56 protein-coding genes, 1 tRNA gene and 2 pseudogenes (2 of these 59 running past the window's edge) are annotated in these 55716 nt (G+C 70.3%); 22 read left to right on the top strand and 37 right to left on the bottom strand.

The genetic code is table 11. The features are described 5' to 3' along the window. From ACIRRY_RS34160 to rsmI, 9 genes and pseudogenes are all read right to left on the bottom strand, one after another. A protein-coding gene (locus ACIRRY_RS34160) for an ABC-F family ATP-binding cassette domain-containing protein (RefSeq protein ID WP_403980509.1) crosses the window boundary here: on the bottom strand, positions 1 to 44 show its start. It extends 1759 nt beyond the left edge of the window; the window shows 44 of its 1803 coding nt (coding positions 1–44); its start codon is at positions 42 to 44; the stop codon falls past the left edge of the window. A gap of 71 nt (positions 45 to 115) precedes the next feature. Beyond that, positions 116 to 418: pseudogene (locus ACIRRY_RS34155) on the bottom strand (hypothetical protein); the annotation flags it as partial. Further along, positions 407 to 1032: pseudogene (locus ACIRRY_RS34150) on the bottom strand (MHYT domain-containing protein); the annotation flags it as partial. The pseudogenes ACIRRY_RS34150 and ACIRRY_RS34155, both read right to left, overlap by 12 nt. 107 nt (positions 1033 to 1139) lie before the next feature. Continuing rightward, on the bottom strand, positions 1140 to 2069 hold the full coding sequence (locus ACIRRY_RS34145) for a 4-(cytidine 5'-diphospho)-2-C-methyl-D-erythritol kinase (protein WP_403980507.1): 930 nt from the start codon (positions 2067 to 2069) through the stop codon (positions 1140 to 1142). Beyond that, positions 2066 to 2998 carry a 16S rRNA (adenine(1518)-N(6)/adenine(1519)-N(6))-dimethyltransferase RsmA gene (gene rsmA / locus ACIRRY_RS34140; protein WP_403980504.1) on the bottom strand — a complete coding sequence of 311 codons (933 nt, stop codon included), beginning with the start codon at positions 2996 to 2998 and terminating at the stop codon, positions 2066 to 2068. The genes ACIRRY_RS34145 and rsmA overlap by 4 nt, the downstream gene beginning before the upstream one ends. A 138-nt stretch (positions 2999 to 3136) precedes the next feature. Then, positions 3137 to 4468, bottom strand: coding sequence for a ubiquitin-like domain-containing protein (locus ACIRRY_RS34135; protein ID WP_403980501.1), 1332 nt, complete (start codon positions 4466 to 4468; stop codon positions 3137 to 3139). A 110-nt stretch (positions 4469 to 4578) separates the two neighbouring features. After that, positions 4579 to 5463: a TatD family hydrolase gene (locus ACIRRY_RS34130; protein ID WP_403980498.1), complete on the bottom strand. Its 885-nt coding sequence runs from the start codon at positions 5461 to 5463 to the stop codon at positions 4579 to 4581. A gap of 47 nt (positions 5464 to 5510) precedes the next feature. Further along, positions 5511 to 5939 (bottom strand): hypothetical protein, encoded by a 429-nt coding sequence (locus ACIRRY_RS34125; RefSeq protein ID WP_403980495.1) that lies wholly within the window; start codon positions 5937 to 5939, stop codon positions 5511 to 5513. Between the two features lie 329 nt (positions 5940 to 6268). Further along, positions 6269 to 7129, bottom strand: a complete 861-nt coding sequence (gene rsmI, locus ACIRRY_RS34120) for a 16S rRNA (cytidine(1402)-2'-O)-methyltransferase (RefSeq protein ID WP_403980492.1) — start codon at positions 7127 to 7129, stop codon at positions 6269 to 6271. A 62-nt stretch (positions 7130 to 7191) separates the two neighbouring features. On the opposite strand from rsmI, the gene ACIRRY_RS34115 reads away from it, so the two are divergent. Continuing rightward, on the top strand, positions 7192 to 8943 hold the full coding sequence (locus ACIRRY_RS34115; RefSeq protein WP_403980489.1) for a dolichyl-phosphate-mannose--protein mannosyltransferase: 1752 nt from the start codon (positions 7192 to 7194) through the stop codon (positions 8941 to 8943). Positions 8944 to 8964: 21 nt separating this feature from the next. On the opposite strand, the gene ACIRRY_RS34110 is transcribed toward ACIRRY_RS34115, so the two are convergent. Beyond that, complete coding sequence (locus ACIRRY_RS34110) at positions 8965 to 9735, bottom strand: calcium-binding protein (protein ID WP_403980486.1); 771 nt, start codon at positions 9733 to 9735, stop codon at positions 8965 to 8967. Positions 9736 to 9965: 230 nt separating this feature from the next. Between ACIRRY_RS34110 and ACIRRY_RS34105 the strand changes: the two genes are divergently transcribed. Together ACIRRY_RS34105 and ACIRRY_RS34100 are read left to right on the top strand one after the other, a co-directional pair. Further along, positions 9966 to 11597: a penicillin-binding transpeptidase domain-containing protein gene (locus tag ACIRRY_RS34105; RefSeq protein ID WP_403980483.1), complete on the top strand. Its 1632-nt coding sequence runs from the start codon at positions 9966 to 9968 to the stop codon at positions 11595 to 11597. Positions 11598 to 11807: 210 nt separating this feature from the next. After that, positions 11808 to 13487, top strand: a complete 1680-nt coding sequence (locus ACIRRY_RS34100; RefSeq protein WP_403980481.1) for a penicillin-binding transpeptidase domain-containing protein — start codon at positions 11808 to 11810, stop codon at positions 13485 to 13487. A 3-nt stretch (positions 13488 to 13490) separates the two neighbouring features. Here ACIRRY_RS34100 and ACIRRY_RS34095 read toward each other — a convergent pair whose 3' ends face one another. Continuing rightward, positions 13491 to 13844 carry an SsgA family sporulation/cell division regulator gene (locus ACIRRY_RS34095; RefSeq protein WP_403980479.1) on the bottom strand — a complete coding sequence of 118 codons (354 nt, stop codon included), beginning with the start codon at positions 13842 to 13844 and terminating at the stop codon, positions 13491 to 13493. A 170-nt stretch (positions 13845 to 14014) separates the two neighbouring features. Here ACIRRY_RS34095 and ACIRRY_RS34090 point away from each other — a divergent pair, with 170 nt between their 5' ends. From ACIRRY_RS34090 to ACIRRY_RS34055, 8 genes are all read left to right on the top strand, one after another. Further along, entirely contained in the window at positions 14015 to 15052 is a 1038-nt protein-coding gene (locus tag ACIRRY_RS34090) for an energy-coupling factor ABC transporter permease (RefSeq protein WP_403980476.1), read from the top strand. 1 nt (position 15053) lies between these two features. Further along, positions 15054 to 15815, top strand: coding sequence for a cobalt ECF transporter T component CbiQ (gene cbiQ / locus ACIRRY_RS34085; RefSeq protein WP_403980473.1), 762 nt, complete (start codon positions 15054 to 15056; stop codon positions 15813 to 15815). Continuing rightward, positions 15803 to 16567, top strand: a complete 765-nt coding sequence (locus tag ACIRRY_RS34080; protein ID WP_403980471.1) for an energy-coupling factor ABC transporter ATP-binding protein — start codon at positions 15803 to 15805, stop codon at positions 16565 to 16567. The genes cbiQ and ACIRRY_RS34080 overlap by 13 nt, the downstream gene beginning before the upstream one ends. Further along, positions 16564 to 17040: a MarR family winged helix-turn-helix transcriptional regulator gene (locus ACIRRY_RS34075; protein ID WP_403980468.1), complete on the top strand. Its 477-nt coding sequence runs from the start codon at positions 16564 to 16566 to the stop codon at positions 17038 to 17040. The genes ACIRRY_RS34080 and ACIRRY_RS34075 overlap by 4 nt, the downstream gene beginning before the upstream one ends. Before the next feature lie 115 nt (positions 17041 to 17155). Then, complete coding sequence (locus tag ACIRRY_RS34070; RefSeq protein WP_403980466.1) at positions 17156 to 17632, top strand: organic hydroperoxide resistance protein; 477 nt, start codon at positions 17156 to 17158, stop codon at positions 17630 to 17632. Positions 17633 to 17667: 35 nt separating this feature from the next. Beyond that, positions 17668 to 18831, top strand: a complete 1164-nt coding sequence (locus tag ACIRRY_RS34065) for a serine hydrolase domain-containing protein (protein ID WP_403980463.1) — start codon at positions 17668 to 17670, stop codon at positions 18829 to 18831. 67 nt (positions 18832 to 18898) lie between these two features. Continuing rightward, complete coding sequence (locus ACIRRY_RS34060) at positions 18899 to 20377, top strand: metallophosphoesterase (protein ID WP_403980461.1); 1479 nt, start codon at positions 18899 to 18901, stop codon at positions 20375 to 20377. A 47-nt stretch (positions 20378 to 20424) separates the two neighbouring features. Then, on the top strand, positions 20425 to 20847 hold the full coding sequence (locus tag ACIRRY_RS34055; RefSeq protein ID WP_403980458.1) for a RidA family protein: 423 nt from the start codon (positions 20425 to 20427) through the stop codon (positions 20845 to 20847). 12 nt (positions 20848 to 20859) lie between these two features. Here the strand turns inward: ACIRRY_RS34055 and ACIRRY_RS34050 are convergent, their stop codons facing one another. From ACIRRY_RS34050 to ACIRRY_RS34040, 3 genes are read right to left on the bottom strand one after another with little or no spacing between them, the layout of a single operon-like run. Beyond that, positions 20860 to 21273, bottom strand: coding sequence for an arsenate reductase ArsC (locus tag ACIRRY_RS34050; RefSeq protein WP_403980456.1), 414 nt, complete (start codon positions 21271 to 21273; stop codon positions 20860 to 20862). A 25-nt stretch (positions 21274 to 21298) separates the two neighbouring features. Further along, the gene (locus ACIRRY_RS34045) at positions 21299 to 22036 is read right to left on the bottom strand and encodes an aquaporin (RefSeq protein WP_403980453.1); all 738 of its coding nucleotides are present in this window, start codon (positions 22034 to 22036) and stop codon (positions 21299 to 21301) included. After that, positions 22033 to 22389 (bottom strand): ArsR/SmtB family transcription factor, encoded by a 357-nt coding sequence (locus ACIRRY_RS34040; protein WP_403980450.1) that lies wholly within the window; start codon positions 22387 to 22389, stop codon positions 22033 to 22035. The genes ACIRRY_RS34045 and ACIRRY_RS34040 overlap by 4 nt, the downstream gene beginning before the upstream one ends. A gap of 67 nt (positions 22390 to 22456) precedes the next feature. On the opposite strand from ACIRRY_RS34040, the gene arsM reads away from it, so the two are divergent. Continuing rightward, entirely contained in the window at positions 22457 to 23233 is a 777-nt protein-coding gene (gene arsM, locus ACIRRY_RS34035) for an arsenite methyltransferase (protein ID WP_403980447.1), read from the top strand. On the opposite strand, the gene ACIRRY_RS34030 is transcribed toward arsM, so the two are convergent. The 6 genes from ACIRRY_RS34030 to ACIRRY_RS34005 form a co-directional block, all read right to left on the bottom strand. Further along, positions 23230 to 23964, bottom strand: coding sequence for an EamA family transporter (locus ACIRRY_RS34030; RefSeq protein ID WP_403980443.1), 735 nt, complete (start codon positions 23962 to 23964; stop codon positions 23230 to 23232). The genes arsM and ACIRRY_RS34030 overlap by 4 nt on opposite strands. Continuing rightward, positions 23961 to 24473 carry a YbaK/EbsC family protein gene (locus ACIRRY_RS34025; RefSeq protein WP_403980440.1) on the bottom strand — a complete coding sequence of 171 codons (513 nt, stop codon included), beginning with the start codon at positions 24471 to 24473 and terminating at the stop codon, positions 23961 to 23963. Before ACIRRY_RS34025 ends, ACIRRY_RS34030 begins: the two co-directional genes overlap by 4 nt. Before the next feature lie 373 nt (positions 24474 to 24846). Beyond that, positions 24847 to 25113 (bottom strand): M55 family metallopeptidase, encoded by a 267-nt coding sequence (locus tag ACIRRY_RS34020; RefSeq protein WP_403980437.1) that lies wholly within the window; start codon positions 25111 to 25113, stop codon positions 24847 to 24849. Beyond that, a complete protein-coding gene (locus tag ACIRRY_RS34015) occupies positions 25113 to 26027 on the bottom strand; it encodes a GNAT family N-acetyltransferase (RefSeq protein WP_403980434.1) in 915 nt (304 codons plus the stop codon). The genes ACIRRY_RS34020 and ACIRRY_RS34015 overlap by 1 nt, the downstream gene beginning before the upstream one ends. 38 nt (positions 26028 to 26065) lie before the next feature. Beyond that, positions 26066 to 26251: a DUF397 domain-containing protein gene (locus tag ACIRRY_RS34010; protein WP_403980431.1), complete on the bottom strand. Its 186-nt coding sequence runs from the start codon at positions 26249 to 26251 to the stop codon at positions 26066 to 26068. Continuing rightward, complete coding sequence (locus tag ACIRRY_RS34005; RefSeq protein WP_403980428.1) at positions 26248 to 27093, bottom strand: helix-turn-helix domain-containing protein; 846 nt, start codon at positions 27091 to 27093, stop codon at positions 26248 to 26250. The genes ACIRRY_RS34010 and ACIRRY_RS34005 overlap by 4 nt, the downstream gene beginning before the upstream one ends. A 137-nt stretch (positions 27094 to 27230) precedes the next feature. Here ACIRRY_RS34005 and ACIRRY_RS34000 point away from each other — a divergent pair, with 137 nt between their 5' ends. Continuing rightward, positions 27231 to 27629 (top strand): ATP-binding protein, encoded by a 399-nt coding sequence (locus ACIRRY_RS34000; protein ID WP_403980425.1) that lies wholly within the window; start codon positions 27231 to 27233, stop codon positions 27627 to 27629. On the opposite strand, the gene ACIRRY_RS33995 is transcribed toward ACIRRY_RS34000, so the two are convergent. The 4 genes from ACIRRY_RS33995 to ACIRRY_RS33980 all read right to left on the bottom strand — a co-directional run bounded on the left by ACIRRY_RS33995 (position 27619) and on the right by ACIRRY_RS33980 (position 31904). Further along, on the bottom strand, positions 27619 to 28173 hold the full coding sequence (locus ACIRRY_RS33995) for an isochorismatase family protein (protein WP_403980422.1): 555 nt from the start codon (positions 28171 to 28173) through the stop codon (positions 27619 to 27621). The genes ACIRRY_RS34000 and ACIRRY_RS33995 overlap by 11 nt on opposite strands. 83 nt (positions 28174 to 28256) lie before the next feature. Further along, positions 28257 to 28841: a hypothetical protein gene (locus ACIRRY_RS33990; protein WP_403980419.1), complete on the bottom strand. Its 585-nt coding sequence runs from the start codon at positions 28839 to 28841 to the stop codon at positions 28257 to 28259. A 98-nt stretch (positions 28842 to 28939) separates the two neighbouring features. Continuing rightward, positions 28940 to 31162 (bottom strand): MMPL family transporter, encoded by a 2223-nt coding sequence (locus ACIRRY_RS33985; protein ID WP_403980416.1) that lies wholly within the window; start codon positions 31160 to 31162, stop codon positions 28940 to 28942. A 139-nt stretch (positions 31163 to 31301) separates the two neighbouring features. Then, positions 31302 to 31904, bottom strand: a complete 603-nt coding sequence (locus ACIRRY_RS33980) for a TetR/AcrR family transcriptional regulator (protein ID WP_403980413.1) — start codon at positions 31902 to 31904, stop codon at positions 31302 to 31304. Positions 31905 to 32071: 167 nt separating this feature from the next. Between ACIRRY_RS33980 and ACIRRY_RS33975 the strand changes: the two genes are divergently transcribed. Then, a complete protein-coding gene (locus ACIRRY_RS33975) occupies positions 32072 to 35299 on the top strand; it encodes a S41 family peptidase (RefSeq protein WP_403980410.1) in 3228 nt (1075 codons plus the stop codon). 132 nt (positions 35300 to 35431) lie between these two features. Here ACIRRY_RS33975 and ACIRRY_RS33970 read toward each other — a convergent pair whose 3' ends face one another. The 4 genes from ACIRRY_RS33970 to ACIRRY_RS33955 form a co-directional block, all read right to left on the bottom strand. Next, on the bottom strand, positions 35432 to 35692 hold the full coding sequence (locus tag ACIRRY_RS33970; RefSeq protein WP_403980407.1) for a hypothetical protein: 261 nt from the start codon (positions 35690 to 35692) through the stop codon (positions 35432 to 35434). 91 nt (positions 35693 to 35783) lie between these two features. After that, positions 35784 to 36671 (bottom strand): SDR family oxidoreductase, encoded by an 888-nt coding sequence (locus ACIRRY_RS33965; protein WP_403980405.1) that lies wholly within the window; start codon positions 36669 to 36671, stop codon positions 35784 to 35786. Next, entirely contained in the window at positions 36668 to 37618 is a 951-nt protein-coding gene (locus tag ACIRRY_RS33960) for an alpha/beta fold hydrolase (RefSeq protein ID WP_403980402.1), read from the bottom strand. The genes ACIRRY_RS33965 and ACIRRY_RS33960 overlap by 4 nt, the downstream gene beginning before the upstream one ends. After that, positions 37615 to 39114 carry a flavin-containing monooxygenase gene (locus ACIRRY_RS33955; protein WP_403980400.1) on the bottom strand — a complete coding sequence of 500 codons (1500 nt, stop codon included), beginning with the start codon at positions 39112 to 39114 and terminating at the stop codon, positions 37615 to 37617. Before ACIRRY_RS33955 ends, ACIRRY_RS33960 begins: the two co-directional genes overlap by 4 nt. Positions 39115 to 39281: 167 nt before the next feature. On the opposite strand from ACIRRY_RS33955, the gene ACIRRY_RS33950 reads away from it, so the two are divergent. Further along, positions 39282 to 39917 carry a MerR family transcriptional regulator gene (locus ACIRRY_RS33950; protein ID WP_403980866.1) on the top strand — a complete coding sequence of 212 codons (636 nt, stop codon included), beginning with the start codon at positions 39282 to 39284 and terminating at the stop codon, positions 39915 to 39917. Positions 39918 to 39962: 45 nt separating this feature from the next. On the opposite strand, the gene ACIRRY_RS33945 is transcribed toward ACIRRY_RS33950, so the two are convergent. Continuing rightward, a complete protein-coding gene (locus ACIRRY_RS33945; RefSeq protein WP_403980397.1) occupies positions 39963 to 40766 on the bottom strand; it encodes an exodeoxyribonuclease III in 804 nt (267 codons plus the stop codon). 93 nt (positions 40767 to 40859) lie between these two features. On the opposite strand from ACIRRY_RS33945, the gene ACIRRY_RS33940 reads away from it, so the two are divergent. Further along, positions 40860 to 41336, top strand: coding sequence for a GNAT family N-acetyltransferase (locus ACIRRY_RS33940; protein ID WP_403980394.1), 477 nt, complete (start codon positions 40860 to 40862; stop codon positions 41334 to 41336). A 72-nt stretch (positions 41337 to 41408) separates the two neighbouring features. Here the strand turns inward: ACIRRY_RS33940 and ACIRRY_RS33935 are convergent. The 7 genes from ACIRRY_RS33935 to galU form a co-directional block, all read right to left on the bottom strand. Next, a tRNA-Ala gene (locus ACIRRY_RS33935) sits at positions 41409 to 41482 on the bottom strand. Between the two features lie 61 nt (positions 41483 to 41543). Further along, complete coding sequence (glpR, locus tag ACIRRY_RS33930) at positions 41544 to 42926, bottom strand: gephyrin-like molybdotransferase receptor GlpR (protein ID WP_403980391.1); 1383 nt, start codon at positions 42924 to 42926, stop codon at positions 41544 to 41546. A 216-nt stretch (positions 42927 to 43142) separates the two neighbouring features. Further along, entirely contained in the window at positions 43143 to 43757 is a 615-nt protein-coding gene (locus ACIRRY_RS33925; protein WP_403980388.1) for a GNAT family N-acetyltransferase, read from the bottom strand. Between the two features lie 20 nt (positions 43758 to 43777). Beyond that, positions 43778 to 44320, bottom strand: coding sequence for a molybdenum cofactor biosynthesis protein B (locus ACIRRY_RS33920; protein ID WP_403980385.1), 543 nt, complete (start codon positions 44318 to 44320; stop codon positions 43778 to 43780). Next, entirely contained in the window at positions 44317 to 44829 is a 513-nt protein-coding gene (gene moaC / locus ACIRRY_RS33915) for a cyclic pyranopterin monophosphate synthase MoaC (protein WP_403980382.1), read from the bottom strand. Before moaC ends, ACIRRY_RS33920 begins: the two co-directional genes overlap by 4 nt. A 62-nt stretch (positions 44830 to 44891) precedes the next feature. After that, positions 44892 to 46214, bottom strand: coding sequence for a gephyrin-like molybdotransferase Glp (gene glp, locus ACIRRY_RS33910; protein ID WP_403980380.1), 1323 nt, complete (start codon positions 46212 to 46214; stop codon positions 44892 to 44894). Positions 46215 to 46219: 5 nt separating this feature from the next. Continuing rightward, positions 46220 to 47122, bottom strand: coding sequence for a UTP--glucose-1-phosphate uridylyltransferase GalU (gene galU, locus ACIRRY_RS33905; protein WP_403980377.1), 903 nt, complete (start codon positions 47120 to 47122; stop codon positions 46220 to 46222). A gap of 132 nt (positions 47123 to 47254) precedes the next feature. On the opposite strand from galU, the gene ACIRRY_RS33900 reads away from it, so the two are divergent. Further along, positions 47255 to 47836, top strand: a complete 582-nt coding sequence (locus ACIRRY_RS33900) for a 5-formyltetrahydrofolate cyclo-ligase (RefSeq protein WP_403980374.1) — start codon at positions 47255 to 47257, stop codon at positions 47834 to 47836. Positions 47837 to 47910: 74 nt separating this feature from the next. Here ACIRRY_RS33900 and ACIRRY_RS33895 read toward each other — a convergent pair whose 3' ends face one another. Further along, complete coding sequence (locus ACIRRY_RS33895; RefSeq protein ID WP_403980372.1) at positions 47911 to 50661, bottom strand: penicillin acylase family protein; 2751 nt, start codon at positions 50659 to 50661, stop codon at positions 47911 to 47913. A gap of 194 nt (positions 50662 to 50855) precedes the next feature. Between ACIRRY_RS33895 and ACIRRY_RS33890 the strand changes: the two genes are divergently transcribed. The 5 genes from ACIRRY_RS33890 to ACIRRY_RS33870 all read left to right on the top strand — a co-directional run. After that, a complete protein-coding gene (locus ACIRRY_RS33890; RefSeq protein ID WP_403980370.1) occupies positions 50856 to 52436 on the top strand; it encodes a potassium/proton antiporter in 1581 nt (526 codons plus the stop codon). 269 nt (positions 52437 to 52705) lie between these two features. After that, positions 52706 to 53980: an MFS transporter gene (locus ACIRRY_RS33885; protein WP_403980368.1), complete on the top strand. Its 1275-nt coding sequence runs from the start codon at positions 52706 to 52708 to the stop codon at positions 53978 to 53980. Positions 53981 to 54049: 69 nt separating this feature from the next. Then, positions 54050 to 54376, top strand: coding sequence for an FmdB family zinc ribbon protein (locus ACIRRY_RS33880; RefSeq protein WP_329251519.1), 327 nt, complete (start codon positions 54050 to 54052; stop codon positions 54374 to 54376). Positions 54377 to 54498: 122 nt separating this feature from the next. Then, complete coding sequence (locus tag ACIRRY_RS33875) at positions 54499 to 55332, top strand: S-methyl-5'-thioadenosine phosphorylase (protein ID WP_403980366.1); 834 nt, start codon at positions 54499 to 54501, stop codon at positions 55330 to 55332. A gap of 189 nt (positions 55333 to 55521) precedes the next feature. Further along, a protein-coding gene (locus tag ACIRRY_RS33870; protein ID WP_403980363.1) for a hypothetical protein crosses the window boundary here: on the top strand, positions 55522 to 55716 show its 5' end (the start). The gene runs 384 nt beyond the window's last position; only the first 195 of its 579 coding nucleotides appear in the window; its start codon is at positions 55522 to 55524; its stop codon lies beyond the right edge, outside the window.

Here is a 55716-nt window from a genome sequence, read left to right as displayed (position 1 = left end):
TACACCTTGCTGACGTTCTCGACATTGACCAGGTTGACGGCCATTTCTCTCCTGACAGGGGGGACGGTCAGCCTCCCAGAGTAATGCGCGGGGGGAGGGTGACGATCCGTGCAGGTCAGCGGGTGGCGCCCGCGGGCCAGAGCACCCGCACGGGGACGCCGGTCCGCTCGGCGTAGCCCACGGCGTCCGCTGTTCCGCCGTAGCCCCGCGCCGGTTCGCCGTCCCACACGGCCAGTAGCTCGTCCACCAGGCCGACAAGGATTTCGCTGCCCGCCTGGTGGGCCTCGGAGATCGACTCCGCGATGCCGGTCTCGTGCACGTCGGCCGCCTGTCGCATGAGCTCGTCGTACGTGGCGTGATGCCGTTCGGGGAGGCCGACCCGGTACTCGGTGGCGGGTACGACGACGGCGGTGGCGCCGGACAGGGCCGCGCCGCTGGGGGCGGGGGTGACGCTCACGGCGTACATGCCGGTGTAGTGCATGGTGCTGACCGCGAGTCCCATGACGAGGGCGGCGAGCGTGGCGAGGACCGGGCCGCGGACGACCAGGGTGAGGGTGAGCGCGGCGGTCGCGGCGACGACGGCGATCGCCACGGAGGCGATGACCGGCCGGGGGTCGTAGTCGATCCGGCCGTGCAGGTCGAGTGCGGCCATGCCGGTGCAGTGCATGGCGGCGACGCCCACGCCGGTGCCGAGGCCGCCGAACGCGACCGAGGTGACGCGGGAGCGGCCGTAGCCGACGGTGGAGACGCCGGCGGCGACCACGCCGATCGACATCAGCAGGCTGAGGACGGTGAGCGGGACGTCGTAGCGGATGGGGGTGCCTTCGACGCTGAAGCCGAGCATCGCCACGAGCCGAGCATCGCCACGACGTGCGTGGTCCAGATGCCGGAGCCGGTGGCGACGGAGGCGAGGGTCAGCCAGTTCCGTTTGGAGGCGCCGTCCGCCTCAAGTGTCCTTACGGTGCAGCGCAGTCCGAGCGCGGCGCCGACGCACGCCATCGCGTAGGACAGGACCGGGAGTTGGCTGATCATGCCAGCCGTACCTCTGGGACAGAGCGCGCGAAAGGGACCATGGGGCTGATTGGCGAACATTGAATCCATGCGGCTCGGATAACATCGCACATGGACATTTTTGCAGGTCAGGCGGGTGTTCCGTGGACCTCGTGTGAAGGTCGGCCGATCACGGTCGCCCCGGCCGCCGGGGCCGTCGTCGTACGGACCGTCCGGCAGGTCCCGGACGCCGTCAGCGCCTCGGCCACCTTCGCCGCCGACCCGGCGTCGCGGACGAGGAACGCGGTCGTCGGGCCCGAGCCGGAGACCAGCGCGGCGAGGGCGCCCGCGGTGCGGCCCGCGGCGAGGGTGTCGGCCAGTGCCGGGAAGAGCGAAAGGGCCGCCGGCTGAAGGTCGTTGGAGACGGCGGCGGCGAGCGCGTCCGGGTCGCCCTTCGCGAGCGCGTCGAGGAGTGGCCGGGAGGCGATCGGTTCGGGAATGCGGGTGCCCTCCCCCAAGCGGTCGAACTCCCGGAACACCGCCGGGGTCGACAGCCCCCGCGCGGCCATCGCGAACACCCAGTGGAAGGTGCCCCCGGTCTCCAGGACCGTGAGCTTCTCCCCCCGCCCGATGCCGAGCGCCGCCCCGCCCACCAGGCTGAACGGCACATCGCTGCCCAACTCCGCGCAGATGTCGAGCAGTTCGGCCCGCGAGGCGCCGGTCCCCCACAGCGCGTCGCACGCCACGAGCGCGCCCGCGCCGTCCGCGCTGCCGCCCGCCATGCCGCCGGCGACGGGGATGTCCTTGGCGATGTGGATGTGCACGGCGGGGCTGCGGCCGTACCGCTCGGCGAGTGCCAACGCCGCCCGCGCCGCCAAGTTCGTGCGGTCCAGCGGGACTTGGGCCGCGTCCGGGCCCGCGCAGGTGACGCGGAGTTCGTCGGCGGGGGTCACGGTGACCTCGTCGTACAGGCCGACCGCGAGGAAGACGTTGGCCAGGTCGTGGAAGCCGTCCGCTCGCGCGGCGCCGACCGCGAGCTGGACGTTGACCTTGGCGGGGACGCGGACGGTCACGCTCACTTACGGGGCTCCTCGTGCTCGACGTCGGCAGTACTGGTCTCGGTCGCGGCCTCCGCCGAACTCTCCGTTCCCGTCGGCTTGTTCTCCGCGATGCGGGCGAACTCCTCGACCGTCAGGGACTCCCCGCGCGCCTGCGGCGACACCCCGGCCGCGACGATGGCCGTCTCGGCCGCCGCCGCTGATCCCGCCCAGCCCGCGAGCGCCGCCCGCAAGGTTTTGCGGCGCTGCGCGAAAGCCGCGTCGACCACGGCGAACACCTCGCGCCGGGTGGCGGTGGTCTTCGGCGGCTCCGGCCTGCGGGTGAGCGACACGAGGCCGCTGTCCACGTTCGGCGCCGGCCAGAAGACGGTACGGCCGATGGAACCGGCCCGCTTGACCTCGGCGTACCAGTTCGCCTTCACGGACGGGACGCCGTACACCTTCGAACCGGGCGGCGCGGCCAGCCGGTCGGCGACCTCCGCCTGGACCATCACCAGCGTGCGCTCGATGCTCGGGAAGTGCTCCAGCATGTGCAGCAGGACCGGTACGGCCACGTTGTACGGGAGGTTCGCGACCAGGGCGGTGGGGGGCGGGCCCGGCAGTTCCGTCACCTGCATCGCGTCCGAGTGCACCAGCGTGAAGCGGTCCGCGCGCTCCGGCATGCGGGCCGTGACCGTCGCGGGGAGCGCGCTCGCGAGGACGTCGTCGATCTCCACGGCGGTGACGCGGTCGGCCACTTCGAGGAGCGCGAGGGTGAGTGAGCCCAGGCCTGGGCCCACCTCCACGACGACGTCGTCCTCGCGGACGTCTGCGGTGCGGACGATGCGGCGGACGGTGTTCGCGTCGATCACGAAGTTCTGGCCGCGTTGTTTGGTGGGGCGTACGCCCAAGGCTGCCGCCAGCTCGCGGATGTCGGCTGGGCCCAGGAGGGCGTCGGGGTTGCTGCTCACGGCACCTAGGTTACGGGGCGGTTCTTCGTCCGCCGGTCCGCTGTGGCTGGTCGCGCCCACGCGGCGGAGCCGCGAATCGACACAGCCCCGCGCTCCTGGGGGCGCGGGGCTGCGCCCCCTGCCCCCAAAAAAACCGTCTCAACCGTGCAGCCTTGTTCCGCAATGTGGCCATGGGCTCGAACCCCTGCGTACGTACAGCTTCTTCGCTCGGAAGGTCTGTTCCTCTCCCGTTGCGTCCTGGGGGCGGCCCGAGCCGCCCAGGCTCTGCCAGGTGTGGGTGTCGAACTGGTAGAGGCCGCCGTAGGTGCCGGAGGGGTCTACCGCGCCTGGGCGGCCGCCGGACTCGCAGGTCGCGAGGCCGTGCCAGTTGAGTTGGTCGGCGCCCTGGACCGATGTGGGCATCGGTTTGGTGCCGACCTTGACCAGTTGGGGGCTGGGTTCGCGGACGAGTTCGTCGTCGATGCGGCGGGGCTTCTCCTTGACGCCGTTGACCGTGCGGAGGGCGTAGGTGACGCGGCGCAGGCCCGGGCGGCCGGCGCGTTCGACGACCTCCGTGCCCTTGAAGAGGGTGGGGTCGTCGGTGCGTTCCACCCTGAACGGGATCGCCTCCTCGCGGACCTCCCGCGTGCCGGTGACCCGTAGGACCGTGATCGTCTGGCCGTCGCGCGGGAAGCTGTCCGGCGGGACCGACGTGGTGTCCTCGCCGTGCAGGCCGATGCCGGCCTCGCCGATCACCTCGCCGACCGTCGCCGCGTTGGTGCGGATCGTGCGGGCGCGGCCGTCGGCCATGATCGTGACGGTGCGTTCGGTGCGCACGTCGAGGGCGAGTCCGGCGCGGCCGATGGGCTGGGAGCGGGAGGTCGAGAGGTACGCGCCCTCCGCCCGCACCCCGAGTTGTTCGAGGGCGCCGTCGACCGTGCGGGCCGTGGTCCACACCTCGCGCCGCTGCCCGTCGAGGGTGAGCCGCACGGGGCGGCCGTAGCGCACCGCGACCTCGTCGCCGCTGGCGAGCGGCGCGTCGCGGCCGGGGGCCACCACGTCGTGCGCGCCGACGTCCACGCCCTGCTGGGCGAGGAGTTCGGTGACGTCGTCGGCGAAGGTGTGCAGGGTGCGCGGCTTGCCGTCGACGCTCAGCTCGATCGCCTTGTCCTTGGCCACGAACGCGGTGGTGCCGCCGGCCAGGAACGCGACCACCAGCGCCTGCGGCACCAGCCGCCGCATGGTGGAGGCAGTCGTCGAGCCGGTGCGCTCGGCTCTTCGCCTGCGGTCCGCCCGGCCCGGTACGGCGGTCACGGTCCGGTGCGGGAACACGGGCTCCGGCGCCTCGTAGGCGGGGCGGTACGTGTCCTCGTACACCTCGGTGCGGGCGCCGTACACCTCGGTGGGCCCGTCGGTGTACACATCGGCGCGCACACCGCGGTCGTACGCCTCGTAGGTCTCGTACGTCTCGTAGGTCTCGTTCTTGCTCACGCCGACACGCTCCAGAAGGCCAGAAGGGTCCGGATCGGGCCAACAGAACCTAGCGGAGCGGCCGTCACTCTCCAAAGCGACGTGGCTACCCAGGGTTGTGTTCGAACGGGTCAGTAGGCGAAGGCGCGGGCCGTGTTCGCCGCCAGTGCCGTCGCCAGGGCGTCCTCGTCGATGCCCCGGACGGCCGCCATCGCCCGCACCGTGACCGGAATGAGATACGGGGCGTTGGGCCGTCCGCGGTACGGGGCGGGGGTGAGGAACGGGGCGTCGGTCTCGACGAGGACCAGTTCGAGGGGGGCCACGGCCAGCGCGTCCCGCAGGTTCTGGGCGTTCTTGAAGGTGACGGTGCCGGCGAAGGACATGAAGTACCCGGCGCGGGCGCAGAGTTCGGCCATCTCGGCGTCGCCGGAGTAGCAGTGGAAAACGGTCCGCTCGGGGGCGCCCTCCTCCTTGAGGACGCGCAGCACGTCGGCGTGGGCGTCGCGGTCGTGGATGACCAGGGCCTTGCCGTGCCGCTTGGCGATCTCGATGTGCGCGCGGAAGGAGAGTTCCTGCGCGGCCTTGCCCTCGGGCCCGGTACGGAAGTAGTCGAGGCCGGTCTCGCCGACACCCTTGACCTGCGGGAGGCCGGCCAGGCGGTCGATCTCGGCGAGCGCCTCGTCCAGGGCCGGAGCGCCGCCGGGGACGCGGGCCTTCTGCCGGGACCAACTGTCGGGGTCGCCGTGGACTATGCGCGGGGCTTCGTTCGGGTGCAGGGCGACCGTCGCGTGGACCGCGTCGTACCGGGCGGCCGTCTCGGCGGCCCAGCGTGAGCCCTTCACGTCGCAGCCGACCTGCACGAGGGTCGTGACACCGACCGACGCGGCCTTGGCGAGCGCCGCGTCCACCGTGCCGGACTGCATGTCGAGGTGGGTGTGGGAGTCGGCGACGGGCACCCGGAGGGGTTCCGGGAGCGGCGGTGCAGCGTTCTTCTCGCTGCCGCTGGAGGAAGGCATGCCCCGATCCTACGAAAGGGGCATGCCCGCCCGGTCGTCGGAGCCGGTCAGCTCGCCCTGCGGTGGAACGGGTGGAGAAGGTCGGAGAGGTGCCAGTGGTGGTCCCCGGGCTCCGGCAGCGGGGTCACGGCCGCGTCGCCGTCCGCACCGTCCTCCGTGGTCGCGGCTGCCCGGGGCCGCGGCGCCTGGTACTGCCGCTGCGCGGCCTCCCGTACCGACGAGACCTGGCCCGCGCGCATGATGCGCACGACATGCCCGTCGCAGTTGAGGCACGCGGGGCGGCTGAGCGGCGACGGCACGACCTGGCCCTCCGCCACGTACATCACGAACTGGTGGCCGTCGGTGTCCGTGTGGTGCTCTATCTCGTACGACTGCTCCCAGCCGTGCCCGCACCGCATGCAGGCGAAGGAGTACGACTCGTTCACCACGGCTGTGGCGGGGCCACGAAGGCCTGTCTGCCCTGCGATCTCACTCATGCCAGCTCCTGCTTGACTTCCGCTGGACAAGCGCCTCCGGCGAGGGGATTCCCCCCGGAATCCCGTTGGAGGCGAGGGACGGGTGCGTCCCTCAGTCCAGTGGACGCCTCACGCAGGGCGAATGCATCAGACCTGTCGACTGTTGGAGGCGATTTGGACTCTTCTTGTCAAATCGCCCCGGACAGCCGGTCCGGACTTTGCATTCGGCGACGCTGCTTTGCTCCGCCATGGGGCGCGCGCTCATGGGAGGAGCGCCCTGCTCAGAGGGGCCGTATCCGCAGCTCAGAGAGGCTTTCCCGACGGCCGCTCGGCGGGCTTCATGCGGCGGCTCAGAGGGGTTTTTGCGCAGTCTTCGCCGCCACCACGGCATCGAACACCTCGCGCTTGGGAACGCCTGCCTCGACGGCCACCGCGGCGATCGCCTCCTTGCGCCGCTCCCCCGCCTCCTCGCGCACCCGCACCCGCCGTACCAACTCGTCGGCGTCGAGTTCCTCGGCCTTCTCCGGCGCCCCTTCGACCACGACGGTGATCTCGCCGCGCACGCCTTCCGCCGCCCACTCGGCCAGTTCGCCGACCGGGCCGCGCTTGATCTCCTCGTACGTCTTCGTCAGCTCCCGGCAGACGGCGGCCCGCCGCTCGGCGCCGAAGACCTCGGCCATCGCGGCGAGGGTGTCGTCGAGCCGGTGCGGGGCCTCGAAGTAGACGAGGGTCCGCCGTTCGTCGGCGACCTCGCGCAGCCGCGACAGGCGTTCGCCGGCCTTCCGCGGCAGGAACCCCTCGAAGCAGAACCGGTCCACCGGCAGCCCCGACAGCGCGAGCGCGGTGAGCACGGCGGACGGCCCGGGGACGGCGGTGACCTTGATGTCCCGCTCCACGGCGGCGGCGACCAGCCGGTATCCGGGGTCGGACACGGACGGCATCCCCGCGTCGGTCACCAGGAGCACGCGCGCGCCGCCCAGCAGCGCCTCGACCAACTCCGGTGTCCGGGCGGCCTCGTTGCCCTCGAAGTAGGACACGACCCGCCCCTTGGGCTGCACCCCGAGCCCCTGCGTGAGCCGCCGCAGCCGTCGGGTGTCCTCGGCGGCGACCACGTCGGCACCCGCCAACTCCTCGGCCAGCCGCGGCGGGGCGTCCGCGATGTCGCCGATGGGGGTGCCGGCAAGGACCAGAGTTCCGGGAGCAACTGTCACGTTTCCATCCTCTCAGGGGAGAGAGGCGGGACTCACACAGACCTGTTCCCTACGATGGCGCGGTGACCAGTACAGCGTCGTCCATGGACTCCACGGACACCCGGCAAGGGCAGGCACCGCACGAGCAGCGGCCGTCGTGGCAGCAGCGGCTGCGCCGATTCGGCTACACGGCGGGGCCCAGAAGCGACGTACGGGACCGGCTGGTGCCGCCGTACGCGGAGCCCGGCCCGCGGCTGTGGGCGGCGCTCGGCTTCTCGCCGGCGCTCGTCGACCGCGTCAACCGCTGGTCGGGCTGGGGCGGTCCGCTGCTGGTCACGCTGATGGCGGGCGTGATGCGCTTCTACCACCTGGGCAGCCCGAAGGCGGTGATATTCGACGAGACGTACTACGCGAAGGACGCGTGGGCGCTGGTCCACCGCGGCTTCGAGGTCAACTGGGACAAGAACGCCAACGACCTGATCCTCCAGCACAACGGTCACATCCCCATCCCGACGGACGCGGCCTATGTCGTGCACCCGCCGGTCGGCAAGTACGTCATCGGCATCGGCGAGCTGATCTTCGGCTTCAACCCCTTCGGCTGGCGCTTCATGACCGCGCTGCTGGGCACGCTGGCGATCCTGATGCTGTGCCGCATCGGCCGCCGCCTGTTCCGTTCCACGTTCCTGGGCTGTGTCGCGGGCGTCATGATGTCGATCGACGGCCTGGCCTTCGTGATGGCCCGCACCTCGCTGCTCGACGGCGTGCTGATGTTCTTCGTGGTGGCCGCGTTCGGCTGCCTGGTGATCGACCGGGACAGGGCCAGAGAGAAACTCGCCGCCGCGCTGCCGGTGGAGGCCGACGGCCGGGCCCGCCCCGACGCCCACGTCGCCGACACCCTGTTCCTCGGGCTGCGTCCGTGGCGCTGGCTGGCCGGCCTGATGCTCGGCCTCGCGATCGGCACCAAGTGGAACGGCCTCTACGTCGCGGCCTTCTTCGTCCTGCTGACCGTTTTCTGGGACATCGGCACCCGCAAGGTCGCGGGCGCGAGCAGGCCGTACGTGGCCGCCCTGCGCTACGACTCCTTCCTCGTCGCCTTCTCCATGGGCGTCGTCCCCGTCGCCGTCTACCTGACCTCGTGGATCGGCTGGATCCTCTCCCCCGGCAACGGCACCGGCGGCTACTTCCGCAACTGGGCGGCGACCGACGGCAAGGGCGGCTTCTGGAGCCACTTCATGCCGGACTGGGCGCGCAGCCTGTGGCACTACGAGCACGAGGTCTACGAGTTCAACATCGGCCTGCACTCGCCGCACACGTACATGTCCAACCCGTGGAGCTGGCTCGTCGACGGCCGCCCGGTCTCGTACTTCTACGAGTCCCCCTCCCCCGGTTCGGACGGCTGCCCGGCGAGCGCGGGCGAGAAGTGCGCCCGCGAGGTCCTCGCCATCGGCACCCCGATGCTGTGGTGGGCGGCCTGCTTCGCGCTGCTGTACGTCCTGTGGCGCTGGGCGTTCCGCCGCGACTGGCGCGCGGGCGCGATCGCCTGCGGCGTCGCGGCCGGCTACCTCCCCTGGTTCCTGTACCAGGACCGCACGATCTTCTTCTTCTACTCGATCGTCTTCCTGCCCTTCCTCTGCCTCGCGGTCGCGATGCTGATCGGCGCGATCATCGGCCCACCGGGCTCCAGCGACACCCGCCGGGTCACGGGCGCGGTGGGCGCGGGCGTCCTGGTCCTGCTGATCACGTGGAACTTCATCTACTTCTGGCCGCTGTACACGGGCACGGCGATCCCGATCGACCAGTGGCGGTCGCGGATGTGGCTGGACACCTGGGTGTGAGGCGCTGTCCCGGCCCGGCCGTCAGTCGTCCTGCTTGAGGGTGTTCTTGCCGGGCCCGCCGTCCAGTACGTCCGTGCCGGGGCCGCCGTACAACTGGTCGTCGCCCCGGCCGCCGTAGAGCCGGTCGTCGCCCCCGTCGCCGTACAGGTGCTGGTCGCCCCGGTCGCCGTAGAGGACGTCGTCGCCGTCGCCGCCATGGCCGAAGTCGTCGACGTGGAGGGTGTCGTCGCCCCGGCCGCCGTAGGCGGAGGCAGTGCCGGTCGTGAGGGTGTCGTCGCCGTCCTCGCCGTAGACGTTCTGGGCCTCGCGCGCGGTGCCGGTCCAGGTGTCGTCGCCCGCGCCGAGCCAGACCTCGTTGTAGGCGAGGATGAAGCCGGACGTGCGGTTGTGGACGACGGCGGTGTCGTCACCGTCGCCGAGCCGCAGCGAGAGCCTGAGCGAAGGGTCGGTCTCCATCTCGTCGATCTCCACCGTGCAGGCGACCTTGGTGCGGTCGTCGGCGTCGGGGTAGGCGCAGTGCTTCTTCGGCGCCTTGACCGGGACCACGTCGTCGATCAGGTACGTGAGGATCAGATCGTTGTGCTTCCCCGTCTCGGTGACGGTCACGTGGTTGGCCTGGCCCGGTGCGGCGGTGTACGTGATCCCGCCGTCCCCTGTGACAACAGCCGGCGGCCCCTTGTACGGCCCGGTCCCCCGATGCAGCGCGACCCGTACGGCGACTCCCAGCGCCAGCACCAGGATCAGCACCGCCGCGACGCGGAACACCCGGTGTCCGCCGAGTCGAGCGAGCATCGCACCACCTCCGTGGGCCAGTTGGGGACCGGTCACCGTTCCCGACCCCCGGCCCCCACCCCTGGTTGCCCGGTATCGCCCAGCGTTCGCCGTACGTTCACATACGTGGCCCGTCGGTCGGGGCGATTCAGCCCCCTGATCTCTGTTAGGACAACAAAAGGCAACACCCCTCACAGCTTTCCCCCACGCCACCTACAGTCGGAGGACTGACACGGGGAGGGGAACGACCCATGCGCAAGGGGGTAAAGGCCACCGTCATCGGCAGTGTGTTCGCCGTGATGGTGGGAGGGGCCGGGTACGGGGCGTACAACGTCGTGTCCGCGATGGGCGGCAGTTCCGGGATCGCCGGGTCCGGTGGGCCCGCGCCCGTGAAGACCGGGCCGCCCAGTGCCGCCGAGGTCAAGGCGACGACGAAGAAGTTCTTCGCGGCCTGGGAGAGCGGGGAGTCGGTGTCCGCCGCGTCGTACACGAACAACGACGCCGCCGCCGACCCCGTGCTGGAGTCCTACGGCGGGGCCGGTCACATCACGAAGGTGAAGATCACGCCCGGTACGACGACGGGCGCCACCGTGCCGTTCACGGTGCACGCGACGGTGTCGTACAAGGGCGTCGACAAGCCGCTCGACTACAAGAGCAGGCTGACCGTCGTACGCGGCAAGACGACCGGGCGGGCGCTCGTCGACTGGCAACCGACCGTCGTGCACCCGGAGTTGAGGACCGGCGACACGTTCGTCACCGGGGAGGCCGCGAGTCCGGCGATCGAGGCCGTGGACCGGGACGGGAACGTGCTCACCAAGGAGAGGTACCCGTCGCTGGGGCCGATCCTCGACGAGCTGCGCGCCAAGTACGGCGACAAGGCGGGCGGTACGCCCGGCATCGAGCTGGCGATCAAGCACGCCGTCGCGGACTCGGCCGACACCACGCTGCTGACCCTGGAGAAGGGCAAGGCGGGCAAGGTGCGCACGACGCTCCGCGCGAGCGCGCAGGCCGCCGCGGAGAAGGCCGTGACGAAGTACTCGGAGTCGTCGATCGTGGCGCTCCAGCCGAGCACCGGGCAGGTGCTGGCGATCGCGAACAACCGCAACGACGGCTTCAACGCCGCGTTCCTGGGGCAGTTGGCGCCCGGCTCGACGATGAAGATCATCAGTGCCGCCACGCTCATCGACACCGGGCTGACCACGATGAACGGCCCGGCGCCCTGCACACCGGACGCGGTCTGGCAGAGCCAGACCTTCCACAATCTGACGGGCCTCAAGCCGGATGAGGGCGCCACGCTCGCCGACAGTTTCGCCCGCTCCTGCAACACGGCGTTCGTGAAGTTCGCCGACTCGGTCAAGGTGGACTCGCTGACCCGGGAGGCCGAGGACCGCTTCGGACTCGGCCGGGACAACTGGAAGACCGGCATCCCGTCCTTCGACGGCTCGGTCCCCGCGTCCGGCGGCCCGGACACCGCGGCGAACCTGATCGGCCAGGGCCAGGTGCAGATGAGCCCGCTGAACATGGCGTCGGTGACGGCGACCGCGAAGACGGGCACGTTCCGCCAGCCGGTGCTCGTCGCGCAGAGCCTCGACGACCGCCAACTCGCCACCGCGAAAGGCCTGTCGGCGAGTACGTCGGACCAGCTGCGGGCGATGATGTACCGCACCGCGACCAGCGGCACCGCGGCCGGCATCATGGCCGGGCTCGGCCCCGACATCGGCGCGAAGACGGGGTCCGCCGAGGTGGACGGGCAGGCCAAGTCCAACAGTTGGTTCACCGGCTACCGCGGCGACGTGGCGGCGGCGGCCATGACCCAGGACGGCGGCCACGGCATCGACGCCGCCGGACCGATCGTCCGCGCGGTACTGGCGGCGGGTGGCTGAACCCACGCCCGCGGACGGCGGCGAGCGGCTGGACTCAACTCACCCCGGCGGACGGCGGCGAGTGGCCCAACTCACGCCCACGGACGGGAACTCACCCGCACAGGACGGGACTCTAATGTGTGCCCCGTCGTTGGGGTGTGTGAGGGCTGAGACGGGCCGAGTGACGACGGGGGCCCAAAGGGATCAGGGATTCGCGGAGGATCGGGAACTGTGGGCACCAGGGGCAAGAGAAGGCGCGTACCCGAGCGGCGGAAGGCGAGACCCGCCGTGGTCGGGGGCGCGATCGCCGTGGCCGTCGTCGGGGCGGGCGTAGGGGCGTACGTGCTGTACGACGGCGGGGCGTCCGCCGAGGCGCGCACGTCGAACACCGCGGACCACAAGGCCATCAAGAAGGGCCCGTTGTCGGCGACCGAGGTGCAGACGACAGCGAAGCGGTACCTGGCCGACTGGCAGCAGGGCAAGGTCGCCCAGGCCGCCGCCGTGACCGACAGGTCGACGGCGGCCACCGCGCTGCTCACCGGCTACAGCAAGAACGCCCACATGAAGGGCATCACCGTCACCGAGGGCACCCCCACCGGCGCCAAGGTCCCCTTCTCGGTGAAGTGCACGGTGTCGTACAAGGGCATCAACAAGCCCATGACGTACGCCACTTCACTCACCGTCGTGCGCAGCGCGAAGGACGGCAAGCCCTACGTCCAGTGGCACGCCTCCGTCGTCCACCCGGACCTCGCGGACGGCGACACCCTGGTGACGGGCGAGTCCGGCACCCCGCCGATCAAGGCCTACGACCGGGACGGCGGCGAGCTGACGACGGCCAAGTACCCGTCCCTGGGGCCGGTGTTGGACGGGCTGCGGGAGAAGTTCGGCAAGAAGGCGGGCGGCAAGGCGGGCATCGAGCTGCAAGTGGTCCGCGGCAAGAAGTCCAAGCAGTCCGACAAGACGCTCGTCGAGCTGAGCAAGGGCACCCCGGGCAAGGTGAAGACGACGCTCAGCCCGACGCTCCAGGCGGCGGCCGAGACACAGGTGAGCAAGCAGAAGAACTCCTCGGTCGTGATGACGCGTGCGTCGACCGGCGAGATCCTGGCCGTGGCGAACGCCTCGCACGGCTTCAACGTGGCCTTCCAGGGCTCCCTGGCCCCCGGTTCCACGATGAAGATCGTGACGTCGACGATGCTCTTCGAGAAGGACCTGATCACCCCGGACGCGTCCCACCCCTGCCCCAAGACATACAAGTTGGCGGGCTGGACCTTCCACAACGACGACGACTCGGAGATCAAGAAGGGCACGTTCAAGATGGCCTTCGGGGCGTCCTGCAACAACGCCTTCATCAACTTCGCGCCCAAGCTGAGCAACAGCGACCTGACGACGGAGGCCCAGCAGGTCTACGGCCTCGGCATGAACAACTGGGCCATCGGCGTCCCCACCTTCGACGGCTCGGTCCCGGTGCAGAGCGGCGCGCAGATGGGCGCCTCGCTGATCGGCCAGGGCGGGGTCCGGATGAACCCGCTGAACATGGCCTCGGTCGCCGCCACGGTCGACACGGGCACCTTCCACCAGCCGTACCTGGTCTCGCCGACGGTCGACAACCGCACGATCGCGAAGGCCTCGCGCACGATGTCGTCGACGACGCAGTCCGAGCTGAAGGAGGTCATGCAGTACACGGCGGCCTACGGCACGGCGGCGCAGGCCATGTCCGGGCTCGGCCCCGACTACGGCGCCAAGACCGGCTCGGCGGAGGTCGACGGCCAGAAGAAGCCCAACGGCTGGTTCACCGCGTACAAGGGCGACCTCGTCGCCGCGGGTGTCGTCCAGGCGGGCGGACACGGCGGCGACACGGCCGGCCCGATCGTGGCGGCCCTGCTGAAGCTGGGCAACAGCCTCGGCGGCTGACGCTCAGGTGCCGACGGGTTCGGTGGCCATATAGGTCCGCCGCAGGAACCGCATGATCGCCTTCGTCTCGAACTGGACGACGGAGACGCCCTGTTCGGAGTGGAACTCGACCACGGCCTGCACCCGTCCGCACGGCCACACCCGCACCTCGCCGCTGCCGGCCGGGGCACGCAGCCCCTGCTCCAGCAACTCCCGCTCGAAGGTCCATTCATGCGGTCCGGGCAGATCGATACGGACGGCTCGCGGATCGGATTCGGGGTCGTACCGCAGGACGACGGGGACGGCGTCACCATCCAGCCGGTCCACGTCCTCGTCGGTGACGATATGGGCTCGCGCGTACTGTTCGACTACGGACATCGGGCGGCCCCTTACGCTGAGTGACCTGTGTGAAAGCTATGCATCCGCTTCCACTACCCCAATGTCGCATATTTTCCCGGGAGCGCCCTCCGGGGCGACAGATCTCACATCTCGATCCGGTAGCTTCTCGCTCTTGCAAAGCAGTCGCAATAACCATCTAAAATCATCCCGTGCATGTCCCTGACGGATTCATAGACGCCCCCGTGTCCGCCGCGACCGCAGTGGTCGCCGCCGGTGCCATCGCCGTGAGCCTGCGCGGCGCGCGCCGCGAGCTCGACGAGCGCACGGCGCCGCTGGCGGGCCTGGTCGCCGCCTTCATCTTCGCCGTCCAGATGCTCAACTTCCCGGTCGCGGCCGGCACCAGCGGCCATCTGCTGGGCGGGGCGCTGGCCGCGATCCTGGTCGGCCCCTACACCGGCGTCCTCTGCGTCTCCGTGGTCCTGCTCATGCAGGGCATCCTGTTCGCGGACGGCGGGCTGACCGCGCTCGGCGTGAACATCACCGACATGGCGATCACGACGACGGTCGTGGCGTACGCCGTCTTCCGCGGCCTGGTGAAGATCCTCCCGCGCACCCGCCGCTCGATCACCTTCGCGTCCTTCACCGCGGCCCTGCTCTCCGTCCCCGCCGCCGCCCTCGTCTTCACCCTCCTCTACGCCCTCGGCGGCACCACCGACGTCTCGATCGGCAAGGTCGCCACCGCGATGATCGGCGTGCACGTCCTCATCGGCGTCGGCGAGGCGGCGATCACCGCGCTGACGGTCGGCGCCGTGATCGCCGTACGCCCGGATCTCGTCTACGGCGCGCGCGGCCTCGAGCAGCGCCTCAAGCTCCGCGTGAACGGCGAACTCGTCGACGCCGCGCCCCGGTTGAGCCCCGTGGCCGCCACCCCGCGCACCTCGCACCGCAAGGTGTGGATCACCGGCCTGGCCGCTTCCCTCCTCCTCGCCGGTTTCGTCAGCTTCTACGCCTCCTCGAACCCCGACGGCCTGGAGAAGGTCGCCGCCGACCAGGGCATCGACCGGAAGGCCCAGGAGCACGCCAACGCGGACTCCCCGCTCGCCGACTACGGTGTGCGCGACGTCGACGACGCCCGGCTCTCCGGGGGTTTGGCGGGCGTGATCGGCGTGGGCGTCACGGTCGTCGCGGGCACGGGTGTCTTCTGGGCGGTCCGCAGGCGCCGTAGCGGCACCTCGCAGGTGGCCTGAGATGGGCGCGGGCCACGCCCACCGCCTCTACCGGCACGGCCACTCCCCCGTCCACGCGCTGCCCCCGCACACCAAACTGGCCGCGGTCTTCGCGTTCGTGGTGGTCGTGGTGTCGACCCCGCGCGAGGCGATGTGGGCGTTCGCGGTGTACGCGGTACTGCTGGGGCTGGTGGCCCGCGCGGCCCACGTACCCGCCGCCTTCCTGCTCCGCCGCCTGCTGATCGAGATCCCCTTCGTCGCGTTCGCGGTCCTCATGCCGTTCGTGGCGGAGGGCGAGCAAGTGACCTTCCTGGGCCTGGAGTTGAGCGTGAACGGCCTCTGGGGCGCCTGGAACGTCCTCGCGAAGGGCACCCTCGGCGTGGCCGCCTCCGTCCTCCTCGCCGCCACCACCGAACTCCGCGAACTCCTCCTGGGCCTCCAGCGGTTGAAGCTCCCACCGCTCCTCGTCCAGATCGCGTCCTTCATGATCCGCTACGGCGATGTCATCACCGACGAGATGCGGCGGATGCGGATCGCCCGCGAGTCACGGGGTTTCGAGGCCCGGGGTGTCCGCCACTGGGGTGTGCTCGCGAAGTCGGCGGGCGCGCTGTTCATCCGCTCCTACGAACGCGGGGAGCGGGTCCATCTGGCCATGGTGAGCCGGGGTTACGCGGGTTCCATGCCGGTGATCGACGAGGTGACGGCGTCCCGCGCGCAGTGGTCGTACGCCCTCGCACTGCCCTGTACCGCCTTTGCCGTATGCCTGTTGGGATGGACGCTGTGACCGATTCCCTTTCGTTGGAGGTCTCCGGGCTGGCCTTCGCCTATCCCGACGGCCATCAGGCTCTGTTCGGCGTCGACTTCACCGTCGCGCGCGGTGAACGGGTCGCGCTGCTCGGCCCGAACGGCGCCGGCAAGACCACCCTCGTCCTGCACCTCAACGGCATCCTCACGGGCGGCGCGGGCACGGTGACGGTGGCCGGACTCCCGGTCGGCAAGCGGCACATGGCGGAGATCAGGCGCCGGGTCGGCATCGTCTTCCAGGATCCGGACGACCAGCTCTTCATGCCGACGGTCCGCGAGGACGTGGCGTTCGGCCCGGCGGCGGCCGGGACGAAGGGCGCCGAGCTGGAGCAACGGGTGCGTACGGCACTGGAGTCGGTGGGCATGGCGGACTTCGCGGACCGTCCCCCGCACCATCTGTCGTTCGGGCAGCGGCGGCGGGTGGCCGTGGCCACGGTGCTGGCGATGGAACCCGAGATCCTCGTCCTCGACGAGCCCTCCTCGAACCTCGACCCCGCCTCGCGCCGCGAACTGGCCGACATCCTGCGGTCGTTGGACGTGACGGTCCTCATGGTCACGCACGACCTGCCGTACGCGCTGGAGCTGTGCCCGCGCGCGCTGATCCTGAGCGAGGGCGTGATCGCGGCGGACGGCAAGACCGGCGAACTCCTCTCCGACGACGCCCTGATGCGGGCCCATCGTCTGGAGTTGCCCTTCGGGTTCGACCCGCGGTCCGTGACAATGGGCGCGTGACGAACGAGGACCACGAGGACCGTACGGATGCCGGGTCGCTGCTCCTCGACGAGCAGTTGTGCTTCGCGCTGTACGCGGCCCAGCGGGCGCTGACGGCCGCGTACCGCCCGCTCCTGGAGGAGTTGGAGCTGACCTACCCGCAGTACCTCGTCCTCCTCGTCCTGTGGGAGCGCGGCGAGAGCACGGTCAAGGACCTGGCCGCCGCCCTGCGCCTCGACTACGGCACGGTGTCGCCGCTGCTGAAACGCCTGGAGGCGGCGGGGCTCGTGCACCGGGAGCGCGCGGCGCACGACGAGCGCTCGGTGCTGGTCGCGTGCACGGAGCGCGGCACGGCCCTCAGGGAGCGGGCGACCCGTGTCCCCGGCGCGCTGCTCGCGGCGACGGAACTGGAGCTGCCGGAGGTGGCCCGTCTGCGCGGGGAACTGTGGCGGCTGGCGGAGCGCGCGGGGGCGGCGGCGGAACGGGCCCGCTGACCTCGGGTTACCGACGGTTTACACCCCCTGCTGGCCATGCGTCACCTACCGGTCAGTATCTTGTGCGCGATGTAGTTGCACACTCTTGTGTTTCCGCCCCGGGGGAGGTCCCGCCATGACCGACGACACCGCTGCCACCGCCGCGAACGCAGCAGCCACCGCCGTCGACACCCGCCCGACGAAGATCATGTACGTCGCCGAGGCCACCGCCCACGGCGGCCGGGACGGCTTCGTCAGCAGCCAGGACGGCCAGCTCGCCCTCCAGGTCGCGATGCCCCCGGCCCTGGGCGGCGACGGCAACGGCACCAACCCCGAGCAGCTCTTCGCGGCCGGCTACAGCTCCTGCTTCCACAACGCGCTGGTCCTGGTCGGCCGTAGGGCGGGCTTCGACCTGACCGGTTCCACGGTCGCCGCGAAGGTCGGCATCGGCCCCAACAAGCAGCGCGGCTACGGCCTCGCGGTCGCCCTGAGCGTGTCCCTGCCGATCCTCGACGCGGGCATCGCGGCGAAGCTGGTGGACGCGGCGCACGAGGTCTGCCCGTACTCGAACGCGACGCGCGGGAACATCGACGTGACGATCCTGCTTGGTTGAGAGAGGGGCCGTACGGCGGAACGAGGAGCACGGGCGTGGACGTGAACGGTGTGGTGGCCGAGGGCTTCGAGCCGGTCAGGGACGCGTTCGTGGGGAACTTCGAGGCGCGCGGGGACCGGGGCGCGGCGGTGACGGTGTACCGCGACGGGCACCGGGTCGTGGATCTGTGGGCGGGCACCAAGGACGTCGACGGCACCGCGCCCTGGCAGCGGGACACGGCCCAGATCGTCCGCTCGGCGACGAAGGGCGTGGCGGCCGCGGCGCTGCTCCTGCTGGCGGAGCGCGGGGAGCTGGACCTGGACGCCCCGGTGGGCGAGTACTGGCCCGAGTACAAGGCGGCCGGCAAGGAGCGGACCCTGGTGTGGCATCTGCTCGCGCATCGCGCGGGTGTGCCGGTGCTGGACCGGCCGCTGACCCCGGTGCAGGCCGCCGATCCGGTGCAGGGTGCGGCGGCGGTGGCGGCGCAGGCACCGGTGTGGGAGCCGGGCACGGACCACGGGTATCACGCGCAGACGTACAGCTGGCTGACCGGTGAACTCGTCCGCCGGGTGACGGGCCGGTCGATCGGCGAGTGGATCGCGGACGAGATCGCGGGACCGGTCGGGGCGGATCTCTGGGTGGGTCTGCCCGCCGGTGAGGCCGCTCGGGTGGGCCGGGTGGCGCAGTCGGAGGCACCGGCGGCGGACGCGGGGGCCCTCCGTACACGCCCCAAGCGGTCGGTCTCCGAGGCGTACGCGAACCCGGACTCCCTCACCCGGCGCGCGTTCGGGGCGATCACGCCGATGCCGGACGAGAACGACGCGGCGTACCGGGCCGCCGTACTCCCCGCGTCGAACGGCATCGCGACGGCGGACGGACTGGCCCGTTTCTACGCCTCCCTGATCGGCGAAGTGGACGGCGGGGCACGGCTGTTCGCCCCGGAGACGGCCGAGCCGGCCCGCGCGGAACGCTCGTCGGGCCCGGACCGCGTGCTGGTGATCAACACCCGTTTCGGCCTGGGCTACATGCTGCACGGCGGCGCGTCCCCGCTCCTCTCGGAGGGCTCCTTCGGCCACCCGGGCCGGGGCGGCGCACTGGGCTTCGCGGACCCCGCCTCGGGCATCGCGTTCGGGTATGTGACGAATTCGTTCCGCAAGAGCGTGACGGCTGATCCACGGGCGCAGGCGCTGGTCAGAGCGGTGCGCACCGCCCTGTCGTAGCGCACTGGTACGGCTGTGGCCGTCGGCACCGCGGCCTGTGTTCACGGCCCCGGGGCAACAATGGGGTATGCGCTGCTGTTTCTCGGCTCCCCTCGCGGCCTTCGCCGCGCTCCCGACTCCCTACGACGTCCTGCGCTCCGGAACGCTGCTCGCCCCGGCCCTGCTGCGTGCCGCCCACGCCGGTATCCCGCGCGGCAAATACCGCCAACTGGCCGCCGTACACCTGGAGTTGGTCACCCTCACCGAGGACAGCGCCATCATCACCTGGCACACCCGGATACCCGGTACCGACGACGGCCTCGGCCACCCGCTCCCCGCGGTCACCGAGGGCGAGGTCGTCTACGGCACCCACCCGGCCCGGCTCAACCGCGTCGCGGCCGAGGACCGGCCCACCGCGCACCACCAGGTGGAGCTGACCGGCCTGGAGCCCGGGCAGACGTACTACTACCGGGCGCGCTCCCGGGGCGTGACGGCCGTACCGACGCCGTTGCAGCACGTGCGCGGGAACGCCGTCGGCACCTCGCGGCACGGCCTCCGCTCGCTGACCGGCACGTACTCCTTCACCACGCCCCAGCCCCCGCCCGGCAGGCACCTGCTGTCCATCGCCCTCTGCAACGACCTGCACCTCGGCGAGACCACCGCGGGCCTGATGGCGGGCTTCCCCCTGCTGCGCGGGGTGTCGCAGGCTGCGGGCCTCGACGCCTATCCGGAGCTCATGACCCGGGCCCTGGTCGAGGAGGCCAAGCGGCGCGGGGCGGACGTCCTGCTCGCCGCCGGGGACATCTCGGCGGGCGGATCGCCGCGGGACCTGGCCGAGGCCAGACGCATCCTGGACGGCTTCGGCACGCTAGGCCGGGACTACTTCGTCGTACGCGGCAACCACGACCGTGCGGAGGGCTCCGCCGACACGTTCCGGGAGGGGTTCCGTGAGGGGTTCGGCAGTGGCGGCGGGCCCGGCTGTTTCGCCCACGATCTCGGCGGGCTGCGGATCATCGGGCTCGACACGTACGCCAAGGCCGGCAACGGGGGTGACGCGGGCGGGCTCGGTGAGGAGCAGCTGTCCTGGTTCCGGGGCCGGCTCCGAGCCGAACCGGACCGGCCGACCGTCGTCTTCGGTCACCATCCGCTGACGGTACGGGACTCCGTGTTCCCGGTGACCCGCGGGCAGCAGCTGGATCGGCGGCAGGCTCGGGCGATCGTCGACGCGTACGCCTCGGCGCCGGGGGTCTTTCTTCACCACGCGGGGCACACCCATCGCAACAAGCGGACCGTGCTGGTGCGGGCGCCGCATGTCGTTCAGCAGGAGGTGACCGCCGCGAAGGACTATCCCGGAGGGTTTCTGCTGCTGCGGGTGTACTCCGGGGGGTATGCGCTCAACCACTACAAGGCCGGCGGTGTCGAGGCGCGGGAGTGGGGGGAGCGGTCTCGGCGGGTGGCGGGTGGGTTGTGGCCGCATCATGCGTTGGGGCGGGCGGCGACGGACCGCAACAGTGTGCGGGCGCACGACTTGAGCGGGGTCGGTTCGTTGGGGGTGGCTGTTGGTTGAGGGGCGCGGGAACGGAATGGTCGGAGTGTGCGGGACGTTTCCCGTCCATGACGCCCAAGAACGACAGCGCTGACGCCCGTACGATCACCAATCCGCCCGCGCTCCACGACCCCGCCCCCTTCGGGTACAGCCATGCTGTGTCGGCGCCCGGTGAACTGGTCTTCATCGGCGGGCAGTACGCGTCCGACGAGACGGGTGCGCCGGTGCCGGGGGACTTCGCGGCGCAGGTGGAGGTGGCCTTCGCTCGGCTCCGGTCGGCCCTTGCGGGAGTGGGGCTCGGGTTCGAACACGTGGTGCGGCTGGGGACGTTCGTCGTCGATCACGACCTCGCGAAGCTGGAGACCCTGGGCAAGGCGCTGCACGCGCACTTCGGCGACCGGCTGCCGGCCCAGACGCTGAGCGGGGTCGCGTCGCTCGCGCTGCCGGGGATGCTGTTCGAGGTGGACGCGGTGGCGGTACGGCAGGCCTGACCGGAGCGGCTCTCAGGCAGGCGCCACTTCCGAGATCAGCACGCGGACGCGCGTCTCGATCGCGTCCCGGATCGGGCGTACGGCCTCGACGCCCTGCCCCGCGGGGTCGTCGAGCTGCCAGTCCAGGTACCGCTTGCCGGGGAAGACGGGGCAGGTGTCGCCGCACCCCATGCTGATCACGACGTCGGACGCCTGCACGGCCTCCACGGTGAGGACCTTCGGAACCTCGGCGGCGATGTCGACGCCGACCTCCCCCATCGCTTCGACCACGGCCGGGTTGACGGTGTCGGCGGGAGCCGAGCCTGCGGAACGGACCTCGACGCGGTCGCCCGCGAGGTGGGTGAGGAAGGCGGCGGCCATCTGTGAGCGACCGGCGTTGTGGACACAGACGAACAGCACGGAGGGGCGCGAGGGGGACGTACTCATGGCGGGTGACTTTCTCGGGACGTGATCAGGAACTGACGGGCTGGGGCCGGGACTTGGGTTCGGTCAGCAGGCCGGGGTGCTGCTCGCGCACCGGACCGTGGACGACAGCCACGACCCCGAACCCGAGCGCGCCGCCGAGCAGTTGGGCGGCGATGAACGGGGCGACGGAGGCGGGCGCGATCCCGGCGAAGGTGTCGGTGAAGGCCCGTCCGATGGTCACCGCCGGGTTCGCGAACGCCGTGGAGGAGGTGAACCAGTAGGCGGCACCGATGTACGAGGCCACGGCCGCCGGGGCGAGCGCGACTCGGCCGACCCGCCCCAGCCCGAGCACCACCAGAACCAGTCCACCCGTGGCGACGACCTCCCCCAGCCACAGATGCCCCGCGAAGCGCTCGTGCGCGGAGAACTTCACCAGCGGTTCGCCGAACATCGCGTCGGCCAGGACCGCACCGCCGACCGCCCCCACGACCTGGGCGGGTACGTATGCGGCGAGATCCCGCAGGGTGAACCCGCCGGGGGTCCGACGTCCGCCGAACCATGCGGCGAGGGTGACGACCGGGTTGAAGTGCGCGCCGGAGACCGGCCCGAACACGGCGATCAGCACGCCCAGGCCGAACACGGTGGCGAGGGAGTTGGCGAGCAGCCGCACACCGGCGTCGTGCGACAGCCCGGTGGCCTGAATGCCGGAGCCGACGACCACCGCCACCAGCAGCCCGGTACCGATCGCCTCCGCGACGACCCGGCGACCGAGCGGAGCGTTCACGCGCGGGCCCCGGCCGGCTCCGGAGCGGTCAGGAACGCGGCGAGCCGCTCCAGCACGCCGGGCAGCACCCAGTAGTACACCCAGGTCCCGCGCCGCTCGCAGTCGATGAGCCCGGCCTGGCGCAGCAGCTTGAGGTGATGGGAGATCGTCGGCTGGGAGAGCTCGAAGGCAGGTGTCAGCTCACACACGCACACCTCACCCCCGTCACCCCGCGAGGCGATCATCGACATCAGCCGCAGCCGCACCGGGTCGCCGAGGGCCTTGAAGACCTTCGCCAGATCGACTGCCTGCTCCTCGTCGAGCGGCGCGGCGCCCAGCCCGGGGCAGCAGGCGGCAAGCTCTTGTTTCGACATGCTTCTATGTTGACGTTCTTCGATACAGAGCGCAAGGTGGCAGGCAGCAGACACCTGGGAGCGACTCATGAGCGAACAGCCCACCACCGACCTGCGCGAAACGGTCCGCCTGCGATACGCGGCGGCAGCCGTGCAGGTGACCGAGGGCGGCACGGCCTGCTGCGGACCGCAGCCGGTCGAGATCGACGAGGAGAACTTCGGCTCGACTCTCTACGCCGCCGACGAGCGCGACGCGCTGCCCACCGAGGCGGTCGCGGCCTCGCTGGGCTGCGGCAACCCGACCGCCGTCGCGGAACTGCGCGAGGGCGAACGCGTCCTCGACCTCGGCTCCGGCGGCGGCATCGACGTCCTGCTCTCGGCCCGCCGCGTCGGCCCGACCGGCAAGGCGTACGGCCTGGACATGACCGAGGAGATGCTCGCCCTCGCCCTGGCCAACGCGGCCAGGGCGGGCGCCACGAACGTGGAGTTCCTCAAGGGCACCATCGAGGCGATCCCGCTGCCCGCGAACACCATCGACGTCGTGATCTCCAACTGCGTGATCAACCTGTCCACCGACAAGCCGACCGTCTTCACCGAGACCTTCCGCGTCCTACGGCCCGGCGGTCGGATCGGCATCTCCGACGTGGTCGCCGACGACACCCTCACCCCCACCCAGCGGGCCGAGCGCGGAGACTACGTCGGCTGCATCGCCGGAGCCCTGTCCTTCACCGAATACCGCCAAGGCCTGGAGGCGGCCGGCTTCACGCACATCGAGATCACCCCGACCCACTCGGTCGCCGACGGCATGCACTCGGCCGTCATCCGCGCGGACAAGCCCACGGCAGAGCCCACGACAGAGCCCTAACCGGCACGCAGCATGAGCCCGATGCCGATGACCAGCAGTCCGGCCGCCGCGATACGTGGGGCTCCGAAGCGTTCCTTGAAGAAGACGGCTCCGATGGCCGCGCCGACGATGATCGAGGACTCGCGCAGGGCGGCGATGGGGGCGAGTTCGGCGCGGGTCTGGGCCCACAGGACGAGGGCGTACGCGGTCACCGACAAGGCCGCGCCGAGGAAGCCGACGGCGGCGAACGGCCGTAGTGTCGTGAGGAATTGGCCTCGCCAGCGGTGCAGCGCGTACGCCGGGATGACCAGTCCCTCGATCGCAGCCCAGTCGGGCCTCCGCCCGCGCATTCCCCACAGGGCGACGCCGGTCAGGCCCGTGCACGACAGGGCGATGCCGGCGGCGGCCCAGGCGTTCGGCACCTCGTGGGCGAAGACGGCGGCGAGGACGGTCACGACGAGAGGTGCGGTGCCGCGCGCGATGGGGTACGCCTGCCCGAAGTCCCCCAGCCGGAAGGACTGCATCAGCAGCACGAAGTACACGACGTGGATGACGCCCGACACGATCAGATACGGCCACGCCTCAGCCGCCGGGAACGCGGCGAACGGCGCCAGCGCGAAGCCGATCAGCGCACCGCCGCCCGCGATCAGCGTGAAGCCGATGAGCTTGTCCGTGATGCGGTGGGCGAGGGCGTTCCAACAGGCGTGGGTGACCGCTGCGAGCAGGACGGCGGCGGCGACCAGCGGGGTCACGAGGGCTGCTCGCGCACGTCCACCAAGGTGGCACCTGCGTGTGCGACGAGTTCCTTCGGCTCCATGGGAAACACGGCATGCGGATTGCCTGCGGCGGCCCATACGACGTCATGCGCGAGGAGTGACCTGTCAGCGAGCACACGGGTCTTCGTACGGTGGCCGAAGGGCGGCACGCCTCCGATGGCGTACCCGGTCGTCTCCCGTACGACGTCCACCTTGGCCCGCGTGACCTTCTCTACGCCGAGCTCCTTCCGGACGAGTTCCAGGTCCACCCTTGATGCGCCGTCCATCAGCACCAGTACTGGAACCCCGTCCGCCGCGAAGATCAACGACTTGCAGATCTCACTCAACTCGCACCCGATCGCTGCGGCGGCCTCTGCCGCGGTACGGGTGGCGTCCGGGAAGCGCCGGATGCTGCCGAGCAACTCCCCGAGTCCCAACTCCCTCAGCGCTTCGGCGAATCGGGGGTTCGCGCCGGAGTTGTCGTTCTCGGTGTTGTTCGTGGTCATGGGGGCACGGTAGCGGCGGGTGCACTGGGCCTGCGACTGAGTTCCGAACGTTGGGCCACTCGCTTCTCGGCCGGAGTGAAGGAGCGCGCTCGCGCCTCGCCAGCACGCCGGGTCGGCTCGGCGGCCAGCGGCGGGCGGATGGGTGGGTGCTGGAAGCTGGGGGTAAAACTAACCACCGTCATGCACCTTGACCGGTTAGAAGAGACCCCAGCTTCCAGAGAGGACAGGGTCTGCAGGGCGGGGAGATGCGACACCAATCGACCCCCCACTGTCACATTTCTGCGATGAACAGCCTAGAAGCGGGTCTCGACCTCGCCCTACCCAGCCAACCGGAGCAGGGCGAGACATGCCATGCCTGGATCAGGCATGGCACTCAGCAGTACGGTGGCTGGTTGGTCAGGGATGCTGCGAACCGGTCCCGCGCGTGTTTCACGGCCCCCGTCCTCACCGAGGCGTCCCATTCCGTCATCTCTGTGCAGGCGCAGTCGTCGCCGGTGAGGACCGTCAAGGCAACGCCGATGGCGGCCGCGGTCGCGTGGGCCAGGCCGATCTCACCGACAGGCCGGCCGGCCAGCCAGATGTCGGTGGCGCCAGGCGTAACGGCACCACGTACGGCCGCGTTGACGTCCTCCGCCATCATCAGCCGCCGTCCGCCGCGCCTCCCGGGGGCACTGCTTCCTGGCTGGCTTCTGATGGGGCGTGGCCGAAGTCGTACGGAGCCCAGTCGGTGATCCGGCGGTATCCGAGGCGTTGGTAGAGGGCATTGCTGGTGGGGTTGCCCGCGTCCGTGTAGAGCACGACCTCTGTGGCGCCTGCGGCGCGCGCGGCCCGGCTCACCTCTGCGGTGACGGCGGCTGCGTAGCCGAGTCCGCGGAGGTGGGCCGGGGTGTAGACGGGGTCCACCCGGACCATTCCGGCGATCATCGGATTCACGCCTGCCATGGAGACGGGGGTGCCGTCGGGGGTCTCCCAGAAGGTGTAGGTCTTCTCAGCGAAGCGGGTGCCGGCCCAGGAGACGGCGTCGATGGTGACGGTCTCACCGAGGTCGACGGCGAGTTCACGGCACCAGCGCATGAGGTGGTCGTGGTCCTGCTCGCCCACTGGGCGGCTGTGACCGTCCGGGTGCGGGTTCGGCGGGGTGAGGGTGCCGAGACGGTAGAGGTGCATCCGGACGCGAAGTGTGGTTGTCGCGCCAGTGTGCCGCTGCCAGGCTTCGGCGAATGCGGTGGCGGTGTCATGGTCCGCGGTGACACCGGCGAGGCCGTGGCCGAGGCCGGCCAGATGGACGACGAGGGCGTCGGCCCGCTCGGAGGAGAGCGGAGTGAGGATCAGTCGGCGGGTCGGCGAACGGTAGAAGATCGCTTGGGTCTCGCCCGCCGACTCAAGTCGGCCGAAGAGGACGGCTCCTGGGGTGAACGCGCCCGGTCGGGTCCGCCACTTCTCCAGTGTGGTGAGCGGCGTGTTGTGCAGAGCAGGGCGCGAACGGAGAAAGCCTCCGGCGCGGGCCAGTAAGTCCTCGATGTCTTCGGTGAGGTGCCAGGTGTCCGGAAGCATGGTTCATGGTCCCGGATGTACTCGACTCGGTTCAGTACTCACTTCGAAACGTACGCGACGAACTCACCCCACACGGGTGTGGAGAGGGTCACCTGCGCACCCGGCTTGTTCTTCGAGTCGCGGACATGGATCGCGGAGGGGGCTATGGCCACTTCAACGCAGTCATTGATATCCCCGCTGTCGCTGTAGCTGCTCTTGAACCAGTGGAGTTCTGGCGTGTTCATAGTCTCCCCAGCGCCTGCTCGATGAAGGCCAGCGACTCCCTGGGCGTGAGAGCCTGCGACCGGATCATCCCATGCCGCATTTCCAGGATACGAAGATCCTTGGGGTCTGAGACCGGCCGACCGCTGAACGCACCGTCGGACCGCCCGACCGCAGAGCCGTCTGCAAACTTCATCACCTGGATCATGCCGTGCACCCCGCCGTGCTCCTGGCTGTCAGTGGGCATGACCTGGAGCGAGACATTCCGCAACTGTCCTACCTCCAAGAGGTGTTGAAGCTGTCGGCGCAGCACAGCCTCCCCTCCGTAGGGTCGTTCCAGCGTCACCTGCTCCTGGATGAACATGAGCATCGGCGCCGGCTCCCGCTCGAAGATCGCTTTCCTCGCCATACGTGCGGCGATCCCTCGCTCGACCTCGTCCTTGGAGTAGGGGGGCAGCACCATCCCGAACAACGCCCGCGCGTATTCCGGCGTCTGCAACAGGCCGTGCAGGTTGTGGTTGTTGTAGACCAGCACCTCAACGGCCCGGTCTTCCAACTCCTTCAGCTCCCGCACCTTCTTCGGATACCGAGCCTTCTGCATGTCCTCCATGAACGCCCTCAAGTGGCCGCCCGCGTTCACGAGTTGGTCGACCCTGTCCAGGAACTCCGGCCTCGGGATCCGCACCCCCCGCTCGATCTTCCGGATCATGTCCTCGCCGTAGCCCATGGCGACCGCCACCTCGGACACCCGCAGCCCCGCCAACTCCCGGAAAACCCTGAGCATCCTCCCCACCGCCTGCACCAACGGCTCGATCTCGTCGCCGGGTTCGACATCCCAACCGGCCTCGTCCTCAACCTCGTTCATGCCCCACCTCCATCGCGCTTCCGTACCCGTACAACCGCCGAGACAGCCGAGACAGTGCGGGACAAAGGCGAGACGGTAACGCTACGCACCCACTCCATCACTCACCCAGGGAAGCAAACCGAGCCACTCTGAGTGACATGAATCAAGGAACCGCCGCCCCTCCCAACTTCACCGTTCTCCTCTCCCCCACTCCTCGGGGCGCCCGCCTCGCCCGGCTGCTCGCCAAGGAGCAACTCCGTTCCTGGGAGGTGCCGTTGGACCGCGCGGAGCACATCGTCGCCGAGCTCGCGGCCAATGCCGTCACGCATGGACGCGTCGCGGGGCGGGACTTCCGGCTGACGCTGTACGTCGTCGCCGGGACGCTCCGTATCGAGGTGTCGGACACCCGGGGTGATCGGCTCCCGCGGCTTCAACTCGGGGACCCCGGTGCCGAGTCGGGGCGGGGGCTGCTGCTGGTGGACGCGCTCGCGGACCGGTGGGGTGTCGCTCCGGGGCCGCATCCGCGCAAGACCGTCTGGGCGGAGGTCAGGGTGTGAGGGCGACGTCCTTCGTCGGTTCGACCGCCGCCGTACGGCCCGGGGCCGTGTGGTACTTCCAGTACAGGTTCGTGTGGGCGATGACCTGGTCCGGGGGCGGCGCACCCCAACGGCTGAGGTCCGACGTGGTGTGGGCGTCGCCGACGAGTGTCACGTCGTAGCCGCGGACGAAGGCGCCGTGGAGCGTGGAGCGGATGCACGCGTCGGTGGACGCGCCGGTCACCACCAGGCGTCCGACCCCGGCCTCGGCGAGTACCTGTTCCAAGGACGTGTCCTCGAAGGAGTCGGGGTAGGTCTTGGGGACGAGGGGTTCCGGGTCGCGGCGGGTCAGTTCGGGGACGTACTCCCAGGCCTCGCTGCCCAGCGGCACGTTCTCGTCGGAGTGCTGGATCCAGACGACCTGGACGTCTTCCTCGCGTGCCCGCTCGACCAGCGCGGCGATGTTGGCGACGACCGCGTCACGCTCGTACGCGTCCGCCACGACGCCGACCTGGACGTCGATCAGCAGGAGTGCGGTGTTGGGGCGTTCTGTGAGTGTGGTCATGCCCGACACGCTAGTTGGGCCCACTGACATCGGCTCGGTTCGGATCCGCCTGAATGTCGGTTCGGATCCGGCTGAATCCAGGTTCAGATCGGTGTGAAACGCGGCTTCACCGGTCCGATCTCGCCCCGCTCCGCCAGTTCTGCCAGGTCCTCCGGCTCCAGGAACTCCCGTACGTCCGGGTCGAGTCCGTGGTGCGGGTCCAGGGTCCGTAGCTGTTCCACGAAGTCGAGGACGAACGCGGTGAACGGTCCGTCGAACACCTCCGGTTCCGCCCCGTGGCTGTAGGTGACGATCTTCCAGTGGTCCGGGTCCTGATCGCAGGGCCGGAAGAAGTGTTCGTCGCCGGAGTGGTCGTAGCCCCAGGAGATCAGGCCGCCGGGTTCCGGGTGGAAGGGGAACGGGTGGAGAGTCGGGCTGCGGCGCCGGCTCGCGGCGAACGTCTCGTGGATCTTTCGCATCCGGTCCAGGAGGGGGGTGGTGCCCCGCGGGTGGAAGACCACCAGTTCGTCGCAGATCAGGCCCGTGCCGTAGGCGTCGAGAAAGGCCTTGAAGTCGGCGGGCAGCGCGGAGGCGACGTACGCCTCGGTCTCTGTCCAGTCGTCGGCCGATGGTTGCCGCGGCGGAGTCGACGGGCCGAGCAGCCGCACCAGTTCGTCGAGTGCTGTCACGTCCGTCACCCTGTCACCGACGCGATCTGCCGCGCCACCCGAACTCGGTGACGCGGCAGATCAGTTGCCCGGTGCCTCAGTGCCTCGCGGCAGCCGCCTCAGGCCCGGACCAACTCCCGGTCCTCGTCGGGATCCGAGTTCTTGGCGTCGAGGTCGCGCAGGCCCTCGCCCTCGACGTCCACGTTGGGCAGGATCCGGTTCAGCCACTGCGGCAGCCACCAGGCCTTCTTGCCCAGCAGGGCGAGCACCGCGGGGACGATCGCCATGCGGACCACGAAGGCGTCGAAGAAGACCGCGACCGCCAGGCCGAATCCGATCATCTTGACCATGGACTCGCTGGAGGTGATGAAGCCCGCGAAGACCGCCATCATGATGACCGCCGCGGCGGTGACGACCCGCGCGCCGTGCTTGAACCCGGTGACGACGGCCTGGCTGGGCTTCTCGCCGTGGACGTACGCCTCGCGCATCCGGGTCACGAGGAACACCTCGTAGTCCATCGCCAGGCCGAAGACCACGCCCACCAGGAAGATCGGCATCATCGACATGATCGGGCCGGTCTCCTCCACGCCGATCAGGCCCGCCAGCCAGCCCCACTGGAAGACGGCGACGACCGCGCCGAGCGAGGCGAGCACGCTGAGCAGGAAGCCGAGGGCCGCCTTCAGCGGGACCAGGATCGAGCGGAAGACCACGATCAGCAACAGGAACGCCAGGCCGACGACCAGGGCCAAGTACGGGATCAGGGCGTCGTTGAGCTTCTGGGAGAAGTCGATGTTCATCGCCGTGGTGCCGGTGACCAGCACCTGCGCGTCCGTGTCGGCCTCGATGCCGGCGCCCTCGCCCCGGATGGAGTGCACCAGGTCCTCGGTGGTCACCGACGACGGCTTGGAGTCGGGCACGACGGTGATCGTCGCGGTGTCGCCGGCCTTGTTGAACACGGCCGGGCTGACCGAGACGACGTCGTCGAGGGTCTTGATCTTGTCGGTCACCGTGGTGGCGGCGGCCTTGGGCGCGTCGCTGTTCTTGGCGTCCACGACGATCATCAGCGGGCCGTTGAAGCCGGGACCGAAGCCCTCCGCGAGGAGGTCGTAGGCCCGTCGCTGGGTGGTGGACGTCGGCTGCGAGCTGTCGTCGGGCAGGCCCAGCTGGAGCTGGCTGGCCGGCAGCGCGATCGCGCCGAGGCCGAGCACGCTGAGGACCAGGACGGCCGCGGGACGCCGTACGACGAAGCTCGCCCAGCGGGTGCCCATGTTCGGCCTGGCCGCCTTGGCCGCCTCCTTGGCGCTGCCGCCGCCCATCCACTTGGCCTTCTCGCCGGTGGGCCTGATCCTGCGGCCCGCGTAGCCGAGCAGCGCCGGGATCATGGTCAGCGCGATGAGCACCGCGACGACGACCGTACCGGCCGCCGCGACACCCATCTTGGTCAGCATCGGCACGTTGACGACCGCGAGTCCGGCCAGCGCGATGACGACCGTCAGGCCGGCGAAGACCACCGCCGAACCCGCGGTGCCTACGGCCCGGCCGGCCGCGTCCTCGCGTTCGCGGCCCTCGGCCAGTTCGGCCCGGTAGCGGGAGACGATGAACAGGGCGTAGTCGATGCCGACGGCCAGGCCGATCATCATCGCCAGCGTCGAGGTCGTCGAGCCCAGGTCCAGCGCCTTCGCCAGGACCGTGATCGTCGAGACGCCGATCCCCACCCCGATGATCGCCGTCAGCAGCGGCAGACCGGCCGAGACGAGCGAGCCGAGGGTGATGAGGAGGACGACCGCGGCGAGGGCGACACCGATGATCTCGCCGATGCCCATCTCCGCGGCGGCCTGGAGCGCGTCACCGCCGACGTCCACGGTCAGCCCGGTGGCCCGGGCCTGGGCCGCGGTGTCCTCAAGGGCGTCCTTGCTGGTGTCCTTGAGTTCCATGCCGGCGACGTCGTACTTCACCGAGGTGTAGGCGACCGTCCCGTCCTTGCTCACGGCGTTCGTGGTGAACGGGTCGGAGACGGAGACGACCTCGGAGCCGTCGGACAGCTCCTTCACCGTCTTCTCGACGGTCGCCCTGTTGGCGGCGTCGGTCATCTTCTCGCCGCTCGGCGCCTTGAAGACGACGCGCGCGGTGGCGCCGTCCGAACTGGAGCCGGGGAAGCGCTGGTCGAGCAGGTCGAAGGCCTTCTGGGCCTCGGTCCCGGGTATGGAGAAGGAGGTGGAGCCCGCGGCGGGCGCGCTGGCCGCGCCGACTCCCGCGAGGGTCAGCAGGGCGATCCAGATGAGGGCGACGAAGTGGCGTCGCCTGAAGGCGAGACGGCCGACTTTGTAGAGGAACGTGGCCACGAGGGCGTACTCCCGGTCAGGTCGTGGGGTTCTTCGGGGCAGGGGTGATCAGCCGGTTGGGGACACGGGTGATCGGCCCGACGACGTGAGCGGTTACGTCAGGTGGGCGTGCTGGGTGTGGACAGGGGTGCTGGGTGTGTCAGGTGGTGGGTGCGCCCAGTGCGGGGAGCACCACGGCGTCGATGTACGACAGCAGGAAGGCCTGGGTGGGCGGCTGCTCGTCGATCATGGTGCGGGCGGCGAACCCGCCGATCATCATGTGCACGATGTATTCGATCGCCGGATTGTCGGCACGGATCTCACCCCGGTCGACCGCCCGCTGGAGCACCGTCTGGAACTCCGCCATCTCGGGCTCGACGAGGTGTTCCCGGAACGCCTTGAGGAGGTCCGGGCTGCCGTGCATCGCCATGGCCAGGCCCCGCATCAGCGCGGAGTTCTGTTCCATCTCGCAGTCGTCCGACCGCATCGTGAGGGCGTGGAAGTCGCCCCTGAGCGAACCGGTGTTGACGGCGGCGGCCGATGCGCCGGGCTTGTTGTGCCGCACCGCTTTGGCCACCAGCTCGGCCTTGCCGCCCCACTGGCGGTAGAGGGTCGCCTTGCTGGACCGGGTGCGCGCCGCTACGGCGTCCATGGTCAGGGCGTCGTAGCCGACTTCGCGGAGCAGGTCGAGCACGGCCGAGTACAGCTCGGCCTCGCGCTCGGGTGTGATGCGACTGCGACGCGCCGTTGCGACTTCAGTCATGCGACTCACCTTCCCAGCTCCGAACGACACGGTTTCGTACATGACGAATGTAGCGCACCTCCCTACGAAACGAAACCGTTTCGTACGTGTGCTGAGTCACCAGTCTCACGGCCATCGGGCATTTTTCATAAGTTGCTCCGGTCCGTCCCCCGGAAAAGCATAGGGAGGTGAGCTATCTGCGCCTGCCGCACCTCAACGGCGACCTCCTGAGCTTCGTGGCCGAGGACGACCTCTGGCTGGCCCCGCTCGACGGCAGGGGCCGCGCCTGGCGGCTCACCGTCGACCGCACGAAGGTCGGCCACCCCCGCTTCTCGCCCGACGGCCGCCACATCGCGTACACGACCTGGCACAGCCTGGTGCCGGAGATCCATCTGGCGCCGGTCGAGGGCGGTCCCGGCCGCCGGCTGACGTACTGGGGCAGCCCGGACACCCAGGTCTGCGGCTGGACACCGGACGGCGACATCCTCGCCGTGGCCTCGCACGGGGAACCGTTCTCCTATTTCACCTGGGCCCACAAGGTCCCCACCGACGGCGACCCCGGCGGCCGGCTCCCCTGGGGCCCGGTCTCCGACATCCAGCTCGCCGACCTCGGCGGCGAACGCCGGACCCTCCTCCTGACCGGCACCCCACCGCACGAACCGGCCGCCTGGAAGCGCTACCGCGGCGGCGCCACGGGCCGCCTCTGGCTGCACGGCCGCCGCCTGCTGGCCGACCTCGAAGGCCACCTCCACTCCCCGATGTTCGTCGACGGCCGCATCGCCTTCCTCTCCGACCACGAGGGAATCGGCAACCTCTACTCCTGTTCCTACGACGGCTCCGGCCTCCGCCGCCACACCGACCACGACGCCTTCTACGCCCGGCACGCGGCGAGCGACGGCACCCGGGTCGTCTACCAGTGCGCCGGTGACCTCTGGATCGTCGACGACCTGTCAGCGGCCTCCGTCCCGCGCAAACTCGACGTACGGCTGAGCGGGCCGCGCGCGGGCCGCCGTACGTACCAAGTCCCCGCCGCCCAGCACGTGGACGGCATCTCGGTCGACGAGACGGGCCGGGCGAGCGCCGTCGTCGTCCGCGGCAGCCTGTACTGGCTGACCCACCGCGACGGGCCCGCCCGCACCATCACCGACACCCCGGGCGTACGGGTCCGGCTCCCCGAGATGCTCGGCAGCGGCGGGCAACTCGCCTACGTCACGGACGCCGACGGCGAGGACGCGATCGAGATCGCCTACCTGCCCCGCGCCACCGGCGACCGCGAGCCCCGCCGACTCGCCTCCGGCGAGGTGGGCCGCGTACTGGAGCTGGTGTCGGACACGGCGGGCGAGCGCCTCGCGATCGCGGCCCATGACGGACGGCTGCTCCTGCTCGACGCGACGGAGGACTCCAACAGCGAGGTCACGGAGCTCATCTGCTCCCTCAACGGGCCGGTACGGGACCTAGCCTTCTCCCCCGACGGCAGCTGGCTGACCTGGTCCCACCCGGGCATCGGACGCTCGCTCCGCCAGATCAAGATGGCCCGGATCAAGGACCGTCTGATCGTCGACGTCACCAACGGCCGCTTCGAGGACGAGAATCCGGTCTTCACGAGGGACGGCCGCTATCTCGCCTTCCTCTCCTGGCGCGGCTTCGACCCGGTCTACGACGTCCACACCGGCGACCTGTCCTTCCCGCTCGGCTGCCGCCCCTACCTGGTCCCCCTCTCCTCGGCCACCCCCTCCCCCTTCGCGCTGACCCCGGAGGGCCGCCCGGCCGCCGGTGGACTCGACGCGGCGGAGGACGACGAGGGCGCGGACGGCGCGGTGACGGTGGAGGTGGAGGGCCTGGAGAGCAGGGTCACCCCCTTCCCCGTCTCGGCCTCCAAGTACTCGGCGCTGTACCCGGTTTCGGGCGGCGGGCTGGTCTGGCTGCGCTGGCCGATCTCGGGCGCGCTGGGCGAGACCTTCGCCAACCCGGACGACACCAGCGGCCGGCCGACCCTCGAGTACTTCAACATCAGCAAGGCGAAGAAGTCCGAACTCGTCGACCACCTCGACTGGTTCGCGGTGAGCGGCGACGGCACCCGGCTGGTCGTGGTCGACGAGGACGAGCTGCGAGCGGTCCCCTCGACGGAGTCCGGCGACGGCGACTCGACCGTCTGGATCGACCTCCGCCGCATCCTGCACGAGGCCGACCCGCCCGCCGAGTGGCGCCAGTCGTACGAGGAGGCGGGCCGGCTGATCCGCGCGTACTACTGGGACCCGCAGATGTGCGGTATCGACTGGACCGGGGTCCTGGACCAGTACCGCCCCCTGGTCGAACGGGTCGCGTCCCCCGACGACTTCGCGGACCTGCTCCGCGAGGTCCTGGGCGAGTTGGGCACCTCGCACGCCTACGTCACCCCGTCCCGCCGCAACGAGGGCCCGCCCCACTACCAGCGCCGCCAGGGCCTGCTGGGCGCCAACCTGGTCCGTAGGGAAGGCGGTTGGACCCTCACCCGCATCCTCCCCGGCGAGTCCTCGGACTCCAAGGCCCGTTCGCCGCTGGCCGGCACGGGCATCCGGGAGGGCGCGGTCCTGACCCACGTGGACGGCCGCCCGGTGGACCAACTCACCGGCCCCTACCCGCTGTTGGCGGGCGCGGGCGGCACCACGGTGGAGCTGACGTTCACTCCCGCGGAGGGCGAGGGCAGAGCGCGCCGCGTGGCCGTCGTCCCCCTCATCGACGAACGCCCCCTCCGCTATCAGGACTGGGTGGCCAAACGCCGGGCGGTGGTACGGGAGTTGAGCGGCGGCCACTGCGGCTATCTCCACATCCCCGACATGGGCGGCTCCGGCTGGGCCCAGTTCAACCGCGACCTGCGCCTCGAAGTGTCCCGCCCCGCCCTCATCGTCGACGTACGCGGCAACGCGGGCGGCCACATCAGCGAGCTGGTCGTGGAGAAACTCACCCGCACCATCCTCGGCTGGGACCTGACCCGCAACGCCCAACCCGTGTCGTACGCCTCAAATGCCCCCAGGGGCCCGGTGGTCGCCCTCGCCGACGAGGCGACCTCCTCGGACGGCGACATGATCACGGCAGCGTTCAAGCTGCTGAAGCTGGGCCCGGTCGTAGGCCAACGCACCTGGGGCGGAGTGGTCGGCATGACCGGCCGCCACCAACTCGGCGACGGCACGGTGATCACGGTCCCGATGAACGCGGCCTGGTTCGACGCGTACGGCTGGTCGGTGGAAAACCGGGGCGTGACCCCGGACTTGGAGATCCTGCGCACCCCTCTGGACTGGGCAGAGGGCCGCCACGCCCAACTCGACGACGCAATCAAACTCGCCCTGGACCTACTTGCCCTCCACCCCGCCGCAACCCCGCCCGACTACAGCGCCGTACCGGACCGCTCAAGACCAAAACTCCCGCCCCGTTCTTGAGAGGCACGCCGGCAACCCCCCGTCTTTCAGGGGCGCGGGGAACTGCGCGACCAGCCCCCACCGGCCGGCACCCGACAACGAAACGTGGGACGCCCCAAAAACACAGGGCGCCCCACGCGATCAGGCCTACAACTACGCGTCGTAGTCCTGATCCATCCGGTCCTCTTCACGCGACATCCGCTCAGACGCCTCGTCCCGCTGCGGCCCGCCGCGCGAACCGGCCTCGTCCCGCTGCTGCCCGCCGCGCGAACCCGCCTCGTCCCGCTGCTGCCCCCGCTCCCCCCGCTGCTGCCCCCCGCGCGAAGCCACCTCGTCCCGACCCTGGCCCGCCTTCTCCTTGGCCTTGTCCGCGAGGTCCTTCGCCTTGTCCTGGAACTGGTCCTTCATACCCATGTGGGTTCACTCCCGTACTGAGGGGGATTCGAGGGGCCCCTCGCTGGGGCCTCGACCAGATTCACACGCCAGGACAAACACCGCATTTCGATCAGTCACGCTCCGTAGCCCGCACCGCCTCGTCCGCCGCCCCGCCCGCCCCGACAAGCCCCGTCCGCATCCCCTCCAGCCGAGATCCGACCCGCCGCATCTCCCGCACCCCGACCGCCCCGATGACCCCCGGGAGATACCCCCTAACCCCCTGCATCCCCCGCAACCACCCCTGCCCGTACACATGACTCGACCGCCGCTCGATGCCCGCGACGATCCGGTCGACCGCCGGCCCCAGCGGATACGTCTTGTTGGCCGGCCACGGCAACCGCTGCCGCAACTCCCGCATGACGTCGTCCTGATCGGCCCCGCGCACCATGTCCGTGTCGGTCCACGACAGATACCCGACCCCGACCCGCACCCCCTTGTAGCCGACCTCGGCGCGCAGGCTGTGGGCGTACGCCTCGACACCGGACTTGGACGCGCAGTACGCGCTCATCATCGGCGCGGGCGTCATCGCGGCCAGCGAGGCGATCTGCAGCAGATACCCCCGGCTCTCCATCAGGACCGGCAGAAACGCCCGCGCGGTCACGGCGGACCCGATCAGGTTCACCTCGATCACCCGCCGCCAGGCGACCGGATCGGAGTCGAGGAAGGGGCCGCCGCTCGCGACACCCGCGTTGGCGACGACGATGTCGACCTTCCCGAACCGCTCCTTGACCTCGGCCGCCACCCGGGCCATCGCCTCGTGATCGGTGACATCGGCGTACCAGTGGTCACTGTCGGTGTGCAGTCGCTCGGAGACCCGCTTGAGTTCGTCCGGCTCCAGCCCGACCAGCGCCAACTTCGCCCCGCGCGCGGAGAGTTTGCGGGCGAGCAGCTCGCCGACACCCCGCGCGGCCCCGGTCACGACCGCGACCTGACCCTCCAGGCTCACCTTGCCGCTCATGCGCCCTCCTTGATGTGTACGTACGCGGAGGCCAGTTCACGAATCTTCGCGCTGACCAGCTCGGGCGCCTCGACGGGCGTCATATGGCCGAGCCCGGGCAACTCGGTGATCCCGACGCAGTTCGGCAGCGCGGCGACCAGCGCCCGCGCGTGCACCGGCGGCGTCATCCGGTCCGCCGTACCGACGAGGACGGCGGTGGGTACCGTCAACTCCCGTACGCCGTCGTCGAGTTCGAGGGAGTCGAGCACCCGCGACCACGCGTGCCGCACCGCGCTCGGGCACGCGTGCACGATCCGCGCGCACGCCTCGACCATGTGCGGCGCGGAACCGGGTCCCATCGTCCCGCACTTGAGGATCCGCCGCGCGGCAGGAGTGACCGGCCCGAGCGGTGCCCGCGTCCCCAGTATCTTCCGGGTCAGCCAGGTCCGCACCCGCCCGGCCCGCAACGGCACCACGAGCGACTCGTCGACCAGCCGCGAACTCCCCGTGCTGCACAGCAGAACGGCCACCGCGTGCTCCCGGAACCGCGCCCGGCCGGCCGCCGCCAGCACGGTCATCCCGCCCATGGAGTGCCCCGCGATCACGGCCTTCTCCCCGGGCGCGAGAGTCTCCTCCAGTACGGCTTCCAGGTCGTCGGCGAGCGCGTCGGTACTGTGCGTGACGGCCACCGGACTGCGCCCGTGGCCGCGTTGGTCGTAGACGATGACCCGGTGGTCGACCGCCAAGTCCCTTGTCTGCGCGGCCCAGAAGGCCGTCGAACAGGACCACCCGTGCGACAGGACGACGGCCGGCGCGCCCTCGCGACCGTGCACCTCGACGTACAGCCGGGAGCCGTCGGCCGAGGTGACGGTCAACTCCCGGGCGGGGACGGGCGGGGCGTACGGCCCGGACGAACTGTGCTTCTCCGGGGGACGGCCCCCGGACCCCCGGTGCAGGAGACGGCTCATACCCTGACCCCGGCCTTCTTCTCGGCGGGCGCCCGCACGACCTCGTACTCCGTGAGGTCCACCCGCCGGGTGGCCCTGCGGAACTCGGTCGTCGTCCCCGGCCAGACGGTGGTGTTACGGCCGCTCGCGTCGAGATACCAGCTGGTGCAGCCACCGGTGTTCCACACGGTCCGCTCCATCCGTTCCTGCACACGCACGTTCCAGGCGTCCACCGCGGCGGGCCGGGCGTCGAGGGCGACTTGACCGCCCAGCACGTCCAACTGCCGTACGTAATCGGCGAGATAGTTCAGCTGGGACTCGATCATCAGGATCATGGAGGAGTTCCCGAGGCCGGTGTTGGGCCCGATGATGGTCATCCAGTTGGGGAACCCGGCCGCGGAGGCGCCGCGCAGGGCCCGCATCCCGCCCTGCCACGCCTCGGCCAGCGACCGCCCGTCCACGCCGACGACCCGTTCGGCGATCGGCATGTCCGTGACGTGGAAGCCCGTACCGAAGACGATCGCGTCGACCTCGGCCGTACTGCCGTCGGCGGCCACGACGGTCGACCCGCGGATCTCGCTCAACCCGCTTGCCACGACGTCGACATTGGGGCGGACGAGGGCCGGGTAGTAGGTGCTGGAGAGCAGGATGCGCTTGCAGCCGATGCGGTAGTCGGGGGTGAGTTTGGCGCGCAGGGCCGGGTCCTTGATGGAGCGGGCCATGTTGCGCTTGGCCAACTGCTCCACCATTCCCAGCTCGCCCGGCCGCTTGGTGAACGCCTGGACCTGCAACTCCCGCAGCCCCCACAGGAGTCCGCGCCGCGCCTGGGTGGTGAAGGGCAGCGCGCGGTGCACGGCGCGTTCGGCGCCGCTGATGGGGCGGTCGACGCGGGGCATCACCCAGGGCGGGGTGCGCTGGAAGAGGGTGAGGCGCTCCACCTCGGGCTGGATCGCCGGCACGATCTGGATCGCGGAGGCGCCGGTGCCGACCATGGCGACGCGCTTGCCGCGCAGGTCGTAGTCGTGGTCCCAGCGGGCGGAGTGGAAGACCTTGCCCGGGAAGGAGTCCAGCCCCGGGATGTCCGGGACCTTGGGGTCGGACAGCGGCCCGGTGGCGGAGACGACGAGGTCGGCGGAGTAGGAACCGCCACTGGTCTCGATGTCCCAGCGCAGCCGTTCCGCGTCCCAAGTCATCATCTTCACTTCGGAGTTGAAGCGGAGGTGGGAGCGGAGCCGGAAGACGTCCGCGATGTTCTCCAGATAGGCGCGGATGTGCTCCTGCCCGGAGAAGGTGCGCGGCCAGTCGGCGTTCGGCGCGAAGGAGAACGAGTACAGATGGGACGGTACGTCGCAGGCGCACCCCGGATAGCTGTTGTCCCGCCAGGTCCCGCCCACGCTGTCGGCGCGCTCCAGGACGACGAAGTCGGTGACGCCCTCGCGCCGCAACCGCACCGCGGCCCCCAGCCCACCGAACCCGGACCCGATCACCGCCACCCGCACATGCTCGTGTTCGGTCATCCCGTGCCCCTCCATCGAACCCACGACCGCGCCAGTGAACACTGGCGCAATCGGACTGTAGAGCAGCTCCGTACTCATGGGTAGGGGTCGGTACGAGGAAAGTTACCCGGGGTACGACGTAGGGTGCGGGCGTGGCGGAGAAGGCAGAACAGAAGCGCGAGTACCGCATGGAGGAACTGGCCGGGCAGGCCGGCATCACGGTGCGCACCCTGCGCTTCTACCGCGAGCGCAAACTCATCCCCCCGCCGCGCCGGGAGGGCCGTATCGCCTGGTACGACGAGACGCACCTGGCCCGGCTGCGCACGATCTCGGCACTTCTGGAGCGCGGCCACACCCTCAACGGCATCGCGGAACTCGCCGAGGCCTTCGACCACGGCCGTAACGTCGGCGAGTTGCTGGGGCTGGGCGCCCCCACCGAGGAGACTCCGGTCCGGCTCACCCCGGAGGCCCTCGCCGACTACTTCGGCGACCAGGCCACCCCGGAGAACTTCGCCGCGTCGCTCGAACTCGGCTATCTCGGCACCGACGGCAGCGAGATCGTCCACATCAGCCGCCGCCTCCTGGACGTCACGGCGGCCCTCGTCCGCGAGGGCATCCCGCTGGCCGACGTCCTCAGCGTGGGCCGCCGAGTCCGCGCCCACACGGAGTCCCTCGCGGACCTCTTCACCGACCTGGTGCTGGCACAGGGCCGCACCACGGAGGACCTCCAGCGACTGCGGCCGCTGGCGAAGAGCGTGGTGGAGGCGGAGTTGTCGCTGGCGATGGACCGGCGGACACAACGGGGCGACCAAGCCGGTCAGTGACTGTCACCGGCCCCTGAGAGGCCGTAGACCACCGCCGCCGAACCATCAGAGGTCGTAGACCACCGTCACGGGCGCGTGGTCCGACCAGCGCTCGTCATGTGTGGCCGCGCGCTCGACGTAGCCCTTGACCGCCTTGGCGGCGAGGCCGGGCGTCGCGACGTGATAGTCGATGCGCCAGCCGCTGTCGTTGTCGAAGGCCCGGCCGCGGTACGACCACCACGAGTACGGCCCGTCGATGTCCGGATGCAGGGCCCGTACGACGTCGACGTACGCACCGTCCTCCGCGTCGAAGACCCGGCCCAGCCACTCCCGTTCCTCGGGCAGGAAGCCGGAACTCTTCTGGTTGGCGCGCCAGTTCTTGAGGTCGGCCAGCTGGTGGGCGATGTTCCAGTCGCCGCAGACGACGACCTCGCGGCCGTCGGCGGCGGCCCGCTCGCGCAGGCCCTTCAGATGGGCGAGGAACTCACCCATGAAGCGGACCTTCTCGTCCTGCCGCTCGGTGCCGACCTCGCCGGAGGGCAGGTAGAGGCTCGCGACGGTGACGCCGGGGAGGTCGGCCTCGACGTAGCGGCCACTGCCGTCGAACTCGGCCGAGCCGAAGCCGACCCGGACGCGGTCCGGCTCGCGGCGGGTGTAGAGGGAGACGCCCGCGCGGCCCTTGGCGGCGGCCGGCGCGTGCACGACATGCCAGCCCTCGGGAGTGCGGACGTGCTCCGGCAACTGCTCCGGCTCGGCCCGCACCTCCTGAAGGCAGAGCACATCGGCGGAGGTCTCCGCGAGCCACTCCACGAAGCCCTTCTTCGCGGCGGCCCGCAGTCCATTGACATTTGCTGAGGTCACAGTGAGCACCCGGGCACAATACCGGCACACTGGACGGAGTCCAGATCCTCCCTACGCAGAGCCCTGCCTTCAGTCCCTACGCATAGAAGTACGATAATCGGCATGAATATACGCCCCGTTCCCTTCGACCACCCCGACGCCGTCAAGCTGAACGACCGGGTCCAGGCGGAGTACCACGAGCGCTACGGCGACGGCGGCGACGCCACGACCCTGGACCCGTCGGACTTCGCCCCGCCGAACGGCGTGTACCTGATCGCGTACGACGAGCACGACGACCCCGTGGCCACCGGCGGCTGGCGCTCCCAGAACGCCAACGGCGAGGGCAACGAGGACGGCGACGCCGAGCTCAAGCGCATGTACGTGGTCGAGCAGGCCCGCGGCCTGGGCCTCGCCCGCCGCATGCTGACCGCCCTGGAGGAGAACGCCCGCACGGCCGGCCGCACCCGCATGGTCCTGGAAACCGGCACCAAGCAGCCGGAGGCCATCGCCCTCTACACGTCCAGCGGTTACGAGCCCTGCGTGAAGTTCGGCTACTACCGCTTCCACGACGACAGCCGGTGCTTCGCGAAGGGGTTGTGAGGGGCTTCGGCTTCCGTGGCGGATCGCCAAAGAGCCCCAACCGGGTTGCCCGGTTGGGGCTCTGAGCTGCGGTGGACCTGTGGGGATTTGAACCCCAGACCCCCTCGATGCGAACGAGGTGCGCTACCAGACTGCGCCACAGGCCCTTGCAACGAGTGAAACTCTAGCATCCCCCTCAGGGTGCTTGGAAATCCGTTCCTTGCCTGGTCACTCGTTGGCCGCGCGGGGTCGTTCGCCGTCCTCGTACTGGTCGAACAGGGGGGTGCGGCCCCGCTCGCGGGCGCGGCGGGCGGAGGCGGCGCGACGGGCGTCGGTACGGCCGTCCGCCGTCGTCCTGTCCTCCGACAGGTCCTCCGCGTCCTCGTCGAGGACGTCGTCCCTGGCGTCCCCGGCATCGTGATCGTCCCGTGCGCCGGACTGCGTCTCCTGCTCCGGTGTCACGGAACTGGAGCGCGCCGAACTCCACGCGTCCGGCGCCCCGAGGTCCACGTCGGACGTGGCGCGCGGCGCGACCGGCGCGGTGACGTACGTCGGCAACGGCACCGGTACCGGGTCCCAACTGTCGCCCTGGCCCGGCCGGCGCTGCCGCTCGCGCTGCTGGTCGACCCACTCGGCGTGGTCGGTCTGCTCGACGAGGGCGCGGCGGTCGGCGGCGAGCGCGGACAGCCCGGGGTCCGTCTCCGGTTCCGGGCCCTCCTCGGCGTCGTCGATCGCGGCGTCCACGGACGCGCGCCTGCGCGGCTGACGCTCCCTCAGTCGCTGCGCGGCGACCTCGGCCTGACGCCGGTCCATCTGGTAGGCGAAGCGGCGGCGTTCCTGGGAGCGCAGATAGGCGATGTACCCGCTGAGCAGTACCGCCGGCACACCGGGCGCCCAGAGCAGGGCGAGCCCGCCGACCGCCGCGACGATCGCGCCGAGCGTGAAGGCGAGGAAGAGCATCACGGTGGTACGCCGACGGCGCGCGAGCACCTTCACGCGCCGGGCGCGCGCTGCCGCGGCCTCCTCGGCGGGGGTGCGCCGCGCGACCGGAACACGCTTGCGCGCAGGCCTGGAGGCGGACTTGGGTGCCTGGGCGGGGACTTTCTGGGGTGCCGGTTTGGCCGCCTGGTCACGGGCTTGGTCGCGGACCTGGTCACGGGTTTGCTCACGCGCCGGTTCGCGCACCGGCTCACGCTCGGCTTCGCGCCCCGCCGCACGCTCTGGTTCACGCCCCGCCGTACGGTCCGATTCGCGCACCGCCCCGCGCTCGGGTTCGCGCGCCGCTTCCGGCCACTCCTGGCCCTGCTGCCGGACGGGCGCGTGCACCTGGGAACGGGCCGGGGGCATGGCGAAGGCCCGGACGTCCACCGAGTCGGTGACGGCGTCCGGCACGACGGCGCTGGGCTCCCCCTCCTCGGCGGAGCGCGCCCGCAGGTCCTTGGCGTACCGGCGCTCCATTCCCGCCCGTCCGGACAGCAGCCGGATGGCGGTGCTGAAGCGTTCCGTCGGACGGGCCTCGTTCAGCTCGTCCTGCCTACGGAGCCACATCGGCACCAAGTAGGCGGCCCAGGCCCCGACAATGACTGCGTAGATGAGGCCGCTGCTGCTCACGCCTCACACGGTAGAGGGGTTTGTGTGAGGCCATCCGCCAATTGAGTCGGTGTGTCGCACGATCTGGCTGATATTTCGAGCTTTTTTTGTGACCGATGCGATCAGCAGGCCGCCGAGTTGGCGAATTCATTGCCCCAAGGCGGTCATCCGTCGATCACTTTCGAACACTTATTCCATTTCCGGGGATCCGGGCTTCCGGGCCCAACGGGCTCCCCGTTACGCGGGATTGTCGTGCGGTGTGCTCCGGGAGCGTGCCCGCTGCCAGCGGGCCAGCAGCCCTTCGGGCACCTCTTCCGCGGTGAGCGCGAAGACGAGATGGTCGCGCCAGGCGCCGTCGATGTGGAGATAACGGGGCCTGAGCGCCTCCTCACGGAATCCGAGTTTCTCGACGACCCGGCGGCTGGGTCCGTTCTCCGGGCGAATGCAGACCTCGATGCGGTGCAGTCCCACGGCACGGAAACAGTGGTCGACGACGAGCGCCACGGACGTCGGCATCACTCCGCGCCCGGCCACCGACTCGTCCACCCAGTAACCGATGTGACCCGAGCACATCGATCCCCAGGTGATGCCGGCGACCGTCAACTGCCCGACCAGACGCCCCTGGTACTCGATGACGAACGGCAGCATCCGGCCCGAGTTCGCCTCGGACCGCAGGTGCCGGACCATCTGCCGGTACGTCGGACGGTGCGCGATCGGCCCGCTGGGGGTGGGCGGCGGAATCGTCGCCTCCCAGGGGCGCAGCCAGTCCCGGTTGCGGCGGTTGACCTCGCGCCAGGCGCGCTGGTCGCGCAGTTTTATCGGCCTCAGGACGATGTCGCCGTCCACCAGCACGGCGGGCCAGGATGGGCTGTTCAGCGCGCACCCCCACTGGTGTCGGCGGGTCTGGGGTGATCGCCGCCTCGGATCTGGTCCACGGCGTGCGCCAGCAGGGGTTCCAGGACGGCGAGGCCGTCCTTCACCCCGCCGGCGGAACCCGGCAGGTTGACGATCAGTGTGCCCCCGGCGACTCCGGCCAGGCCCCGGGAGAGCGCCGAGGTCGGCACCTTCTCGCGGCCGTATGCCCGGATGGCCTCGGCGATGCCCGGCACTTCGTAGTCGATGACCGCGCGGGTGGCCTCGGGGGTGCGGTCGGTGGGTGAGACGCCGGTGCCGCCGGTGGTGACGACGGCGTCGTAACCGGCTGCCACGGCGACGCGCAGCGCGGCCTCCACGGGGTCGCCGTCGGGGACCACCTGCGGGCCCTCGACCGCGAAGCCGAAGCCCTTCAGGCCGGCGGCGATCAGCGGGCCGCCCTTGTCCTCGTAGACCCCGGAGGCGGCCCGGTTCGAGGCGGTGACCACCAGGGCGCTGTACGGCGCGGGCGGCACGCCGTCGGCCGTATCGTCGGGGCTCATGTGCGGCTCCAGTCCCCCGACTTGCCGCCCGTCTTCTCCTCCACGCGTACGTCCGTGATGACCGCTCCCTTGTCGACCGCCTTGACCATGTCGATGACGGTGAGCGCGGCGACGGAGACCGCGGTGAGCGCCTCCATCTCGACGCCCGTGCGGTCCGTCGTCCTGACGGTGGCCCGGATCCGTACGGCGTCGTCCGCGACCGACAGATCCAGTTTCACACCCGACACCGACAACGGGTGGCAGAGCGGGATCAGGTCCGGGGTGCGTTTGGCGCCCATGATCCCCGCGATGCGCGCGGTGGCCAGGGCGTCGCCCTTGGGGACCCCTTCGCCGCGCAGCAGTTCGACCACGCGGGGCGAGACGAGGACGCGTCCGCTGGCGGTGGCGGTGCGCGCGGTCACGTCCTTGCCGGACACGTCGACCATCCGGGCGGCGCCCGCGTCGTCGATGTGGGTGAGGCGGTCTTGCGCAAGGGGTCCGGGGGTGTCCCCCCGGAAAGGCTCAGTCATGCTGTGCGGCGCTCCCGGTCCGGGCGTGTTGTGCGCGACACGGTACCGCCAACCAGGAGTACTCAGCGGAGCAGGACCACCTGGACCTCGGTGCCGGGTTCGACGGACTCGACGTCCTCGGGGACGACGATCAGCGCGTCGGCGAGCGCGAGGGCCGCGACCAGGTGCGATCCGGCGCCTCCTACGGGGGTCACCTCACCGTCGGCGTACGTCCCGCGCAGGAACTGTCTGCGGCCCTTGGGGGAGGTCAGCGCCTTGTCGGCGGTGAGGGTGGCCCGGGTCGTCGGGCGGTGGACGTCGTCCAGGCCCATCAGGGTGCGGATCGCGGGGCGGACGAACAGTTCGAAGGAGACGTACGACGACACCGGGTTGCCGGGGAGGGCCAGCAGCGGGATGTGGTCCGGGCCGATGGAGCCGAAGCCCTGGGGTTTGCCGGGCTGCATGGCGAGCTTGCGGAAGTCGATCCCGGCGCCCGGCTCGTCCTCGTCGCCTACGGAGGACAGCGCTTCCTTGACGACGTCGTACGCCCCGACGCTCACGCCGCCGGTGGTGACGAGGAGGTCGGCGCGGACGAGCTGGTCCTCGATGGTGTCGCGGAGGGTCTCGGCGTCGTCGGCGACGGCGCCCACCCGGTAGGCGATGGCTCCGGCGTCGCGGGCGGCGGCGGTGAGGGCGAAGCTGTTCGAGTCGTAGATCTGGCCGTCGCCCAACTGCTCGTCGGGCTGGACGAGTTCGCTGCCGGTGGACATGACGACCACGCGCGGGCGCGGGCGCACGCGGACCGTGCCGCGGCCGATCGCGGCGAGCAGGGCGATCTGCGGCGGCCCGAGGACGGTGCCGGCGTCGAGGGCACGGTCACCCGCCTTCACGTCGCTGCCCGTCGCGCGTACGTGCGCGCGTGCCTGCGCCGAGCGGTACACCTGCACCTGGCCGCCGGCGGCCTCGGGGGCCTGGCTGCGGGCCCGCATTCCGGTGACCGGGCCGTCGCCCAGGCCTCCGTCGGTCCACTCCACGGGGACGACGGCCTCGGCGCCGGGCGGGAGCGGGGCGCCGGTCATGATGCGGGCGGCCTCGCCGGGGCCCACGTGCAGCGGCTCGCCCTGGCCCGCCGCGACGTCGCCGACGACCGTCAGGACGGCCGGGAACTCCTCGCTCGCGCCCGCGATGTCCGTGACCCGCACCGCGTACCCGTCCATCGAGCTGTTGTCGAAGGGCGGGAGCGACACCGGCACCGTGATGTCCTCGACCAGGACGCAGCCCTGGGCGTCGAGCAGTTGCAGCTCGATGGGTTCCAGGGGGCGGACGGTCGCGAGGATGTCCTCCAGGTGCTCGTCCACCGTCCAGAGGTGGTCGGGTCCTGTGGTGCGGGTCGCGGCGCTGCTCAACGTTGCTACATCTCCTCGGCTACGTAACTGCGAAGCCAGGCGCGGAAGTCCGGGCCCAGGTCTTCACGTTCGCACGCGAGTCTGACAATGGCACGCAGATAGTCGCCCCGGTCTCCGGTGTCATAGCGGCGGCCCTTGAAGACGACGCCGTGCACGGGGCCGCCGATCTTCTCGTCGGTGGCCAACTGCTGGAGGGCGTCGGTGAGCTGGATCTCGCCGCCGCGGCCCGGCTCGGTCTTGCGCAGTATGTCGAAGATGTGGGGGTCGAGGACGTAGCGGCCGATGATCGCGTAGTTCGACGGGGCGTCGGCCGCGTCGGGCTTCTCGACCAGGCCGATCACCTTGACGACGTCGTCGTCCTCGGTGGCCTCGACGGCCGCGGAGCCGTAGAGGTGGATTTGCTCGGGTGCGACCTCCATGAGCGCGACGACGCTGCCGCCGTGCTGCTCCTGGACCGCGACCATGCGCGCGAGAAGGGGGTCCCGGGGGTCGATCAGGTCATCCCCGAGGAGGACGGCGAAGGGCTCGTGGCCGACGTGCGGGGCAGCGCACAGGACGGCGTGGCCGAGGCCCTTGGGGTCGCCCTGGCGGACGTAGTGCATGGTCGCGAGGTCGCTGGACTCCTGGACCTTGGCCAGCCGGCTCGCGTCGCCCTTCTTCTGGAGGGCGGATTCGAGCTCGTAGTTGCGGTCGAAGTGGTCCTCAAGAGGGCGCTTGTTGCGTCCGGTGATCATGAGGACGTCATCGAGCCCAGCCGACACGGCCTCTTCGACCACGTACTGGATCGCGGGCTTGTCCACGACCGGCAGCATCTCCTTGGGAGTTGCCTTCGTGGCCGGCAGGAACCTGGTGCCGAGACCGGCTGCGGGGATGACAGCCTTGCTGATCCTGGGGTGCGACTGAGTCATGCCCGAACCTTATCCGGTGCCTTTGTGCAGAATCTGTGGCCACGGTTAAAACGCTCTTATATGAGCCTATTAGGAAGGGTACGGGTGGGACCTGTGCGTCACCTGGGTCGTGAAGTCGAGCCTGACAAGCGAATGTTGCGGCAAGAGTTCCTCACGGTGAGGAACAGGTTGACGGCCGATGACGTGCGGGAGGCCGCCGCCGCCCTCGCCGATCGCGCCCTGGAACTGCCCGAGCTGGCACACGCGCGCACAGTGGCGGCATACGTCTCCGTAGGGAGCGAACCCGGGACGCTCGTGCTCCTGGACGCACTCCGCGCGCGGGACGTCGACGTCCTGCTCCCGGCGCTGCTCCCGGACAACGACCTCGACTGGGGTGCCTACGCCGGCGAGGGCTCGCTCGCGCGGGTCCAACACGGCGGAAAGATGGCCCTGTTCGAGCCCTCCGGGGAACGGCTCGGCCCGGACGCCGTGACCGCCGCCGACGTCGTCCTGCTGCCCGGTCTCGCGGTCGACGGGCGCGGGATGCGGCTGGGGCGCGGCGGCGGGTCGTACGACCGTGTGCTGGCGCGACTGGAGCGGGCGGGCGCGCATCCCGCGCTGGTGGTGCTGTTGTACGACTCCGAGGTCGTCGCGCACGTCCCCGCGGAGGCGCACGACCGGCCGGTGCGGGCGGTGGTGACGCCGTCGGGTGTGCGGCGGTTGCCGGGGAACTGAGGGGAACCGAAATGGCCTTCCACGCATGCGTGGAAGGCCATTTCGGTTGTGCAGTTGTGCAGTTTTTCAACGAGTCACGGTTTGAGCACCAGGGTGTCGCTCGTGCTGTCGTCGACCGCCTTGGAGGAGAACGCCCAGGACAGCAGTTCACCGTTGACCCACTTGCTGGTCTGGTCGGTGTAATGCGCGCTGTAGGCGTGTCCGGAGGCTCCGGTGAGGTTGATCCACTTGGACTTGTCGAAGTCGTCGAGGTTGACCACCATGCGCATCGACGGCACCCAGACGACCCCGTAGCCGCCGGCCGCGTTCCAGCCGGTCGCGTTGACCGTGGCCTCGCCGCCGCTGAGCTTCCAGGGGCCGCGGTTGAGGACGTACTGGACGATGCCGGGGCCGTCGGTGCCCAGGGTCTGGTTCTTCAGGAACAGGCGATGCAGCCGGCCCCAGCTCCAGGTGTCGATGTCCTTGCCGAGCTTGGCGGTCAGCTCCCAGCGGGCGTCGATCATGGCGCGCTTGAAGAGCTCGTTCATGTTGCTCGCGCCGGGACGGTTGCCCGACTCGGGGGTCTTCCACCAGTCGTTGGTGGGGTCGTCCATGAGCTTGCGGACGACCTCGAACCAGCGGTCGCCGCCGTCCGGTTGCGCCTGGTCGGCATCGCGCTCGCCGCACTCGCGCACCTTCTGGGTGTCCTCGTCGACGGGACCGGTGGTGTCGACCGGTGCGACGGACAGGCACTGGCCCTTGACCCGCAGCTCCTTGGGCAGCTTGTTGCCGAAGGCGAGCTTGAGGATGTTGCGCCAGACCGAGTTGAAGTAGGCGGCCGCCGCCGAGTCGGCGTCCTGGGTGTAGTCCCAGCCCTCCAGGAGCTTCTGCGCCTCGCGCACGTCGGCGTCGGGCTCGTCGATCTTCAGCAGCTTGGGCACGAGCAGCTTGGCGATCTCGCTGCTGTCGTCGAGCTGCATCTGCCGCATGTCGTCGGTGGAGATCTTGCCGCCGCCGTCGATCTTCGACTGGATCAGATCGGTGATGCGCTGGCTGCGGGTGCCGTAGCCCCAGTCCGTGGTGAGGGTGTACGGGTACTTGTCCTTGTCGATCACGGCCTGGTTGGCGGTGACGATGTAGCCGCGCTTCGGGTTGTACTCGTACGGCAGGGCGGCCTGCGGGATGTAGCCGGTCCAGCCGTACTTGGAGTCCCAGCCGGGCACCGGCAGCGAGCCGTCGCCCTTCCCGCGCGTGGGGATCTTGCCTGGCAGTGTGTAGCCGATGTTGTTCTTGGTGTCGGCGTAGACGAGGTTCTGCGAGGGCACGTCGAACTTCGCGGCACCCGCGCGGAACTCGCTCCAGTCGGACGCCTTGTCGATGGCGAAGACGGCGTCCATGGTGGTGCCCGGGTCCTCGGCGGTCCAGCGCAGGGCAATGCCGTAGCCGTCGCCTCTGTCGGGTGCCGCGGTGTCGACGGCGGCCTTCTTGCCGACCTTCACGAGTTCGTCGTTGCGGTCCGACAGCAGCGGGCCGTTGTTGGTCTCCCGGACGACGATCTTCTTGGATGTGCCGCCTGCGACCTTGATGGTCTCCGTGCGGGTCGTGAAGGGCTTCGTGGTGCCGTCGTACAGGTAGCCGTCGCCAGAGAGCTTCTCCAGGTAGAGGTCGGTGACGTCGACCCCGGAGTTGGTCATGCCCCAGGCGATGTCCTGGTTGTGGCCGATGACGACGCCGGGCATGCCCGCGAAGGTGTAGCCGCTGACGTCGTACTGGCACTTGCTGGAGATCACGCGGCAGTGCAGGCCCATCTGGTACCAGACGGACGGCAGCGAGGCCTCCAGGTGCGGGTCGTTGGCCAGGAGAGGCTTGCCGGTGATGGTGTTCTTGCCGGCGACGACCCAGGAGTTGGAGCCGATGCCCTGGCCGTTCACGCCGACGGCCGTCGGGAGGTCGTCCAGGACGTCCGAGAGGCCCGACAGCTGGCTTGTGAGGGCCGAGCCGGACGAGGACGACGAGGAACCCGTCGTACCGCTCGTGGACGTGCTGGAGGAGCCGTCACCGCCGTTGAAGGTCTTGGTGTACTCGTCGTACTCGCCCTCGGTGACGATCGGCTGGTTGCGGCTGTACGGATACTCCGGGTACAGGTCCGCGATCTGCTGGGGGCCGAGGCGGCTGGTCATGAGGGCGCGGTCGATCTCGTCCTTCATGTTGCCGCGCAGGTCCCAGGCCATCGCCTTGAGCCACGCGACCGAGTCGACCGGGGTCCACTTCTCCGGCGTGTAGTCGTACTTGAAGCCGAGGGCCGCGTACTCCAAGGAGATGTCCTTGCCGTCCTTGCCCTGGAGATAGGCGTTGACCCCCTTGGCGTACGCCTGGAGGTACTTCTTCGTGGAGGCCGACAACGTGGTGTCGTACTCCTTCTGCGCGACCCGGTCCCAGCCCAGGGTGCGCAGGAACTCGTCGTTCTTGACCTGGTCCTTGCCGAACATCTCGGACAGTCGTCCGGCGGTCATGTGCCGGCGCACGTCCATCTCGTAGAACCGGTCCTGCGCCTGGACGTAGCCCTGCGCCATGAACAGGTCCGCGTCGGAGGACGCGTAGATCTGCGGGATGCCGTAGCTGTCGCGCTTGACGTCGACCGGCCCCGACAGGCCCTCGAGCGTGATCGAGCCCGTGGTCTGCGGAAGGGAGGCACGGACCGTGCTGACGGACCAGTACGCGCCGTAGGCGATGCCCCCGATGATGGCCATTACCAGAACAAGCACCAATAGACGGGCTTTGCGCCCCTTTTTCCTGCCGGACTTGCCGGGCTTATGACCCGATGAGGCGGTGGTGTTGGGGGGCATCGCTGTCCTTGCTGTCCTAACGCGAGCGGCAGGGCGGGCTGTGCTTTTGACTGAGCGCTGGAGCAACCATAGGCGCAGGGTCCCGAGCGACTTGACGCGGAGTCGGGTACTGACGCGGACGGGCGTTCGATCTTGCCTCGCGAAGTGTCAAGAAAACGTCAAGAGTTAGGTAAGGTAACGAAGTACTTGGATGCATGGCGCCGCAGCCTCGCGTCCCCTGTACGTGTGCTGTCGCCCTAGACGCGCGTCAGCCGAGGAAGGGAAGGCTTCTGACTGTCCACCACCTCGACCAGCTTCTGCTCGTCTGCTCGCTCGTCCTGCTCGTCGCCGTCGCGGCGGTTCGGATCTCCTCGCGCAGCGGGCTCCCCAGCCTGCTCGTCTACCTGGGGATCGGCATCGCCATGGGCCAGGACGGCGTCGGCGACATCCACTTCGACAACGCCGAGCTGACCCAGGTCATCGGATACGCGGCCCTGGTCGTGATCCTGGCCGAGGGCGGCCTCGGTACGAAGTGGAAAGAGGTCAGGCCGGTCCTCTCGTCCGCCGCCACACTGGCGCTGGCGGGAGTGGCGGTGAGCGTCGGTGTCACGGCCGCCGGCGCGCACTATCTGGTCGGCCTGGAGTGGCGGCAGGCGTTCATCATCGGGGCGGTGGTGTCCTCGACGGACGCGGCGGCGGTCTTCTCCGTGCTGCGCAGAATCCCCCTCCCCGCGCGCGTGACGGGCACGCTGGAGGCCGAGTCGGGCTTCAACGACGCCCCGGTGGTCATCCTGGTCGTCGCCTTCTCCACGGCGGGCCCGGTCGAGCACTGGTACGCGCTGGTGGGCGAGATAGCCCTGGAGCTGGCCATCGGCGCGGCCATCGGCATCGCGGTGGGCTGGCTCGGCTCCTGGGGGCTGCGGCACGTGGCGCTGCCGGCCTCCGGCCTCTACCCCATCGCCGTGCTGGCGATCGCGGTCACCGCGTACGCCGCGGGCGCCCTGGCGCACGGCAGCGGGTTCCTCGCGGTCTATCTCGCCGCGATGGTGCTCGGCAACGCCAAGCTGCCCCACTGGCCCGCGACGCGCGGCTTCGCCGACGGGCTCGGCTGGATCGCCCAGATCGGCATGTTCGTCCTGCTCGGCCTGCTGGTCACCCCGCACGAGCTGGGGGACGACGTCTGGCCCGCGCTCCTGATCGGCCTGGTGCTGACGATGGTGGCCCGGCCGCTCAGCGTGGTGGTCAGCCTCACGCCGTTCCGGGTGCCCTGGCAGGAGCAGACCCTCATGTCCTGGGCCGGACTGCGCGGTGCCGTGCCCATCATCCTGGCGACGATCCCCATGGTGAACGGCGTCGACGGCAGCCGCCGCATCTTCAACATCGTCTTCGTCCTGGTCGTCGTCTACACCCTCGTCCAGGGGCCGACGCTGCCCTGGCTGGCCCGCAAGCTGCGGCTCGGCGAGGGCCCGGAGGCCGCCGACCTCGGCATCGAATCGGCTCCCCTGGAGCGGCTGCGCGGGCATCTGCTGTCGGTCGCGATCCCCGAGGAGTCGAAGATGCACGGCGTCGAGGTCAACGAACTGAGACTGCCGGCCGGAGCCGCGGTCACCCTCGTCGTACGAGACGGAAAATCGTTTGTCCCGCTGCCCTCGACGGTCCTGCGGCGCGGCGACGAACTCCTCGTGGTCGCCACCGATCCCGTCCGGGACGCGGCGGAACAGCGGCTGCGCGCGGTGGGCCACGGCGGCAAGCTGGCGGGATGGCTGGGCACGGACACCACCGACGCCAGTCGTTAAGGGCATGTTTCGTACGGTTCACACGTTCACCAATCGCAGGTGAACGCGCGCATGGTGCCCGTTTTCACAGGCCCACCGGGTCTGATCGCCTGTACGATGAAGGCACATTCTGATCGAACCAACTCTGCCTGACGCAGTGCTGGCGCGACCGTATGGCGGCCGAATCCCTCTCCAGCGGGCACCGGTATCTACCGCAGTTCCGCGCAAGAGGACAGTGCTCGGCGCCCCCCGCACAGGGCGCGCTACCAGGTGGCAGAAAGGCACGGGCCGTGGCATCCACGGTCACCTCCCGCCCGGGATCCCGTCCTGGATACCGGCAGTTGCTGCGCACGCGCGGCGCCTGGACGTTCCTGCTCCCCGGCTTCGCGGCACGCCAGCCGTTCGCGATGCTCACCATCTCCATCGTGCTGCTGGTCCAGCACACCACCGGCTCCTACGGCGCGGCGGGCGCCGCCGCGGCCGTCACCGGCGTCTCCATGGCCCTGTTCGCGCCCTACAGCGGACGCCTGGCCGACCGCCACGGCCAGCGGGCCGTCCTGCTCCCCGGCGTCCTGCTGCACTCCCTGTCGGGCCTGACGTTCACGGCGCTCGCACTCGGCCACGCGCCCCTGTGGGCGCTGTTCGTGGCGGCCGTGCCGACCGGCGCCTCGGTGCCGCAGATCGGGCCCATGGTGCGCGCCCGCTGGGGCGTCAAGCTCCAGGACTCCCCGCTGCTGAGCACCGCCGCCGCCTTCGAGTCCGTCACGGACGAGCTGACCTTCGTCTTCGGCCCGCTCCTGGCGACCGCCCTGTGCACCGCTGTGAACCCTGCCGCCGGCCTGATCACGGAGGCGTCGCTCACCCTGATCGGCGGTCTGCTGTTCGCCGCCCAGAAGAGCACCCAGCCCACGGTGGCCGTCAGCGGGCACGCACGCGTGGAGCACGTTTCCGCGCTGGGCATCCCCGGGGTGCGCGTGCTGATCGTGACCTTCCTGGGCATCGGTTCCGTCTTCGGCGGAATGCAGGTCTCCCTGGCCGCCTTCACCGACTCGATCGGCGAACCCGGCCTGAACGGCGTCCTGTACGGCACGTTCGCCGCGGGCAACATGCTCTCCGGTCTCGTCTGCGGTGCCGTCGCCTGGAAGGTGGCCCCGCAGCGCCGCCTCCTCGTCGGCTACGGAGCCCTCGCGCTGACCGCGTCCGCACTGTGGACCGCCCACTCCGTACTGCTGCTGGCCGGCCTCGGTCTTCTGGTCGGCATGTGCATCGCGCCCGCCCTGATCACCGGCTACACGCTGGTCGAGGGGCTCGTCCCGGCCGGCGCCCGCACCGAGGCCTTCACCTGGCTGACCGGCGCGGTCGCGCTCGGCCAGGCCGCCGCCGTCACGGTCGCCGGACAACTGGAGGACCGCCTGTGGGGCGGCGCCGGTTTCCTGGTGCCGATGGCCGGTACGGCGCTCGCCCTAGGGACCCTGGTGGCCCTCCGGTCACACCTCGCGACCCGGCCCCACAGCCGCACCGTGGCACGTGGCGTCGGTCACCGCGTGCCGGTGACAGTGGACTGATCCCCGGGAATACGTCACTATGGACGCTCGTTAGCACTCATTGAGTGAGAGTGCCAGGAGGAAGACACAGTGCCGACCTACCAATACCAGTGCACCGAGTGCGGCGAGGGCCTCGAGGCGGTGCAGAAGTTCACCGACGACGCCCTGACCGAGTGCCCCAACTGCGGTGGCCGCCTGAAGAAGGTGTTCTCCGCGGTCGGCATTGTCTTCAAGGGCTCCGGCTTCTACCGGAACGACAGCCGCGGCTCCTCGTCGAGCAGCTCGCCGGCCACCGCGAAGCCGTCGACGTCCTCGGACTCGAAGCCGTCCACCACCTCGACCTCGTCGTCCTCCTCGGACTCGAAGTCGAAGTCGTCGAGCACCGGCTCCTCGTCCAGTAACAGCTCCGCCGCGTAGGACTTTTCCGCGGGACCCTGTCGTCGTACGACGACAGGGTCCTCGGCGTTTTCTGAGCCGGTTCCCGTAGCCGTTGCCGTAGCCGCTCCTGCGGCTTTTCGGCGGCGGCTAGGGTGCTGCTCATGGCGAACGCAGAGATCGGCGTGATCGGTGGATCCGGGTTCTATTCGTTCCTCGAAGACGTGACCGAGATCCGGGTGGACACCCCCTACGGACCACCCAGCGACTCCCTCTTCCTCGGCGAGATCGCCGGCCGGCGGGTCGCCTTCCTGCCCCGGCACGGACGCGGCCACCATCTGCCGCCGCACCGCATCAACTACCGGGCGAACCTCTGGGCGTTGCGCTCGGTCGGGGTCACCCAGGTCCTCGGTCCGTGCGCGGTGGGCGGGCTGCGCCCCGAGTACGGGCCGGGCACGCTGCTGGTGCCGGACCAGCTCGTGGACCGTACGAAGTCCCGGACGGGCACGTACTTCGACGGACTGCCGCTGCCCGACGGCACGGTGCCGAACGTGGTGCACGTGTCCCTGGCCGACCCCTACTGCCCGACCGGCCGGGCGGCCGCGCTGAAGGCGGCGCGGGGGCAGGACTGGGAAGCGGTGGACGGCGGCACGCTCGTGGTGATCGAGGGCCCGCGGTTCTCGACCCGCGCCGAGTCCTTGTGGCACCGGGCGCAGGGCTGGTCGGTGGTCGGCATGACCGGTCACCCCGAGGCGGCGCTCGCCCGCGAACTGGAGCTCTGCTACTCCTCGTTGACCCTGGTCACCGACCTCGACGCGGGCGCCGAGACCGGCGAGGGCGTCTCCCACGACGAGGTGCTGCAGGTGTTCGCGGCCAACGTGGACCGGCTGCGGGGCGTGCTGTTCGACGCGGTGGCCGCGCTGCCGGAGAGCGGGGCACGGGACTGCCTGTGCGTGAACGCGCTGGGCGGGATGGATCCGGGGTTCGAGCTGCCGTAGCGGCACCGGCCGCGGCCGGGGATTCGGAGAGCCGGCGAGGGCGCGGAGAACCGACGGAGGTGCGGAACTTCCCGTTCGGGTGAGGGAGTTGTCCACAACCGGCGGGTAGCACACGGGCTCCGGCAGGCGGCGGCGCGAGGCCTCATCGTGGGACCGCATACCGATCCCTCGTCGCAGGTGGTGGTCCCCATGTCCCTGTCCCCTCTCAGCTCCCCTTCCGGTTCTCCGCTCATCTCCCCTTCCTTTCCGCGCCCGTTGGGCACCGACGCTCCGCCCACGTGCGAGGTGCCGCACTTCGCGCCGGTGCGGGTGCGCGGCGGTCGCCATCAACTGCGTCGGTTGCTACGGCACCGGAGGCGGGCCGTGGCGGCCGGGCTCGCGGTG

This window comes from Streptomyces sp. NPDC101776 (genome assembly GCF_044766845.1).
Taxonomy (GTDB): domain Bacteria; phylum Actinomycetota; class Actinomycetes; order Streptomycetales; family Streptomycetaceae; genus Streptomyces.
This window is presented reverse-complemented; position numbering and strand designations above follow the sequence as displayed.

Excerpts from the sequence above, each read along its gene's own strand:
- ACIRRY_RS34130 (WP_403980498.1), bottom strand. The coding sequence starts at position 5,463 with ATGCCTTCCTCCAGCGGCAGCGAGAAGAACGCTGCACCGCCGCTCCCG.
- ACIRRY_RS34125 (WP_403980495.1), bottom strand. The coding sequence starts at position 5,939 with ATGAGTGAGATCGCAGGGCAGACAGGCCTTCGTGGCCCCGCCACAGCC.
- ACIRRY_RS34110 (WP_403980486.1), bottom strand. The coding sequence starts at position 9,735 with ATGCTCGCTCGACTCGGCGGACACCGGGTGTTCCGCGTCGCGGCGGTG.
- ACIRRY_RS34105 (WP_403980483.1), top strand. The coding sequence starts at position 9,966 with ATGCGCAAGGGGGTAAAGGCCACCGTCATCGGCAGTGTGTTCGCCGTG.
- ACIRRY_RS34095 (WP_403980479.1), bottom strand. The coding sequence starts at position 13,844 with ATGTCCGTAGTCGAACAGTACGCGCGAGCCCATATCGTCACCGACGAG.
- cbiQ (WP_403980473.1), top strand. The coding sequence starts at position 15,054 with ATGGGCGCGGGCCACGCCCACCGCCTCTACCGGCACGGCCACTCCCCC.
- ACIRRY_RS34080 (WP_403980471.1), top strand. The coding sequence starts at position 15,803 with ATGGACGCTGTGACCGATTCCCTTTCGTTGGAGGTCTCCGGGCTGGCC.
- ACIRRY_RS34070 (WP_403980466.1), top strand. The coding sequence starts at position 17,156 with ATGACCGACGACACCGCTGCCACCGCCGCGAACGCAGCAGCCACCGCC.
- ACIRRY_RS34060 (WP_403980461.1), top strand. The coding sequence starts at position 18,899 with ATGCGCTGCTGTTTCTCGGCTCCCCTCGCGGCCTTCGCCGCGCTCCCG.
- ACIRRY_RS34055 (WP_403980458.1), top strand. The coding sequence starts at position 20,425 with ATGACGCCCAAGAACGACAGCGCTGACGCCCGTACGATCACCAATCCG.
- ACIRRY_RS34050 (WP_403980456.1), bottom strand. The coding sequence starts at position 21,273 with ATGAGTACGTCCCCCTCGCGCCCCTCCGTGCTGTTCGTCTGTGTCCAC.
- ACIRRY_RS34040 (WP_403980450.1), bottom strand. The coding sequence starts at position 22,389 with ATGTCGAAACAAGAGCTTGCCGCCTGCTGCCCCGGGCTGGGCGCCGCG.
- arsM (WP_403980447.1), top strand. The coding sequence starts at position 22,457 with ATGAGCGAACAGCCCACCACCGACCTGCGCGAAACGGTCCGCCTGCGA.
- ACIRRY_RS34025 (WP_403980440.1), bottom strand. The coding sequence starts at position 24,473 with ATGACCACGAACAACACCGAGAACGACAACTCCGGCGCGAACCCCCGA.
- ACIRRY_RS34020 (WP_403980437.1), bottom strand. The coding sequence starts at position 25,113 with ATGATGGCGGAGGACGTCAACGCGGCCGTACGTGGTGCCGTTACGCCT.
- ACIRRY_RS34015 (WP_403980434.1), bottom strand. The coding sequence starts at position 26,027 with ATGCTTCCGGACACCTGGCACCTCACCGAAGACATCGAGGACTTACTG.
- ACIRRY_RS34010 (WP_403980431.1), bottom strand. The coding sequence starts at position 26,251 with ATGAACACGCCAGAACTCCACTGGTTCAAGAGCAGCTACAGCGACAGC.
- ACIRRY_RS34005 (WP_403980428.1), bottom strand. The coding sequence starts at position 27,093 with ATGAACGAGGTTGAGGACGAGGCCGGTTGGGATGTCGAACCCGGCGAC.
- ACIRRY_RS34000 (WP_403980425.1), top strand. The coding sequence starts at position 27,231 with ATGAATCAAGGAACCGCCGCCCCTCCCAACTTCACCGTTCTCCTCTCC.
- ACIRRY_RS33995 (WP_403980422.1), bottom strand. The coding sequence starts at position 28,173 with ATGACCACACTCACAGAACGCCCCAACACCGCACTCCTGCTGATCGAC.
- ACIRRY_RS33980 (WP_403980413.1), bottom strand. The coding sequence starts at position 31,904 with ATGACTGAAGTCGCAACGGCGCGTCGCAGTCGCATCACACCCGAGCGC.
- ACIRRY_RS33970 (WP_403980407.1), bottom strand. The coding sequence starts at position 35,692 with ATGGGTATGAAGGACCAGTTCCAGGACAAGGCGAAGGACCTCGCGGAC.
- ACIRRY_RS33965 (WP_403980405.1), bottom strand. The coding sequence starts at position 36,671 with ATGAGCGGCAAGGTGAGCCTGGAGGGTCAGGTCGCGGTCGTGACCGGG.
- ACIRRY_RS33960 (WP_403980402.1), bottom strand. The coding sequence starts at position 37,618 with ATGAGCCGTCTCCTGCACCGGGGGTCCGGGGGCCGTCCCCCGGAGAAG.
- ACIRRY_RS33955 (WP_403980400.1), bottom strand. The coding sequence starts at position 39,114 with ATGACCGAACACGAGCATGTGCGGGTGGCGGTGATCGGGTCCGGGTTC.
- ACIRRY_RS33950 (WP_403980866.1), top strand. The coding sequence starts at position 39,282 with ATGGAGGAACTGGCCGGGCAGGCCGGCATCACGGTGCGCACCCTGCGC.
- ACIRRY_RS33940 (WP_403980394.1), top strand. The coding sequence starts at position 40,860 with ATGAATATACGCCCCGTTCCCTTCGACCACCCCGACGCCGTCAAGCTG.
- ACIRRY_RS33920 (WP_403980385.1), bottom strand. The coding sequence starts at position 44,320 with ATGAGCCCCGACGATACGGCCGACGGCGTGCCGCCCGCGCCGTACAGC.
- moaC (WP_403980382.1), bottom strand. The coding sequence starts at position 44,829 with ATGACTGAGCCTTTCCGGGGGGACACCCCCGGACCCCTTGCGCAAGAC.
- galU (WP_403980377.1), bottom strand. The coding sequence starts at position 47,122 with ATGACTCAGTCGCACCCCAGGATCAGCAAGGCTGTCATCCCCGCAGCC.
- ACIRRY_RS33900 (WP_403980374.1), top strand. The coding sequence starts at position 47,255 with ATGTTGCGGCAAGAGTTCCTCACGGTGAGGAACAGGTTGACGGCCGAT.
- ACIRRY_RS33895 (WP_403980372.1), bottom strand. The coding sequence starts at position 50,661 with ATGCCCCCCAACACCACCGCCTCATCGGGTCATAAGCCCGGCAAGTCC.
- ACIRRY_RS33890 (WP_403980370.1), top strand. The coding sequence starts at position 50,856 with ATGGCGCCGCAGCCTCGCGTCCCCTGTACGTGTGCTGTCGCCCTAGAC.
- ACIRRY_RS33875 (WP_403980366.1), top strand. The coding sequence starts at position 54,499 with ATGGCGAACGCAGAGATCGGCGTGATCGGTGGATCCGGGTTCTATTCG.